General features: G+C 56.4%; 52 protein-coding genes and 2 tRNA genes (2 of these 54 only partly in view). 12 read left to right on the top strand and 42 right to left on the bottom strand.

The window, feature by feature from the left end; all coding sequences use genetic code 11:
• Positions 1-703, top strand: the 3' portion of a protein-coding gene (locus tag ACFFK0_RS09080; protein WP_377469812.1) for a diguanylate cyclase. Its footprint begins 620 nt before the window's first position; 703 of the gene's 1323 nt are visible here — the last part of the coding sequence; its start codon lies off the left edge, out of view; it ends in the stop codon at positions 701-703.
• 12 nt (positions 704-715) lie between these two features.
• Positions 716-1951: an extracellular solute-binding protein gene (locus ACFFK0_RS09085; RefSeq protein ID WP_377469814.1), complete on the top strand. Its 1236-nt coding sequence runs from the start codon at positions 716-718 to the stop codon at positions 1949-1951.
• Between the two features lie 55 nt (positions 1952-2006).
• On the opposite strand, the gene ACFFK0_RS09090 is transcribed toward ACFFK0_RS09085, so the two are convergent.
• A complete protein-coding gene (locus tag ACFFK0_RS09090; protein WP_377469815.1) occupies positions 2007-5384 on the bottom strand; it encodes a family 14 glycosylhydrolase in 3378 nt (1125 codons plus the stop codon).
• Between the two features lie 312 nt (positions 5385-5696).
• On the opposite strand from ACFFK0_RS09090, the gene ACFFK0_RS09095 reads away from it, so the two are divergent.
• Entirely contained in the window at positions 5697-6734 is a 1038-nt protein-coding gene (locus ACFFK0_RS09095) for a LacI family DNA-binding transcriptional regulator (protein WP_377469816.1), read from the top strand.
• A 54-nt stretch (positions 6735-6788) separates the two neighbouring features.
• Here ACFFK0_RS09095 and hemL read toward each other — a convergent pair whose 3' ends face one another.
• Positions 6789-8093: a glutamate-1-semialdehyde 2,1-aminomutase gene (gene hemL / locus ACFFK0_RS09100; protein WP_377469817.1), complete on the bottom strand. Its 1305-nt coding sequence runs from the start codon at positions 8091-8093 to the stop codon at positions 6789-6791.
• Between the two features lie 70 nt (positions 8094-8163).
• On the opposite strand from hemL, the gene ACFFK0_RS09105 reads away from it, so the two are divergent.
• Positions 8164-8826, top strand: coding sequence for a Crp/Fnr family transcriptional regulator (locus ACFFK0_RS09105; RefSeq protein ID WP_377469818.1), 663 nt, complete (start codon positions 8164-8166; stop codon positions 8824-8826).
• Positions 8827-8844: 18 nt separating this feature from the next.
• Here ACFFK0_RS09105 and hemG read toward each other — a convergent pair whose 3' ends face one another.
• The 15 genes from hemG to lonB form a co-directional block, all read right to left on the bottom strand.
• On the bottom strand, positions 8845-10350 hold the full coding sequence (hemG, locus tag ACFFK0_RS09110; RefSeq protein WP_377469819.1) for a protoporphyrinogen oxidase: 1506 nt from the start codon (positions 10348-10350) through the stop codon (positions 8845-8847).
• Positions 10351-10372: 22 nt separating this feature from the next.
• Positions 10373-11323 carry a ferrochelatase gene (gene hemH / locus ACFFK0_RS09115; protein WP_377469821.1) on the bottom strand — a complete coding sequence of 317 codons (951 nt, stop codon included), beginning with the start codon at positions 11321-11323 and terminating at the stop codon, positions 10373-10375.
• Positions 11324-11326: 3 nt separating this feature from the next.
• A complete protein-coding gene (gene hemE, locus ACFFK0_RS09120; RefSeq protein WP_377469822.1) occupies positions 11327-12409 on the bottom strand; it encodes a uroporphyrinogen decarboxylase in 1083 nt (360 codons plus the stop codon).
• Positions 12410-12441: 32 nt separating this feature from the next.
• Positions 12442-13440, bottom strand: a complete 999-nt coding sequence (gene hemB, locus ACFFK0_RS09125) for a porphobilinogen synthase (protein ID WP_377469824.1) — start codon at positions 13438-13440, stop codon at positions 12442-12444.
• 103 nt (positions 13441-13543) lie between these two features.
• Entirely contained in the window at positions 13544-15085 is a 1542-nt protein-coding gene (cobA, locus tag ACFFK0_RS09130; protein ID WP_377469825.1) for a uroporphyrinogen-III C-methyltransferase, read from the bottom strand.
• 9 nt (positions 15086-15094) lie between these two features.
• Positions 15095-16048 carry a hydroxymethylbilane synthase gene (gene hemC, locus ACFFK0_RS09135; protein WP_377469826.1) on the bottom strand — a complete coding sequence of 318 codons (954 nt, stop codon included), beginning with the start codon at positions 16046-16048 and terminating at the stop codon, positions 15095-15097.
• 146 nt (positions 16049-16194) lie between these two features.
• The gene (locus tag ACFFK0_RS09140) at positions 16195-16872 is read right to left on the bottom strand and encodes a precorrin-2 dehydrogenase/sirohydrochlorin ferrochelatase family protein (protein ID WP_377469954.1); all 678 of its coding nucleotides are present in this window, start codon (positions 16870-16872) and stop codon (positions 16195-16197) included.
• 5 nt (positions 16873-16877) lie between these two features.
• A complete protein-coding gene (locus ACFFK0_RS09145; protein WP_377469827.1) occupies positions 16878-17711 on the bottom strand; it encodes a cytochrome C assembly family protein in 834 nt (277 codons plus the stop codon).
• 23 nt (positions 17712-17734) lie between these two features.
• A complete protein-coding gene (hemA, locus tag ACFFK0_RS09150; protein ID WP_377469828.1) occupies positions 17735-19156 on the bottom strand; it encodes a glutamyl-tRNA reductase in 1422 nt (473 codons plus the stop codon).
• A gap of 124 nt (positions 19157-19280) precedes the next feature.
• On the bottom strand, positions 19281-19814 hold the full coding sequence (locus ACFFK0_RS09155; protein WP_377469829.1) for a hypothetical protein: 534 nt from the start codon (positions 19812-19814) through the stop codon (positions 19281-19283).
• Between the two features lie 101 nt (positions 19815-19915).
• Positions 19916-20317, bottom strand: a complete 402-nt coding sequence (speD, locus tag ACFFK0_RS09160; RefSeq protein WP_377469830.1) for an adenosylmethionine decarboxylase — start codon at positions 20315-20317, stop codon at positions 19916-19918.
• A gap of 501 nt (positions 20318-20818) precedes the next feature.
• Positions 20819-21406, bottom strand: coding sequence for a non-ribosomal peptide synthetase module (locus ACFFK0_RS09165; RefSeq protein WP_377469832.1), 588 nt, complete (start codon positions 21404-21406; stop codon positions 20819-20821).
• A gap of 192 nt (positions 21407-21598) precedes the next feature.
• The gene (gene yihA / locus ACFFK0_RS09170; RefSeq protein ID WP_377469834.1) at positions 21599-22225 is read right to left on the bottom strand and encodes a ribosome biogenesis GTP-binding protein YihA/YsxC; all 627 of its coding nucleotides are present in this window, start codon (positions 22223-22225) and stop codon (positions 21599-21601) included.
• Between the two features lie 26 nt (positions 22226-22251).
• On the bottom strand, positions 22252-24597 hold the full coding sequence (gene lon, locus ACFFK0_RS09175; protein WP_377469835.1) for an endopeptidase La: 2346 nt from the start codon (positions 24595-24597) through the stop codon (positions 22252-22254).
• Positions 24598-24841: 244 nt separating this feature from the next.
• Positions 24842-26557 (bottom strand): ATP-dependent protease LonB, encoded by a 1716-nt coding sequence (gene lonB, locus ACFFK0_RS09180; RefSeq protein WP_377469837.1) that lies wholly within the window; start codon positions 26555-26557, stop codon positions 24842-24844.
• Positions 26558-26740: 183 nt separating this feature from the next.
• On the opposite strand from lonB, the gene ACFFK0_RS09185 reads away from it, so the two are divergent.
• On the top strand, positions 26741-27457 hold the full coding sequence (locus ACFFK0_RS09185; RefSeq protein WP_377469838.1) for an N-acetylmuramoyl-L-alanine amidase family protein: 717 nt from the start codon (positions 26741-26743) through the stop codon (positions 27455-27457).
• 22 nt (positions 27458-27479) lie between these two features.
• Here ACFFK0_RS09185 and ACFFK0_RS09190 read toward each other — a convergent pair whose 3' ends face one another.
• From ACFFK0_RS09190 to ACFFK0_RS09215, 6 genes are all read right to left on the bottom strand, one after another.
• Complete coding sequence (locus ACFFK0_RS09190; protein ID WP_377469955.1) at positions 27480-28208, bottom strand: divergent polysaccharide deacetylase family protein; 729 nt, start codon at positions 28206-28208, stop codon at positions 27480-27482.
• Positions 28209-28418: 210 nt separating this feature from the next.
• On the bottom strand, positions 28419-29516 hold the full coding sequence (gene ispG, locus ACFFK0_RS09195; RefSeq protein WP_377469839.1) for a flavodoxin-dependent (E)-4-hydroxy-3-methylbut-2-enyl-diphosphate synthase: 1098 nt from the start codon (positions 29514-29516) through the stop codon (positions 28419-28421).
• Positions 29517-29632: 116 nt separating this feature from the next.
• Complete coding sequence (clpX, locus tag ACFFK0_RS09200; protein ID WP_377469840.1) at positions 29633-30898, bottom strand: ATP-dependent protease ATP-binding subunit ClpX; 1266 nt, start codon at positions 30896-30898, stop codon at positions 29633-29635.
• A gap of 4 nt (positions 30899-30902) precedes the next feature.
• A complete protein-coding gene (gene clpP / locus ACFFK0_RS09205) occupies positions 30903-31499 on the bottom strand; it encodes an ATP-dependent Clp endopeptidase proteolytic subunit ClpP (RefSeq protein WP_377469841.1) in 597 nt (198 codons plus the stop codon).
• 148 nt (positions 31500-31647) lie between these two features.
• On the bottom strand, positions 31648-32937 hold the full coding sequence (tig, locus tag ACFFK0_RS09210) for a trigger factor (protein WP_377469842.1): 1290 nt from the start codon (positions 32935-32937) through the stop codon (positions 31648-31650).
• 125 nt (positions 32938-33062) lie between these two features.
• Positions 33063-33995, bottom strand: coding sequence for a hypothetical protein (locus ACFFK0_RS09215; protein ID WP_377469843.1), 933 nt, complete (start codon positions 33993-33995; stop codon positions 33063-33065).
• Between the two features lie 153 nt (positions 33996-34148).
• Between ACFFK0_RS09215 and ACFFK0_RS09220 the strand changes: the two genes are divergently transcribed.
• Together ACFFK0_RS09220 and ACFFK0_RS09225 are read left to right on the top strand one after the other, a co-directional pair.
• Positions 34149-34222 (top strand) — tRNA-Gly (locus ACFFK0_RS09220).
• 9 nt (positions 34223-34231) lie between these two features.
• Positions 34232-34305, top strand: a tRNA-Arg gene (locus ACFFK0_RS09225).
• A gap of 165 nt (positions 34306-34470) precedes the next feature.
• On the opposite strand, the gene ACFFK0_RS09230 is transcribed toward ACFFK0_RS09225, so the two are convergent.
• Entirely contained in the window at positions 34471-34635 is a 165-nt protein-coding gene (locus ACFFK0_RS09230; protein ID WP_377469844.1) for a hypothetical protein, read from the bottom strand.
• Between the two features lie 130 nt (positions 34636-34765).
• Between ACFFK0_RS09230 and ACFFK0_RS09235 the strand changes: the two genes are divergently transcribed.
• On the top strand, positions 34766-35017 hold the full coding sequence (locus ACFFK0_RS09235) for a hypothetical protein (RefSeq protein ID WP_377469845.1): 252 nt from the start codon (positions 34766-34768) through the stop codon (positions 35015-35017).
• A 134-nt stretch (positions 35018-35151) separates the two neighbouring features.
• Here ACFFK0_RS09235 and ACFFK0_RS09240 read toward each other — a convergent pair whose 3' ends face one another.
• Together ACFFK0_RS09240 and ACFFK0_RS09245 are read right to left on the bottom strand one after the other, a co-directional pair.
• Complete coding sequence (locus ACFFK0_RS09240) at positions 35152-35262, bottom strand: DUF4023 family protein (protein ID WP_377469847.1); 111 nt, start codon at positions 35260-35262, stop codon at positions 35152-35154.
• A gap of 60 nt (positions 35263-35322) precedes the next feature.
• The gene (locus tag ACFFK0_RS09245) at positions 35323-36225 is read right to left on the bottom strand and encodes a patatin-like phospholipase family protein (RefSeq protein WP_377469848.1); all 903 of its coding nucleotides are present in this window, start codon (positions 36223-36225) and stop codon (positions 35323-35325) included.
• A 162-nt stretch (positions 36226-36387) separates the two neighbouring features.
• On the opposite strand from ACFFK0_RS09245, the gene asnB reads away from it, so the two are divergent.
• Positions 36388-38232 (top strand): asparagine synthase (glutamine-hydrolyzing), encoded by a 1845-nt coding sequence (gene asnB, locus ACFFK0_RS09250; protein ID WP_377469849.1) that lies wholly within the window; start codon positions 36388-36390, stop codon positions 38230-38232.
• Between the two features lie 61 nt (positions 38233-38293).
• Here the strand turns inward: asnB and ACFFK0_RS09255 are convergent, their stop codons facing one another.
• The 5 genes from ACFFK0_RS09255 to ACFFK0_RS09275 form a co-directional block, all read right to left on the bottom strand.
• Entirely contained in the window at positions 38294-39151 is an 858-nt protein-coding gene (locus ACFFK0_RS09255; protein ID WP_377469851.1) for an SDR family oxidoreductase, read from the bottom strand.
• A 5-nt stretch (positions 39152-39156) separates the two neighbouring features.
• A complete protein-coding gene (locus tag ACFFK0_RS09260; protein WP_377469852.1) occupies positions 39157-39783 on the bottom strand; it encodes an XTP/dITP diphosphatase in 627 nt (208 codons plus the stop codon).
• On the bottom strand, positions 39767-40570 hold the full coding sequence (gene rph / locus ACFFK0_RS09265; RefSeq protein WP_377469853.1) for a ribonuclease PH: 804 nt from the start codon (positions 40568-40570) through the stop codon (positions 39767-39769). Before rph ends, ACFFK0_RS09260 begins: the two co-directional genes overlap by 17 nt.
• A 194-nt stretch (positions 40571-40764) precedes the next feature.
• Positions 40765-41823, bottom strand: coding sequence for a GerMN domain-containing protein (locus ACFFK0_RS09270; protein ID WP_377469854.1), 1059 nt, complete (start codon positions 41821-41823; stop codon positions 40765-40767).
• A 130-nt stretch (positions 41824-41953) separates the two neighbouring features.
• Positions 41954-42916: a phosphatidylglycerophosphatase A family protein gene (locus ACFFK0_RS09275; RefSeq protein ID WP_377469855.1), complete on the bottom strand. Its 963-nt coding sequence runs from the start codon at positions 42914-42916 to the stop codon at positions 41954-41956.
• Between the two features lie 134 nt (positions 42917-43050).
• Between ACFFK0_RS09275 and ACFFK0_RS09280 the strand changes: the two genes are divergently transcribed.
• Entirely contained in the window at positions 43051-43410 is a 360-nt protein-coding gene (locus ACFFK0_RS09280) for an ASCH domain-containing protein (protein ID WP_377469857.1), read from the top strand.
• Position 43411: 1 nt separating this feature from the next.
• On the opposite strand, the gene ACFFK0_RS09285 is transcribed toward ACFFK0_RS09280, so the two are convergent.
• Positions 43412-44410: an MBL fold metallo-hydrolase gene (locus ACFFK0_RS09285; RefSeq protein WP_377469858.1), complete on the bottom strand. Its 999-nt coding sequence runs from the start codon at positions 44408-44410 to the stop codon at positions 43412-43414.
• 278 nt (positions 44411-44688) lie between these two features.
• On the opposite strand from ACFFK0_RS09285, the gene ACFFK0_RS09290 reads away from it, so the two are divergent.
• Complete coding sequence (locus ACFFK0_RS09290) at positions 44689-45294, top strand: hypothetical protein (RefSeq protein ID WP_377469859.1); 606 nt, start codon at positions 44689-44691, stop codon at positions 45292-45294.
• 68 nt (positions 45295-45362) lie between these two features.
• Here the strand turns inward: ACFFK0_RS09290 and ACFFK0_RS09295 are convergent, their stop codons facing one another.
• The 8 genes from ACFFK0_RS09295 to hxlA form a co-directional block, all read right to left on the bottom strand.
• Positions 45363-46331 (bottom strand): pectinesterase family protein, encoded by a 969-nt coding sequence (locus tag ACFFK0_RS09295; RefSeq protein WP_377469860.1) that lies wholly within the window; start codon positions 46329-46331, stop codon positions 45363-45365.
• Entirely contained in the window at positions 46328-47410 is a 1083-nt protein-coding gene (locus ACFFK0_RS09300) for an alpha/beta hydrolase family protein (RefSeq protein WP_377469861.1), read from the bottom strand. Before ACFFK0_RS09300 ends, ACFFK0_RS09295 begins: the two co-directional genes overlap by 4 nt.
• 27 nt (positions 47411-47437) lie before the next feature.
• Positions 47438-48982 carry an ABC transporter substrate-binding protein gene (locus ACFFK0_RS09305; protein ID WP_377469862.1) on the bottom strand — a complete coding sequence of 515 codons (1545 nt, stop codon included), beginning with the start codon at positions 48980-48982 and terminating at the stop codon, positions 47438-47440.
• A 207-nt stretch (positions 48983-49189) separates the two neighbouring features.
• The gene (locus ACFFK0_RS09310) at positions 49190-50815 is read right to left on the bottom strand and encodes an extracellular solute-binding protein (protein WP_377469863.1); all 1626 of its coding nucleotides are present in this window, start codon (positions 50813-50815) and stop codon (positions 49190-49192) included.
• A 54-nt stretch (positions 50816-50869) separates the two neighbouring features.
• Entirely contained in the window at positions 50870-51751 is an 882-nt protein-coding gene (locus ACFFK0_RS09315; RefSeq protein WP_377469864.1) for a carbohydrate ABC transporter permease, read from the bottom strand.
• Positions 51752-51781: 30 nt separating this feature from the next.
• Positions 51782-52699 carry an ABC transporter permease gene (locus ACFFK0_RS09320; RefSeq protein ID WP_377469865.1) on the bottom strand — a complete coding sequence of 306 codons (918 nt, stop codon included), beginning with the start codon at positions 52697-52699 and terminating at the stop codon, positions 51782-51784.
• 275 nt (positions 52700-52974) lie between these two features.
• Entirely contained in the window at positions 52975-53526 is a 552-nt protein-coding gene (hxlB, locus tag ACFFK0_RS09325) for a 6-phospho-3-hexuloisomerase (protein ID WP_377469866.1), read from the bottom strand.
• 10 nt (positions 53527-53536) lie between these two features.
• Positions 53537-54169 carry a 3-hexulose-6-phosphate synthase gene (hxlA, locus tag ACFFK0_RS09330; RefSeq protein WP_377469867.1) on the bottom strand — a complete coding sequence of 211 codons (633 nt, stop codon included), beginning with the start codon at positions 54167-54169 and terminating at the stop codon, positions 53537-53539.
• A gap of 132 nt (positions 54170-54301) precedes the next feature.
• Here hxlA and ACFFK0_RS09335 point away from each other — a divergent pair, with 132 nt between their 5' ends.
• Entirely contained in the window at positions 54302-54670 is a 369-nt protein-coding gene (locus tag ACFFK0_RS09335; protein WP_377469868.1) for a winged helix-turn-helix transcriptional regulator, read from the top strand.
• 87 nt (positions 54671-54757) lie between these two features.
• Here ACFFK0_RS09335 and ACFFK0_RS09340 read toward each other — a convergent pair whose 3' ends face one another.
• Complete coding sequence (locus tag ACFFK0_RS09340) at positions 54758-56446, bottom strand: sensor histidine kinase (protein WP_377469870.1); 1689 nt, start codon at positions 56444-56446, stop codon at positions 54758-54760.
• A 1-nt stretch (position 56447) separates the two neighbouring features.
• Positions 56448-57671, bottom strand: the 3' portion of a protein-coding gene (locus ACFFK0_RS09345; RefSeq protein WP_377469872.1) for a response regulator transcription factor. The gene runs 318 nt beyond the window's last position; only the last 1224 of its 1542 coding nucleotides appear in the window; the start codon falls outside the window, past its right edge; the stop codon is at positions 56448-56450.

Genomic DNA, 57671 nt, shown 5'->3' on the forward strand with positions numbered 1-57671 from the left:
GCGGATTCAGTTGATCAAGAAATCGGCTCAAAAAGTAGCCGCCGGAGACTTTCATGTCGCGGACATACGCTTCTCCGGGAAGGACGAGCTGGCGGATTTGGCGAAAGCGTTCAACACGATGACGGAAGCGCTCCGTTCTCTCATCGGTTCGAATCGGTCTCTGAAGCTGCTTTCGGCGCATGACGGGTTAACCGGGATCGCCAATCGCCGCTGCTATGACGAAACGATGGAACGGGAATGGTCCCGGCTGGCGCTTGCCTCCAGGCCGATCTCCTTGATTCTGTTCGATATCGATTATTTCAAGAAATTCAACGATACATACGGCCATCAAGCCGGCGACAATTGCCTGAAGCAGGTGGCGGACATCCTGAAGAGTCAAGTCGAAGAGCCTGACTGGCTGGCCGCCCGCTACGGCGGAGAGGAATTCATTGTTTTGCTGCCCGACCGGGATATTGAGACGGCGGTTCGATTGGCGGAACGGTTCCGAAACGCACTGGCGACGCAGCATATTCCTCACAAAGAGTCCGAAGTTAGCGATATCGTCACGGTTAGCATAGGGATATCCACTGCAACCGCTTCCGTCGACGGCCGCCCAGGCACCTTGTTATCTCAAGCGGATCGAGCACTTTACCAGGCGAAGCGAGAAGGCCGAAATCGAATCCGCACTTATGACAGCAGCTTGGAGCCTATATGTGAAAATTGAAGGTGATTGCCTATGATGAAAAAGCTGCTTGCCGTCAGTTCCATCATCCTAACGACATTATTAACGTCTTGCACCGGCACCGACACATCCGAAGCAACCGTGACCTTAACGTTCTGGACTACAACTGCGGGCGAAGAAACGGCATTTTTCCAGCAAAGAATCAACGCCTTCCAGCTTCGGTATCCGAACATTAAAGTCATGATGTCGCAGCGGAATTTTCCGTTCGCAACGAACGAATTCAAAACGTCCATCCTTGGAGACCAGAACGTCGACGTGTTCCGCGCCGACAATTCATGGATTGCCGAGTATGCCGATTTGGGCATCGTCTATCCGCTGGATTCTCTTGCCTCGGAGGCGGAGTTGTCCGGATTTGTCCAAAGCGCTGTTCAAGCGACATCGTACGATGGACACGTCTACGGTTTTCCATCCGTCATTGAAGCGCCGGCGCTCCTCTATAACAAAAAAATGCTGCAGGAAGCGGGATTCTCCCACCCTCCGGCAACAATGGACGAGCTCCTGACGATTGCCAAGGCCGTAACGGGCCAAGGCAAATACGGCATATTCGTTACGGAGGATTCTTATTTTGCCCTGCCTTACTTATGGGCGTTTGGAGGCGGCACCGTCACCGACGACCGCGAGATCCGCATTGCGTCGAAGGAATCGCAGCAAGCTTTTGCTTTCATGCGCAGCTTAGTCACGGAAGGCGTTACTCAGCCTTATCCGAATTACGTCGATTGGTATGCGAAGATGTTGAATGATTTCAAGGACGGACATGTCGCCATGATCATCAACGGCCCTTGGGAGCTTCATAATATCCTTAAGGGTAAGGCATTCAGCGATCCGGCCAATATCGGCATTGCTCCGGTTCCGAAAGGGCCCGGCGGCCAAGGTTCCCCGATCGGCGGGCATTCCCTCGTCATCAATAAGTACAGCAGGCATCCGAAAGAAAGCTACGAGCTGATTCGCTTTCTGACGAGCTCCGAGACCCAAATTCTGCAGAGCGGCATATTCAAAACAATACCGACCCAATCCTCCGCTTACGAAGACGCGCAGCTCGCATCCGACTCCTTGATCCAAGGGTTTAAAGCGCAGCTGGAAGTCGCAAAGCCTCTGCCGAAAATTCCGGAAGCGTCCAAGCTGTTTCGCGACTTTACGCCCCAAGTGAACGGAATCCTCACAGGCCGCGATACGATTCCCGACGCGGTTCATCTTCTTGAGACGGCCTGGCAGGCCTTATTGCATAAGTGATAATGGAAAGAGCTGAACATGAAGGCCATGTTCAGCTCTTTCCGTTTGAAGCGTATCAGTTGATGAAGTGAAGCGATTGCAGCATTCTTTCCAGCATTACGGCGCCTTCTGCACGCGTTGCTTGCTGATCCGGACGAAGCTGGCCTTTGTCGTCTCCGTCTAAAATACCCAGCTTTACAGCGGCCGAAATAAACGGCAGCGCCCACGGCGAGATGTGCTCCGTATCGCTAAAAGTCAGGTTCACGTTTCCGGCATCCGTTGTTTTCCCTGCAAATTGCAATGCCCGGGTTACGATCGCGGCAATCTGTTCGCGCGTCACATGATCGTTTGGCTTAAACGTATCGCCATAGCCTTCGATCAGACCGGCCGAAACCGCAATGCCTACATCGGTATAGTACCAGTCTTTCTCCGTCACATCCGTAAAGCCGGAAGCTCCCTTGCGATCCGACAGCCCCAATGCTCTAACCATCATGCTGGTGAATTGAGCCCGCGTCATGTTCGCTTGCGGCTCGAATGTCGTATCCGTCATTCCGTTCACGAGCAGATGCGAGGCCATCTTGGCGATATTCGCTTCCGCCCAGAAGCCCTTCGTGTCCGCGAACGACTTGCTTCCCGTTACAAGCGCATACGTGCTGTTGCTCGTACGGTTGATGACGGCTGCATATTCGCCGGAGTCCTCCTTGGCAAAATACGTCGGCACCGGAATGATACTGCCGTCCGCATTGACCTTAACTGCTGTGGTCGTCGTGCTGTCGACCATTTTCCCCGCTTGTAAGGAACGCGGCACGTAAACATTGTGAAAATCTTGAACTTCCCGCTTGCCGCCAGCCGCATCAACTTGCTCCACGGTGAAGGTGACAGGGGTACCGATCACCTGAAGCTTATTCGCAGCTGCCGACTGCTGGAGCTGCTGCGCCGTTGAACCCGGCGCCTGAGCAACGGTCAGGGAAATCATGCCGTCCGTCAGCTTCCCGATAGCGCGCAGAGGCAGCGTATAGTTGCCGAACTGTGTCGTGACTACGATGACCGCCTCAGTGCCCCCCTTCGTCTCAACGGCTTTGAGAACGGCAGCCGGCAATGAGATCGTGAGCGCATTCACGCCATCGGTCCGCGGGATGGATAAGACGAACGCTTTCACATCCGATTTGGCATCGTTAATCGCAGCAACGGTTTTGTCGCTCTCCAGCGTAACCTGTGCGGCCGAGTTCGATGTCTTTACTTCCATCGTACCTGTAATTTCCACCGCGGGAGTATCCTTCGGCAAAACCGCCGGCTTCGTTGCAGGCTTGTTATTGGTAATGTTCGTCGGGGCGCCGTTGTTGGCTCCGGACGAATTGCCGCTAGGCGGTGTATTACCGTTTGACGGTGTATCGTCGCCAGGTGACGAATCTCCTCCAGGAGTTGACGGCAGTTGAAGCTCCAAGACGATGTTATATAAATATGTACTGCCGTTTACATCCTGGGTCGTTTGCGAATTTGCATGGACCGATATCCCTACGGAGTTAGCGCCATTGACAGCGTGCAGGTAATAAGTTCCGGCCGGCACTGCAAAATAATACCGCACCTTGGACGTATCGTTGTCGGGGCTAATTACGCCTTTGGTCGAGGTCTGCTCGCCAAAAACAGCGGATTCGATTACATTCCCGTCCTTATCCGTCAATGTAACCGTCGTTCCCGCTTGCGCAGCGCCGTTCAGTACAACATCGCCGGTAATGTAATGCGTGTAGCCGCTCACGGGTCCCGTCGTTTGCCAGTCGGATTTAAACATCGCCGCTGCGCCCGGAACATGAGGCACGGTCCAGCTATGGTCGCTTCCCTGCTCCCACTCCACATTGCCGGAGCTGTCTTTCTTGATCGCTTTGAAGTTGTACGATTCCGTTGCTTTCAAGTCCAGCGTCACTTTCCAGTAACCGCCGCCTGCATATTGCCCTTGAATCGCATTGGAAGGATTCCAGTTGCCGATAGCGGCATTGTTGCCCACAATGTATACATTCCGGCTGTCCGGATCGGGATTCCGGTCATAGACGACGAACGTAACCGATTGTGTGGGCTTTTCCGGAAGCTGCCCCGTCTGAATAACGGAGATGAACGAAGCAAGCAGCGGGGTAGCCGTGCCGTTCGCTCTGACCACATCTTGCAGCCTCAACAGGGTAAAAATATCGAATGGGTGCTTGCTCAACACGTCATAAATCGGCTTATAGGCTTCAGCATTACCGATCGACAGTGCGTTTTCCCCTTCCAGCGCTACCCCTTTAGCCTTGGCCAGCCCGGCTACCAGATCGACAAGATCCTGCGGTTTGCTGAAGTTTGGCGCCAAGCCGCCGCCGTTCGCTTCATTGGTCATTTCCAGACAGGTAAAAGTAAGATCCACATCGTTTTCCTTGAACTTGTCGATCAGAGTGGAATAATCGTATAGGCCTGTCGCGTGCTCCGCGGAATGCGGCGCGTCCGGGTTGCTGAACTGCCAGTGGATCCCCGGAATTTTTGCGCTCAACCGTACGCCGAACGCAGCATCCAGCTGCTGGTGAGCTTTCGTTACGATGCTTGCGAAATGCTTCGTCAATACTTCCTGGTACCAGGTAAGGAAATCGACGCCATAGGCTCGCTCGTAGTCGCCGCTCGTATAGAACACATCCCCTTTAGGAGGTTGAATCTCTGCAAAGCTGCCATACGTGGAACCCCATACGGTATTCAGAACGTCGATGCTCGTATATTTCGACTGCATGCTGGCCTGGAAATCGGCTACTGCAGCGGTTGAATACGCCTGGAACAATCCTCTCTTCGGATATTGCCACGGCTCATTCGCATCGTTGAAATTATAGCTTGGGTATCGGAGCTCGCCGGCAGGCCCCAATCCGATATGAATTTTCTCGATGGACGATTTATATTTCGACATGTTCGCTGCAAACGATTGGAACGCTGCGCTATACCAAGTCTCCGCGGTCTTGAACCAAGGAGCGATGTATTGATTGTCCATGTAACCGGATTCCGATTTGAATTTCATTTCCTCGGCGGTTCCTTCATTCCACACCCAGCTCGGGATCGGATAATCGCACGTATCGCCTACGTTGCCGCCGCACTGGTGGAAGGAAAAGATCGGTGCAATCTTTAAGCCTGCATGTTCAATGTGGGAAAATAATGTGTCATAGTAGGACCAATCATACTGCCCTTTTGCAGGCTCAAAATGATGCCACCACATATCGACTTCAACGCCGTAAACGCCGCTGTTTTTCAAGGTGGCCAATTGTTTGTCGAAATCGTCGAAGTTCGTGACATCTTCCAGATTCAGCATAACGACGATCTTCGTGTCGGTGCCGGTGCTCGCTTGGGCGGCCGTCGGCGTTAAAGCGCTTCCAATAAGCAAAATCAAGGTCAGCAGCAGTGCTAATGCAGCTTTATAAGCTTTCCATAATCTGTTGTTCTGAAGTGCCAAGTAACTCATCTCCTTTGGGTGGTAACATGAATGAACACAATGCTCGGACTCTTTTCAGTGCAAAGTTTTTGTGCAATCGTTTGCGCAAATGCAAATAAAGAGCCGATGCCAATCTTGCTCTAACGCTGACCCCACCTCCGTCTGCCTCAGATTCATAGAGCTGCACATCGGTAAACCGCTTACATTACTAAAGAAAATAATGGGTGATATGAGCCCCAGCCAGTTAGGAAATTTCCCCCTCCTCTCCCGTGATTATATGACACATTATTTTCCCAGTCAACAGCTTCTCTGCATAGAATAAGCGAGGTGGACATGCTATTATTTGAAGTAGTTGATTTTGATGAAGGTCGTGATGACAGCTTGAGAATCACAATAAAAGATATTGCCCAAATGGCAAATGTATCTGTTTCCACTGTGTCTAGAGTGGTCAATAACAGTAAACCCGTGAATGAAGACGTACGCCGAAGAGTAATGGAGGTACTGAAGAAAACCAATTATCCTCCGAGAATCGTTGCGAATCAAGAAACCGCCCGCTCCCTGATAGGCGTCATTGCTCCCAAGAATAGCAGCACCGTTCTGGATGACTTTATTACCGGTATTCAGACGATCAGCAGCGTGTTCGGTTATGAAACGATCATTACGCTGTCGGACGGCACCGAAGATACGGAGCTTCAATGTTTGCGCCTGCATGCGGATATGGGAACGCAGGGCGTGATTTTCATAGGCAATCAGTTCGGGAAGCATCACTTGAATATCCTGGAATCCGCTAGCATCGCTTGCACCTTAGTCGGTCAAATCTCGGAAATGCCCTCGGTTCCTTCGGTACATGTCGATAACGTGTCCGCGGCTTATGAAGCCGTAACCTGCTTGATTCACAAGGGGCATCGGGATATTGCCATGATTCGCGCCGGAGGCGATATGCCTGTCGGCGGTCATCGGTATCGGGGCTATCGTCAAGCGCTGCAGGATGCGGGAATTTCGCTGCGCGAGGAGTGGATTGTCGAGAGTGAAATCTCCATTGAAGGCGGCCGGATTGCGATGCAAGCGATTGCGGAGACAGGCTCTTTACCTTCCGCGGTCTTCTGTTCTACGGACGGTATGGCCATTGGGGCTATGAATTATTTGCTTGATAACGGATATCGAATTCCCGAAGACGTCTCCGTGCTTGGCTTTGACGGAAGCTTCATGTCCACCCTAGTCCGGCCGCAGCTATCCACAGTCGAATATTCCGCCGTCGAAATCGGCATGACTTCCACGCGCAATTTGATTCGGAAGTTGAAGGGCGCGGCTGACGTCCCTCAGCATTCCAATGTGACTTATCATTTGGTGCTCCGCGGCAGCACCAAATAAGGCGGGACAAGATACCTTGTCACCGCCTTTTCGTTATGCCGATGCTTCGATTGTCTACAGCCTTTTTAACGCCTCACGATGGGCATCGATCGTCGCCTCGATGTCTTCATCGGAATGTGCGGTAGAAACAAACATGCCTTCGAATTGCGACGGCGCAACCGATACGCCCAAATCGAGCAAATGCTTGAAATAGGCGTTAAACTTGGCTTGGTCGGACGTTTTGGCCGTAGCGTAGTCGACGACTTGCTTGTCCGTGAAGAAAGGACAAATCATCGAGCCGACCCGGTTAATCGTCGCAGGTACGCCGATTTCCGCCGCATTGGCGGCAAAGCCCGCTTCCAGCCGCGCCGATTTGCGCTCCAGCTCCTCGTATACCCCCGGCTCTCCGAGCAGCTTCAACGTCGTATAGCCTGCGGCCATCGCCAGCGGATTGCCCGACAGCGTACCGGCCTGATAGATCGGCCCGCTCGGCGCCATCATCTCCATAATGTCGCGGCGGCCGCCATAGGCGCCGACAGGCAAGCCCCCGCCGATCACCTTGCCGAGGCACGTCAAGTCCGGCGTAATGCCGTACAAGCCTTGCGCGCAGTTCAGGTGCACCCGGAACCCGGTCATCACCTCATCGAAAATCAGCAGCGCGCCATGCTCCTGCGTCAAGCGGCGCAGCCCTTCCAGGAAGCCCGGCTGAGGCGGAACGACGCCCATATTGCCGGCTACCGGCTCCACAATAACCGCCGCAATGTCCTCGCCGAACGAAGAGAACGCAACCCCGACAGCCTCCAAATCGTTGTACGGCACCGTGATCGTGTTCACCGCAATACTTTCCGGAACGCCGGGGCTGTCAGGAAGGCCCAGTGTGGCTACACCGGAGCCGGCTTTGATCAGCAGCGCGTCGGCATGACCGTGATAGCTGCCCTCGAACTTGACGATTTTGTTGCGCTTCGTATAGCCGCGCGCCAGTCTGAGCGCACTCATTGTCGCTTCCGTACCGGAGTTTACCATGCGCACCATCTCGACCGACGGAACCCGTTCGATGACGAGCTTCGCCATCTCGGTCTCCAGCAGCGTCGGAGCACCGAAGCTTGTCCCCTTAGCCGCCGTTTCCGCAATTGACTTCAGCACTTCCGGGTGCGCATGACCGACGATCAACGGGCCCCAAGACCCAATATAGTCGATATATGTGTTACCGTCGATGTCCCGAACGCGCGAGCCTTCCCCGCTTTCCATGAACAGCGGCGTTAACCCGACGGATTTAAAAGCCCGTACGGGGCTGTTAACCCCTCCCGGGATCAGTTCTTTGGCCGCAGCGAAAGCGATTCTGGACCTCTCTTCCATTCTTTGTCCATCATGAATCGACATAAATTCACACACCTCCTACGAAAGTTATGGTAAAATATGATCAGATCATTCTGAAAAAGAGAGGCCTTATATGATAGAATTTCTAACCATGGTTCCCCTGTTCAAAATGCTGAACAACGATCATTTGAAAGCCGTTGCGAACATTTGCCATATGAAGACGATCGCGCCGGGCACAGTGTTGTTCCGCGAGAAGGAGCCCGGCAATACCTTCTACATTGTGTACAGCGGCGCCGTGAAAGTATATACGACCGGAGCGAATGGAGACGAGAAAATTTTGTCCGTATTCAAGGAAGGCGATTCCTTCGGCGAGCTCAGCCTGCTTGACGGCAAGCCCCGCTCCGCTTCGGCCCAAACCCTCGAAACCTCCGTACTCATTACGCTCGTCGGCCGCGACTTCCTGGCGCTTCTGAAGGATCAGTTCGACATTACCCTCGGCATCATGCAGGAGCTGTGCAACCGGCTTCGCGACACGAACCAGCAAGTGCACGACTTGACGTTCCTCGACGCCAACTCCCGCGTGCTGAAGAGCCTGATCAAGCTGGCCAACAAGCACGGGAAGCGGGAAGGCAACGTCATTATCGTCAAAATGGTGCTTAACTACGATGAAATCTCGCAGATGGCAGGTGTACAGAAGCCGGTCCTGATGCAGGTTATGCGCCATCTGCAGGAACGCGGAATTTTGAATATGGCGTTCGGCGATATGCGTCTTGACGTAAGCAAACTGCGCTCCTAAAGCAAGCGAGCGCGCCTGTCACGCGGACGGAGCCGCCGCACGGGAGACCGCATGGGCGACGAGCCGCCTTGCGGTCTCTTTGGCTTGCCCGACACAGTCCGGCAACCCGACGCCGCGGAACGCCGCCCCTGTCGCATAGACGCCGGGCAAATACGTGTCCAGCTGCCGCTCCAGCTCGGCGATCGCTTCCAAATGTCCTACCGGATACTGCGGCATCGAGCGCAGCAGTCGGGTAACCTCCGTGAACTCCGGCACCGCCGTTATTCCCAGTATGTTCTGCAAATCCGCCCGCACCCGCATGACGAGCTCCTCGTCGGACAGCGTCCGCCACCCTTCTTCCCCGGAGCGGCCTACGTAGCAGCGCAGCACGACGCTGTCTTCCGGCGCCGTATGCAGCCATTTGATCGATGTCCACGTGCAGGCGGTGATCGTCGTGCCTTCGGTACGCGGAATGACGAATCCGGTGCCGTCCATCTGAAATTTGATTTCCTTCGCCTTGAAACCGAGAATAATATTGGCGACCGAAATATACGCCATATCGCGCAGATGAGCCGCCGCAGGCAAGCCGCTAAGCAGCTCCGCCGTCGCGTAGCCGGGAGTCGTTAGAATAACGCTGTCGTACGTCTCGGTGACCGGAGCCGCTCCGCGAACGGACACGCGAACCTCGTAGCCGCCGTCGTCTTCAGTCTTGTGCAGCGATTCCACCATCGCTGCCGTTCTCAGCTCAACGCCGGCTTGGCGGAGCTCGTCCGTAAGGGCGGCCACCAGCGTTTGCAGGCCGCGCTTATACGTATAAAACACCGTCCCCTTGCCGGCATTGGGAAGCTGCTTGCCCGGCGCAGGGGCCGGCGTGCTCTTGCCCGCAATCATGCCGAGAATCAGGCTGCGGTGCTTCTTCTCAATCTCGTGAAACTGCGGGAACGTTGCACGGAGACTGAGGGCGTGGGTATCCCCGGCGTAAATCCCGGCAAGCAGCGGCTCGGCAATGCGATCCAGCACTTCCCGGCCGAGACGCCGCTCCAGGAAGTCCCCCAGCGATTCGTCTTCGTTCGAGCTGCGGCGCGGGAGCATCAGATCGAGAGCGGCCCGCGCTTTACCCGCCGGCGATATGAGCCCCGTCTTGATGAACGGCTTCACCTCGGTCGGAATGCCGAGAACAAGTCCTTGCGGTAGCCGGTGCAGCCGGCCGCGGCGCAAAATATACGTCTTCTTCGCGTTCGGATTCGTACCGGTCAGCTCTCCTTCCAGGCCGAGCTCCTTCGTCAAATCGATAATCGGCTGCTTGCGCGCCAGGAACGAATCCGGCCCTTTCTCGATAACGAAACGGTCCCGGTACATCGTATGAATCTTGCCGCCGAGCTTGTCGCTCCCTTCCGTCAGGACGATCCGGCAGTTCAAGCCGAGCTTGTCCGCTTCTTTCCGGACGTAATGAGCAGCACTAAGTCCCGTGATGCCTCCGCCTACGATCAGAACGCGGTGCTCCCCCGAATTCGCGCCGCTCTGTCCGCGATGCTCCTCATGCATAACCGCTTGCTCCCCTCTTATGCTACACCCAGCCGCTCGATCGGGCCTGCCGGTGAACGACGTCGCTCAGCGTCTCCATATACAGCGGATCGGTATTGAGCGATTCCGTTCGCTCCAGCCGCATCCCCAGCTCCGCCGCCAGCGACTTGCACTCGATATCGATGTCATACAGGACCTCCAGGTGATCGGAAACGAAACCGATCGGGCACATCAGTACGGAGGTGACATTCTCCTCGTTGCGGATCGTGCGCAGCACGTCCAAAATATCCGGCCCCAGCCAAGGCGTAGCGGTTTGACCCGCGCTTTGCCATGCGAACTGCCAGTTCGTCACGCCGGCTTTGTCGGCTACGGCCTTCGCCGTTTCGAGCAGCTGCTGCTGATACGGATCGCCGAGCTCGAGAATTTTCTCCGGAAGGCTATGCGCGCTGAAAATAACCCGGATGTCGCCGCGCGCCGTACCGCCCGGGAATGCCGCCAGCGACGCCTCGACGCGCTCGCTGAGCGCCTGCAGCAGCTTCGGGTGCAGATGGTACTCGTTCACGAACGTCATGGCGATGCCGAGCTTATCGGCCGTCTCCTTCGCGCGCTTCGTATACGCGCCTACGCTCATCGTGGAGTAATGAGGCGCGAGTACGACGCCGACCGCCTCGCGAATGCCGTCCTTGGCCATTTGCTCGACGCCGTCTTCAATGTACGGGCGGGCATGCTTCAGCCCTTGGTAGCAGACGTAGTCGACGTCCGCATGCTCCCGCTTGAGCGTCTCCTGCAGCCCTTCGACCTGCTTGTCGGTGTTCCGGCGAAGCGGGAAGAAGCCGCCGACAATCGCTTCGTAGCGCGCCTTCAGCTCTTCAAGCTGCTCCGGCGTCGGCGGTCGTCCGTGGCGAATGTGCGTGTAATATTCTTCGATCTGGTCAAGGCTCTCGGGCGTCCCGTAGGACAGCACCAGAACGCCGATTTTTTTACGTTCCTTCATCGATCAGCTTACCCCGCTTTCCGAAACAGCCGGTGCGTTGCCTTGGGCGGACAGCACCTCGCGCGAATACTCATGAACGAACGCGGTCAGCTCCTTCAGCTTGTCGAGAGAGGCTTCGGGGAACAGGCCGTGTCCGAGATTGAAAATATAACCGGGCTCGCGGCAGCCTTCGTCAATAATCTGCTTCGCCTTCGCCTGAATGACCGGCATCGGCGCGGTGAGCAAGTACGGATCCATGTTGCCCTGCACGGCAAATCCCGGTCCGACCCGGCGGCGTCCCTCGGCGATCGGCACCCGCCAATCGAGGCCGATCACGTCGGCCTGAAGCTCCCGCAAATACGGCAGCAGCTCGCCCGAGGCGACGCCCGGGAAATAAATTTTCGGCTGCGGCAAGTCGGACAGCTCGGCGAAGATGCGCTGAATGACCGGGTAGACGAACTGCTTGAAGTCGTCCGGTGACAGCGCCCCGACCCAGGAATCGAACAGCTGAATCGCCTTCGCTCCGTTCGCCATCTGTGCCTTCAAGTATGTAATGACCATATCGCCGAGCTTGTTCATGAGCGAATGCCACAGCTGCGGCTCGGCATACATCATTTCCTTCGTGCGGATATAGCTTTTCGATGGGCGGCCCTCGATCAAGTACGAAGCGATCGTAAACGGAGCGCCGGCGAACGTAATGAGCGGAACGTCCAGCTCGCGGTCCAGAATACGGATCGTCTCCATAATGTGCGACAAATCCTTGTCAACGTCGATCGGACGCAGCTTTTCAATATCGGCCGCGGTACGGATCGGATTGGCGATGACCGGGCCGACGTTCTTCACGATGTCGAAGTCGACGCCTATGGACGCAACGGGGTTCATAATATCCGAGTACAGAATCGCCGCATCGACGCCGAGCTTCTTCACCGGCATCATCGTCACTTCCGCAGCGAGCTCGGGCTTCAGACAAATCTCAAGCAGCGAATGCGTTTCTTTGATTTTACGGTAATCCGGGTCGTAGCGTCCCGCTTGCCGCATATACCAGACCGGCAGCGTTTCGACCGGCTGCTTGCGCGCGGCGCGCAGGAATGTATCGTTATAGGGCATGAAAGCACCTTCCTTTATGCAGGGTAACCTTCTTACCCTTGTTCTTTAAGCCAGCGGGCTGCGTCTTTGGCATGATAGGTCAAAATAATGTCCGCTCCGGCCCGTTTCATCCCGGTCAGCGTCTCCATCACGATCGCCTGTTCGTTGATCCAGCCGTTCAGAGCCGCTGCCTTCGTCATCGAATACTCCGCACTGACGTTATAAGCAACAAGCGGCAGGTCGAAATTCTCACGCAGCGTGCGCAGTACGTCCAAATAGGCGAGCGCCGGCTTCACCATCAGGAAATCGGCTCCTTCGACGACGTCCGATTCGGCTTCGCGCAGCGCTTCGCGAATGTTTGCCGGATCCATCTGGTACGTCTTGCGGTCGCCGAATTGCGGCGTGGAATGAGCGGCGTCGCGGAACGGACCGTAGAAGCTCGAAGCGTACTTGACCGAATAAGCCATGATCGGCGTATGCTGCAGGCCGTTCTCGTCCAGTGCCTCGCGGATCGCGTGCACGTATCCGTCCATCATGTTCGACGGAGCGATAATGTCGGCCCCGGCTTTCGCCTGCGACACCGCCGTACGCGCCAGCAGCTCCAGCGACTCGTCGTTGTCGATCTCGGCATGGCCGGTAACCGGATGATGCTTGACGACGCCGCAGTGGCCGGTGTCGGTAAATTGGCACAAGCACGTATCGGCGATAATCAGCAGGCCGGGATACCAAGACTTGATGAGCCGGGTCGCCTGCTGGACGATGCCGTTCTCGTCGTAGGCGGACGAGCCGCAGGCGTCCTTCGTCTCCGGCACGCCGAACAGCAGAATCCCCGGAATGCCCAACTGAACGACCTCGTCGATCTCTTGGCGCAGCAGATCGAGCGAGAAATGGTAAACGCCAGGCATCGACGGAATTTCTTCTTTCACGCCAGTGCCGTGCGTTACGAAGATCGGGTAAATCAAATCTTGTACAGCGAGCCTTGTCTCTTTGACAAGGCTGCGAAGTGCGGCGGAGCCGCGGAGCCGGCGGTGCCGGACGGTCGGGAACGTCATTTGAAGGTCCTCCGTATTCGGTATTCGGTATTCGGTATTCGGTATTCGGTATTCGATTCGGTTTGTGTCAATCTCTATCATTGTCTGTTCCGGTCGATCCCGGCTACAGGTGATTCGTATTCGAAACCAGGCTTTGCAGCAAGCTTTCAATGGTCGCCTGCTCCGCCACATGGGTTACGGTCAGCCCCGCCTTGAGCGCCGTCTGCGCCGTCACCGGCCCGATGCAGGCGATGTCGATGCCGCGAAGCAGCGCCAGCGGCTCGCTCTCGCCGAGCATTTCCAGAGCGCGAAGCAGGTTCGTCACCGTGGAAGAGCTCGTAAACGTGATTGCGTTAATCGCCCGCTGCCGCAGCAGCTCCAGCGCTTCTTCGCCGCCTTCCAGGGAGATGACGTTCTCGTAGACGTCAACCTCTTCCACGTTCAGCCCCATGGCTTTCAAGGCTTTCGGCAGCGTCTCCTTGGCGATATCGGCGGCGGGAAGCAGAACGCGCTGCCCGGCCTGAACGAGCGGCTCCAAGGCGGCCGCAAGAGCGTCCGCCTGGAACTGCAGCGGGAGCGGTTCGGTCATAATGCCGCGCTGGCGCAGCGCTTCGGCTGTCTTCGGCCCGACCGCGCCGACGCGGACGCCGGCAAGCTGACGAACGTCCACCGACAAATCGATGAGCCGCCGGAAAAAATAATCGACCCCGTTCACACTCGTGAACAGCACCCAATCGTAATCGGACAATCTGTGAAGCGCATCGTCCAACGCCATAAGCGCCTCGGGACGTGTCGGCTCACGCAGCCGGATGACCGGGAACTGCACCGGCTCGCCGCCCAGCTCATCGATCCTGTCGACGAGCTCGCTTGCCTGACTGCGCGCTCTCGTCACCAGAATGCGCCTTCCGAACAGCGGCTTCTTCTCGAACCAGGCCAGCTTGTCGCGCAGCTTTACGACTTCGCCGACGATAATGACGGCCGGCGACTCGAAGCCAGTCGCTTTGACCTTCTCGGCAATCGTCGCGAGTGTGCCTGTCAGCGTGCGCTGTTCCATCCACGTTCCCCAGCGGATCAGGGCGACCGGAAGCTCGGGCGGCTTGCCGTAAGACAGCAGCTCCGAGCAAATGTGCTCGATATTGGCGACGCCCATCAAGAATACGAGCGTTCCGCTCGCTTTGGCGATGTTCTCCCAATCGACGGCGGAATACGTTTTGTTCGGGTATTCGTGTCCGGTCACGATCGTAAACGAGGAAGTGAAGTCACGGTGCGTAACCGGAATTCCGGCATAAGCCGGCGCCGCGATAGCGGACGTCACGCCCGGAATAATCTCGAACGGCACCCCGTGCGCCGTAAGCTCTTCCGCTTCTTCGCCGACCCGGCCGAAGATGCTCGGATCGCCGCCCTTCAAGCGGGCGACGGTATGTCCCTCCAGCGCCAGCTCCGCCAGCAGCCGGTTAATGTCTTCCTGCTTCATCATATGCTTGTCTTTCGTCTTGCCAACGTAAACCAGCTTGGCGCCTTCACGCCGATGCAGGAGCAGCCGCGGTGTGGCCAGCCGGTCGTACACGATCACATCGGCTTTCTTGATCGCTTCCAGCCCGCGCACCGTAATCAGCTTCGGATCTCCCGGTCCGGCGCCGATTAAGTACACTTTGCCCTTGTTCATTTCCCCATCTCACACCCTTACCGCAGCTAAAATGCGATCAGCCCCGCGCTCCTTAAGAACGGCGGCGATCTGTCGTCCCAGTTGCTCCGGATCGGTTCCGGTGCTCGTTTCCTTCAGCAGGGTTTGCCCGTCCGGCGTACCGACAAAGCCGGTCATCGTCAAGAGCGGCGCGCCCTCCGCGCCGCTTTCCCCCGGCCGGGCGACGGCGTACGCACCGATCGGCACCTGGCAGCCGCCGTTCAGGCTGCCGAGGAAGCTGCGCTCCGCCCGCACGGCGAGCGCCGTCGGTTCATGCTGGAAGCTGCGCAGCAGCTCCAGCAGCGGGGCGTCGTCCGCCCGGCATTCGATGGCGAGCGCGCCCTGGCCGACGGCCGGGACGCACGTTTCGGGCGGAAGCAGCGCCGTGATGCGATCTTCCCAGCCCATCCGCCGCAAACCGGCGGCCGCGAGCAGGATCGCATCGTAGCCCTCCGATTCGAGCTTGCGCAGCCTCGAATCGATGTTGCCGCGGATCGTGTCGATCCGCAAGTCCGGCCGCGCGTGCTGCAGCTGGCTCGCCCGGCGCAGCGAGCTCGTGCCGACGCGGGCGCCGCGCGGCAGCTCCTCCAGCGTGCCGGCTTTGCGCGAGATCAGCGCGTCGCGCGGATCTTCCCGCTCCGGCACGGCTCCGATCGTCAGCCCTTCCGGCAGCTCAAAGGGCATATCCTTCATGCTGTGCACGGCGATATCGATCTCCCCGCCGAGCATGCCCTCCTCGAGCTCTTTCGTAAACAGCCCTTTGCCGCCGACCTTCGACAGCGTGACGTCGAGAATTTGGTCGCCGCGCGTGACGATTTTCTTCAGCTCAAAGTCCACTTCCATGCCTAGCCTTGCGCTCAGCTCGCGCAGCCTGTCGACTACCCAGCCGGTCTGCGTCAGGGCCAAAGCGCTTTGTCTTGTCCCGACTACAATAGTACGTTTCATAGTGCCTCCAGTGAGTGAACTCGTCCGGCAAGCCGGACATCGGGGAATCGGATGCAGACCCACTCCTTGGGTCTCTCTACCCGATATTTGTTATCGGATCGAACGGTGTCGTAACTTCTTGGATCATGGTATGTATTATAAAGAAACTAAACCTGAGAAGCCAATCGCCATACCGTATCCGGTACAGGCTCCCTTCTCAAGGCTTCCAGCCATGCTTCCTGCCAGCCGCTTGCAGGCAGTCTGCCGGTGCGCAGCAGCTCAGGTCCGTTCATTTCGTCCAGAAGCCTGTGCAGCAATTGCCGCAGCTCCGTCCCTTCGACTCGCTGCCGCAGCATCAGCCGCACTTCGGCCAGCCAATCCAGCCATACCTCATACTCGTCTCCATACGCCTCTTCAAGCTCGCGGCGCACACGTCTGGCTGTAGAAGGACTCGCCCCCATCGTGGACACCGACAGCATAAGCTTGCCGCGGCGCAGCACCGACGTCAGCATCAGCGTTCCGGCATCGGCATCGTCGGCTACATTGACGAGAACGCCCCGGCTTTGCGCCTCGGCTGCCACCTGACCGTTGACCCCCCCGTCGTTCGTCGCTGCAAACGCCAGAGTCGCACCGGACAAATCCCCTTCGGCATAATCCCGGGTCACCCAATGAATGACGCCCTGCTCCGCCAGCTCCTCAAGCTTCCCCGTTACCGTAGGGCTGATCAGCGTGACAAACGCATCCGCCTCCAGCAGTCCGAGCACTTTCCGCTCCGCAACCGCGCCGCCGCCGATCACGACACAGAGCGCACCGTCGAGCCGCAGCATTACCGGCAGCCATCCCATTCGATTCACCCCATCCAAATCCAGTCATGGAAATCCGACAGCAGATTCGACACAATCAAATTCATGACGACAATCGCAAAAGCGGCCAAATTCCAGGCGGCCAGCTTCGTAACCTCCAGCCGCAGCGTCCGGCGCTGAAAAATGTAAAATACGTACGCGGCCATGACAAACAGCGTATTCACCACTTTCGGATCGTAAAACAGCCTCGGGTCCCCTTCCAAGGCAATCCAGACGATGCCGAGCGCCAATGCCAGCAGCAGCAAAGGAGCGCCGACAATGACGGAGATGAAGGCGTACTGGTCAAGCTTCTCCAGGCTGGGCAGCCGCTTCATCGCCGGCGACCAGCGCTTTGACTTGAGCTGCCGGTGCAGAAACAAATACATCCCCGACAAGACAGCACCGATCGTAAAGGCGGCGTAGCTGCCGATGGCCAGCGTGATGTGCACGAACAGCAGCTCGTCGTTAATATTCCAGCTCTGCAGCGTCGGCGAGACGTTCTCGCTGCTGAAGAAGTTCAGTGCGAGTACGGCGAACCCGAATACGTTAACGAAAAATACGAGCAGCTCGATCCGGTACACCCTGGACAGCAAGAGCGAAATGGTCACTAGCAGCCAAGAAAATAGAAACAGCGTCTCCGAGCCGGAAAATACCCAGGACGCCCGGTGAGAAATCATATTGCCCGCCAAATACACGGTTTGAAGCAGCCATACAAAAGAAAGCAGCCCCGTTCCGATTCTCTTCAAGCTCCGATTCGAATTCGCCAGATCGGAGAAAATAAAGAGAAGGCTCAGGGCATATACGTATAATATAGCGTCGATCAGCCATCCTTTGGTAATCATCGCTTGCCTCCCGACACGGCGCGTTACGACTGGTTGAAAGCCTGGACAGGTGCGAAGCCGAACACAGGGGCGCCATCCTCTGCAGGGGAAGCTCCGCTTGCCGATTCAAGGCGCTCCGCTTGATCGGGCTGTTCCTTCCGCCGCGGCGCCTGCTTCTCCGCGGCTTTCTGATCGGCGAGCAGCTCTTCCAGCGCGAAAATCTTCGTAAACACGTCCAGCGCTTCATCGCCATGACGATCAGCCGCCATTTCTTTAATCCGCACGATCGGATCGCGCAGCATCTGATTCACGATGCTCTTGGTCAGCTTGCGGATTACCTTAAGCTCCCTTTCGTCAAGATCCGGAAGCTTCTTTTCCAGACTGTCCATCGTCTCCTCATGAATGAGGCTTGCTTTCGCTTGCAGCGCCTGAATGACCGGAGCAACGCCAAGCGTCTTCGTCCACTGCTCGAACACAAGCAGCTCGGTTTCAATCATCTTCTCGATCTTGACCGCTTCCTTGCGCCGCTCCGCCAAATGATTGTCAACGATCGCTTCCAAATCATCGATATCATACAGGAATACGTTGGACAGCTCGCCGAGACGAGGATCGAGATCGCGCGGCACCGCAATGTCCATCATGAACAACGGCCGCGATTTGCGCTTCTGCAGTACGGGAGCAAGCTGCTCCTTCGTTACGACATAATCGGTGGCCCCTGTAGAGGAGATGACGATATCGGCTTCGACCAGGCGGTCCTGCAGCTCCTCCATTCGACATGGAACGCCGTCAAATTTGCCGGCCAGCTCCTTCGCCTTCTCGAACGTACGGTTTAGCACCAGCACCTTGCTCGCCCCGTTTGCGTACAAGTGCTTGACCGTCAGCTCGCTCATTTTACCGGCGCCGAGAATCGCCACCGTCTTTCCATGATACGAGCCGAAGATGCGCTTGCCCAGCTCGACGGCCGCATACGAAACCGACACCGGATTATCCGCGATGCCTGTCTCGGAGTGGGCTTTCTTCGCGAGCGTGACGGCCTGCTTGAACAGGTTATTGAACATCGTGCCTGTCGTCTTCTGCTGCTGGGCCAGCAGGAACGCGTCGCGCACTTGACCGAGAATTTGCGTCTCGCCGATCACCATCGAATCGAGTCCGCATGTGACCCGAAACAAGTGCTCCACGGCCTGTTGATCTTCATACGTATATAAATGCTTGGCGAAATCCTGCTTCGGAATGCCAAACCATTGTTCCAGGAACGCCGGGATATAGTGCCCGCACAAATGAGCCCGATCCGTCACAACATAAAGCTCCGTTCGGTTGCAAGTGGCCACGATCACACTCTCGAGGATGCTCTTTATGTTATTTAGCTCTGCGAGTGCGCGAGGCAAATCTTGCTGCTCGATGGCGAATCTCTCGCGAATCTCGACTGGCGCAGTGCGATAGTTCAGACCAACCACGACAAAATGCATACGGTACCACCTGCCTTTCTTTAGAGTTATTATAACATAGCGAATACGATTTTCCGACAAACATTTTGAAAATATTATGAATAACCTACTGCCTATCGTTTCCAAGATGATGACTTTCCATCCATCACTTCAGGCTTTCCTTCTTCAACAGCTTCAACAGCTTGTCGTCCGCCTCGGCAAGAGCCCGGCTCTGCGAGGAAACAACCTCTCCGCGCGAAGAAAGCAGCTGATCGTAAGCCGATTCCAGCTCATCATAAACGTCGGCCGCTTTCTGCAGCAGCTGGACTTCCTCGGCCTTGACCGGTCTTGCCCCGCTCAATTGCAGCCGGAGCATCAGCTGTGAGAGCTCCTTCAAGCTGTTCAGCGGAGGCATTCGATCTTCCCCAACGGCTGTCGCGAGACGCTCATGCGTGAACGATGCGGTATACACCGCTTGCTTCAGCGGCTCCAGCTCGGCGGCTTGTTTAGCTCCGACAGACTGCTTCAAGGTGCTGCCCAGCAGCTCTATCTGGAGCTCCGCCACCTCGTACAGCTGGATCACGGCATTTCCGCTTCGATGTTGCCCGATGCGCAGAGCGCCCACGGTCTGTACCGTCGACCACAGCACCGCCGCCGCAATCGCTCCAGCCCAAGCAATCCTCTTCAGCTTGATATTCACAGACGTTCCTCCCCCGACTTGTCTCACACTCACCATTGTATGGCGGTCGGGGGAAACAAATAACCACAGCGGAAGCTGTGGTTACGAGGCACATTCGATATTTATTTCACCAGCTGCGGCAGCTGGATGCTAGGCGTTTCAACTTGCAATTCGCCTACGCCGCGAACAAGCTTCTTCGCATATACACGCTCCGGCTTCAATACCGAGATCATGTAGTCGATGGCGAGTTGCGGATCCACAGTTTCGCCGCAAGTGTAGCAATCGAGAGCGGCAAAGCCCTTTTCAGGATACGTATGAATCGAGAGATGACTTTCCGACAGCAGTACAAGTACGGTAGCGCCTTGAGGTTCGAATTGCTTCGACTGGACAGATAATACGGTTGCTCCGCATGCTTCGGCGGCTTCGACCATCTGCGATTGCAGCCATTCGGCGTTCGTCAGACGTTCAAAGTCAGCCCCCCAAGTATCAACAGCAACATGTCTTCCGAAAGTAGAGTATTCCACGTTTCGGTTCCCCCTTCCTAGGAATAAAATCAATACACATTTCATCCGCTAGGACCTACGTCATTCACTTCCCGAGGGAATAATCTCTCGCAACATATTCATGTCCTGAGTGAATCCTGGTTCCTATATTGTTTTCAACGAAGATAAAAATAACATCTCTCGAACAGAATTGCAATACTTTTTTTTGGACTGCTAACCACAATACCTACGATATGCGATAAACCCAGTCGTGGTGCGGCTTCCGGGCCTTTCCCGGGGGCCTAATTCGCAGCTGAATTTTTATGCATGATGATGAGTTTTCTACCCATTCTGCCAGCACACGCCCCCGGGTGTTTTTTCTGCCGCTGCGCCCTCCCGCCGGCCCGTCTTCCATTGAACCTAGCAGTGGCCGTACGAGACTTCTATCAAACGCAAAAGACCTCATTTCCCGCAGTGGAAAATGAGGTCCCTTGTTTCTATTGTGTGCATTCCAATGCTATACGAACGCTGTTCTGACAGCTTTTACGCTTCCAGAGCGAACAGCCGCCGGGTTAGCTGCTGCAAACGCTCATCGATATGAGCGTTCAGGTTCATCCCTTTCAGCTCGTTGCGAAGATCCAGAAGTCCGTTAATCTGCTTGTAGATGCTTTCGATCTCCTGCTCCACTTCTCGCTTATGGAACAGCTGCTCCAGCATGCCTAGCGTATCTTTATATTCGTAAATGACGTTTTCGCTGCCGTTCTTCACTTCGACGATTCGACGTACAGTGCCTTCCTCATACTGATATACCATCGTGTAGCCGCTGTAAATGCGCTTGACGATGGCGCTGCCGCGGAAGGTAGAGACGGCTTTGCGCATGGCGTTCACAATTTTATGATTCGTAATGATGCAGCTTCCCATACACACATAAAGGTCTGACACTCTTTCGAACGGAAGCACGATTTCCTGGCCTCCGTCGTCCTGCAGCACGACTTCCTGATTTCCATTCTCAAGTACTTTGGTCTGGAGAGTTGCTTGCTCGCTGATAAACATCGATACGAACTGATGAAACTCTTCTTCCGTTAACTGTAGGCAGGTTTTGACGTATTCAGTCGCTAACCTTTGTGCCATAAAAACACCCTCGATTCTCTCGATTCCAAGCCGTGTGCTTTCTTGTGCGTCTTTCCTTTATCATTATACTACACAAGAGCTTAATAATCATGCACGCTAGCCATGGAAATCAGCCGAAAACCGGAAAAAAACACACTTAGGCCGGAGAAGCCCAAGATGGGCGTATGAAATGCCCCGTTTTCCTCGCGAATCCTATGGTGTGTTCATTAAATTTTCATCCAAATTCGGGTCCTTGTAGCCGATTGCGCTTTCGATCAAGCTCCACAGCTCCTCCTTGCCCATTCCCGTCTCGCTGGAAAACAAGACGAAGGGGGCGTCCTTCGGCATCCCCAGTGTTTCCTTCACGATCTTGACATTCTTCTGCCATTGGCTCTTCGGCAGCTTGTCCGCCTTCGTTGCTACGACCACAAGCGGAAGCTCGAAATGGCGCACCCACTCGTACATGAGCACATCGTCCTTTGTCGGCTCGTGACGGGCATCAATAAGCAGCAGCAGCAGCTTCAGCGGCTCGCGCCCCGTCAAATATTCCTCGATGAACTGCCCCCATTTGCGGCGCTGCTCCTGAGACACTTTGGCATAGCCGTAGCCCGGCAGGTCGACAAAGTATAAGTCGTCGTTAATGCGGTAATAGTTGAGCGTTTGCGTTTTCCCCGGCTGGGAGGACGTACGGGCCAGATTACGGCGGTTGATCATTTTGTTGATCAGGGACGATTTCCCGACATTAGAACGCCCTGCCAGAGCGACCTCCGGCAGAGCGTCTTGCGGGTACTGGCTCGGTCCGACCGCAGAGATAATGAATTCGGAACGGTTGACCTTCATAACAACACCACAATTTCTAATAAAATTTAGCTTCCGACCGGGGCCGGCTCCGCCTTCACGAGCGCATGCTCCAGCACCTCATCCATATGGGAGACGGGAACGAACGTCATATCGGTGCGGATCGTCTCCGGAATTTCCTGCAAATCCTTCTCGTTGTCTTTGGGCAGCAGCACTTTCCGGATGCCGGCGCGATGGGCCGCCAGCGATTTCTCCTTGAGACCGCCGATCGGCAGCACGCGGCCGCGCAGCGTAATTTCGCCGGTCATGGCCACCGTCCGGTTCACGGGCACGTTGGAGAGCGCGGAGATGAGCGCCGTCGCCATCGTAATGCCGGCGGACGGACCGTCCTTCGGAATGGCACCTTCCGGAATATGAATGTGAATATCGAACTTCTCGTGGAAATCGGACGGAATCCCGAGCTCCTGCGCCCGCGACCGGGTGTAGGAGAACGCAGCCTGAGCCGATTCCTTCATGACATCGCCAAGCTTGCCGGTCAGCGTCAGCTTGCCTGTGCCCGGCATGACCGTAACCTCGATGACCAGCGTGTCGCCGCCGACCTCCGTCCACGCCAGGCCCGTCACGGCGCCGACTTGATCGCTTTCTTCAGCCAGGCTGAAGCGGAATTTCGCCGGACCCAAATAGTCCTTCACTTTATCCGTATTCACATGAATCGTCCGGTCCGGGAACTCCACGATCTCCTTGGCGGATTTACGGCAAATGCCGGCCACCTGCTGCTCGAGATTGCGAACGCCCGCCTCGCGCGTATACTCGCGAATGATTTTCAGGATGGCATCATCGTCGACGGTCAGCTGCTCTTCCTGAAGACCGTGATCGCGACGCTGCTTGGGAAGCAAATATTTTCGGGCGATTTGCTGCTTCTCAATCTCGGTGTAGCCCGGAATGTACAGCACTTCCATCCGGTCAAGCAGCGGCCGCGGAATGTTGTGCAGCGCATTGGCCGTTGTGACGAACATGACGTTGGACAGATCGAAGGGAACCTCGATAAAATGATCGCTAAAAGTGCTGTTTTGCTCCGGATCCAGCACCTCAAGCAGTGCGGAAGCCGGGTCACCGCGGAAATCCATGGCCATCTTGTCGATTTCGTCGAGCAGAAACACCGGGTTGTTCGTTCCGGCATTTTTGAGGCCCTGCATGATTCGGCCCGGCATCGCGCCTACATAGGTGCGGCGGTGGCCGCGAATTTCCGCTTCATCCCGCACGCCGCCGAGCGAGATGCGCACGAACTGGCGGTTTAAGGAACGGGCGATGGAGCGCGCAATCGACGTCTTCCCTACGCCCGGAGGCCCGAAGAGACATAAGATCGGCCCCTTCATCTTCTGCACGAGCTTCTGCACCGCGAGATATTCGAGCACGCGTTCCTTCGGCTTCTCCAAGCCGTAGTGATCCTCGTTCAGAATCTCTTCGGCTTTGCGGATATCGAGGTCGTCCTCCGTCTTCTTCGCCCACGGCAGGCTGAGCAGCCAGTCGATGTAGTTGCGGATGACAGTGCCCTCGGCGGACGTCGCCGGCATCTTCTCCAACCGGTCGATCTCCTTCTCGATCTTCTCCCGCACTTTGTCCGGCACGCCCGAATCGGCCAGCTGGCTCCGAAGCTCCTCGACTTCCCCGGCACGCCCTTCCTTCTCGCCAAGCTCCTTCTGGATCGCCTTCATCTGCTCGCGGAGATAGTACTCCTTCTGGGTCTTCTCCATTTGCTTCTTGACGCGCTGCGAAATTTTCCGCTCCAGCTCCAGCACTTCGCGCTCGTTGTTGAGAATGCTGAGCAGCTTCTCCAGCCGGGCGCGGACGTCGACGGTTTCAAGCACTTCTTGTTTGTCCTTGATCTTGAGCGAAAGATGGGAACAGATCACATCGGCAAGCCGTCCGGGCTCGTCGATGTCCGATACCGCGGCCAGCGTCTCCGGGGTCACTTTCTTGGACAAATTGATATAATGTTCGAATTGGGTCAGGACCGTGCGCATGAGCGCATCGATTTCCGGGTCGTTATCCTGGGCTTCGGGCAGCTCTTTGGCCTGCACTTCATAATATTCCTCGGTATCGAGAAATTCGGTAATTTCCGCACGGATGATTCCTTCGACGAGGACGCGGATGGTCCCGTTCGGCAGCTTGAGCATTTGCCGTACCTTGGAGATGGTGCCGACCCGATATATGTCTTCTTGGGATGGCTCTTCGATATTGACTTCGGACTGGGAGCACAGCAGAATCATGCTGTCGTCCACCATCGCCCGCTCGAGGGCACGCACGGACTTTTCGCGGCCGACGTCCAGATGCAGCACCATGCTGGGATACACAAGCAAGCCCCTGAGCGGGAGCAGCGGCAGGCGCCGCACTTTCGTTTTGTTCGGTCCCATGTTGCACCTCCGGAGTGGAAAGTTGTCTTTGGCGCGTCTTTGCTGCGGATTGGAGAATGTCGCTGCGGCTTCGTTAAAGTCACGTTTCTCGAACAAATCTCTTCAGCTGAAACGCGACTTTATAAGGCGCTCGCATCCCATTTTCCATCCTAAGCAACGCCGCGGCAGACAACTTGGTTAGTTAGCGATATACCTTCATCCCATTGTAGCAAATGAGATTTTAAAACACCAATTCGACGCGCTCTTACAATTGTGCTTCATTCGACGCGTTTGCATGCAGGAACGGTACGTCGCGCGGTACGATCAGCTCGAACGGCTTGCTCGGTGCCGCGGCGGCCCGCTGCAGCTCCAGGCCAAGTGCGGTATGGAGCACTTCCTCGATCGTCTCGACGGCGATCACTTGAACGCCCTGCAGATCGGCGAAAATTTCCTGCCAGTTTTCCTTCGGTACGAGTACACGGGTCGCTCCTGCCTGGAATGCCGCCTCGACCTTGGCGACAACCCCGCCGACCGGCTTGACCCGGCCGTGAATGGATATTTCGCCGGTCATCGCCAGCTTGTTGTCGACCGGCACATTGTAAATGGCCGAAGCGATCGCCGTCGCCATGGAAACGCCGGCGGAAGGCCCGTCGATCGGAACGCCGCCCGGGAAGTTGATATGCAGGTCGTACTCACCCGTGTTCAGTCCAAGATTCCGCAGTACCGTCAGCACGTTTTCGACCGAGCCCCGGGCCATGCTCTTGCGCCGCAGCGTGCGCTGGCCGCCGCCCATCTCTTCTTCGTCCACAACACCGGTAATCGTAAATTTGCCGGTTCCCGCAGCGGGGGCGGGATTGGCCGTCACTTCAATTTCCAGCAGCGTACCAAGGTTCGGCCCGTAGACGGCCAGACCGTTGACAAAGCCGACCTGCGGCTCGGCGGGCACCTTCTTCTCGGGGCGAGGCGGAATTTGCGACGAATTGACGACCCATTCGATATCGGCCGCCGTCACTTCTTCCCGCTTGTCCGTCAAGGCAATCCCTGCCGCCAGCTGGATGACGTTCACCGCTTCGCGTCCGTTTGTAGCGTAACGCTTCACGACCTCGACCGCCTGCGCATTGACCGGGAAACCGATTTTGCGAAGCGCATTCTCGGCAATCTCGCCGATCTCTTGCGGCAGCAGCGGACGGAAAAAAATTTCCAGACAGCGCGAGCGGATCGCCGGCGGAATTTCCGAAGGGGTGCGCGTCGTCGCTCCGACGAGTCGGAAGTCGGCAGGCAGCCCGTTCTGGAAAATGTCGTGTATGTAATTCGGAATATTCGTATCCTCCGAATTATAATATGCGCTTTCGAGGAAAACTTTGCGGTCCTCCAGTACTTTCAGCAGTTTGTTCATTTGGATCGGATGCAGCTCGCCGATTTCGTCGATGAACAAAATACCGCCGTGCGCCTTCGTTACGGCACCGGGCTTCGGCTGCGGAATGCCGGCGACGCCCATCGCCCCTGCGCCCTGATAAATCGGATCGTGCACGGAGCCGATCAGCGGGTCGGCAATGCCTCTTTCGTCGAAACGGGCAGTCGTGGCGTCAATTTCCGTAAACTTCGAATCGAACCGGAACGGAGAGTCCGGATTCTTCTTCGCTTCCTCGAGGACGACGCGCGCAGCCGCCGTCTTGCCGACCCCCGGAGGACCGTAAATGAGCACGTGCTGCGGATTCGGGCCGCACAGCGCAGCCTTAAGCGCCTTTAAGCCTTCCTTTTGCCCGACGATATCCTGCAGCGAAGCCGGTCTCGTCTTCTCCGCAAGCGGCTTCGTCAGCGACACGGAACGCAGCTTGCGCAGCTTCTCCAGCTCTTTCTTGGATTCCCGGTCGACGGCGGTCCGGTTCGTCTGTTGATTGCGAAGCAAATTCCAGAAGTACAGACCGATTACTACAGCGAAAAATACTTGCACTAGCATTAAAATCACACTCAAACTCATGAGCGAACTTCCTCCTTGTCCAGCGGAACGTACCTGTATGGTTTTCTTCTAGTATTTCCTTGGAAAGTTCCGGCTAACCCGAACCGCGCAACAAACTTTGGCAGGGCCATGCATGATAACCGGAAGGAAGCAGACGCTATTAGGCAAAACCGACTCCATGACGAAAGGAGATGATGGCTTCGGATGATTGTTCGGGCCATGTTCTTCGCGCTGTTGTTCGTTATTTCTATGCTATCCGGTGTAACGGCGGCAGCTCCCGCTGTGCCGGCGGCACCCGATGTGAAAGCGTCCGGCCTGCCTTCCCTGCCGCCTGTCGATGTCATTATCGATGCCGGACACGGAGGAGTCGACGGCGGAGCCGTCTACGGCAGCCTTCTCGAGAAAGACATCAATCTGAAGCTTGCCGTCAAGCTGTATACGTTACTTTCCGGCAAGGGAGTTCATGCCGTTCTGAATCGGACCGGCGATTACGCGTTAAGCGAGGAGAACCGGTGGCTTCGCATTCCAAGCCGGCACAAACGCGACTTGGCGCAGCGAACGGGACTGATTAACGCCTTGCAGCCCCGCCTCGTCGTCAGTATTCATCTTAACGTCGCAAGAAGCTCCTCCAAGCGCGGTCCGCTCATCATCCATCAGCGATCGGAGGCCAGCAGGCAGGCTGCCGCGCTGCTGCAGGAAGCGCTGAATCGCTTCTATGGCACGGGAACGCAGCCCGTGCTGGGCAAAAGCTACTATTTGCTCAACCATTCCATGCGGCCGACCGTCATCGCCGAGCTGGGCTACTTGACCAACGGAGGGGACCGGGCGATCCTGACCGATCCGAAGCAGCAGGACATGCTGCTGGCCGCTTTGGCGTCAGCCATTGAACAAGCGCTGCTGCGGCTCCAAAACGAAGGGTAGCGGGGAATAATCCCGCTACCCTTTAAGATTTCGTCAATTTCGTGACGGGAACAAACGTAACGTTCTTCTGCAGCTCAGGGATCGATTGCTTCAGCACTTCCGCCGTGACGGGCCCCGGAGGTCCGACATGTCCGATAATAATACAGTCGTCCTTCTCTTTCAATTTTTTACGCAGCTTCGCCACTTGGCCGCTCACGTGTTTCGCCGTATAGACATCATCCAAAAACAGCTCGTTCTCCGCATACTTGACTCCGAGCTCTTTGGCGATTTTGCCTGCTACGCTTTTATCGTTTGTCTTACTGTCGAGATAGACGAGCCCCCGTTCTTTGCATACCGTGAGAATTACTCGCATCATGCGCTCGCTGGCTGTCACTTTGGAGCCCATATGATTGTTGATTCCTTCCACGTAAGGAATATCATCGATTGCCGCCTCGATTCTTTGCCGTACTTCTTCATCGCTGAGATCCATCGTAATGGCCCCCGGCCCGAGCCAGCTGCGCTTGCCTTTGCGCGGCTCCATCGGCATATGCAAGAAGACCGGTTTCCCCATCTTATGGGCCAGCTCCGCGTCGCTCTTCGTCGTCGGCAGAAACGGCATGACCGCTGCTGTAAACGGAATCGGGAGCTCCAGCATCTCCTTGGTCCCTTTCATCCCGTTGCCGAAATCGTCGATCACGACCGCTACCTGCTTCTTCGGTATGGCCGCCCCTTCCGGGGGCAGCTCCGTGTCCTGCGGAAGCGCCTTTGCCATTACGATCCCGCTGCCTTCTGCGGCTATTGCCGCTGTCATCAGCAGTGCTGCAGTCAGCCTTTTCAAGCCTCTCATGCCCATCCTCCCCTTGTCGTATAGTTCATAACGTTATGTATTCGTCAACAACAGAGGGTTTATGCAGGAATGCGGATCAGAGCTCACACGTAAAAAAACCGCCGATCTTCCGATCAGCGGTTCATGTTCCTAATATTAATGCTTGCGCCCGGGAATGACGCCGGTTTCTTCGTAAGCCTTGACAATGTTGTCAATCTCTTTCTTCAGCTCGTTCAGCAGATCGGCCTCCGGCACCTTGCGCACCATCTCCCCATAACGGAACAGCATTCCTTCACCGCGGGCGCCGGCAATGCCGATGTCCGCCTCGCGCGCTTCGCCCGGCCCGTTGACGGCACAGCCCAATACGGATACCTTGATCGGCACCTTGATCTTCGAGATGTATTCCTCTACCTCGTTAGCGATCGAGAAGAGATCGATATCCAGCCGTCCGCACGTCGGACACGATACAAGCGTCGCCGCGTTCGTAATTAAGCCGAACGTCTTGAGCAGCTCGCGGGCCACCTTCACTTCTTCCACCGGATCGGCGCTGAGCGAAATGCGTACGGTCGAGCCGATGCCCATATGGAGCAGCGTACCGATGCCTGCCGCACTTTTTACCGTACCCGAGAACAGCGTGCCGGCCTCCGTGATGCCAAGGTGCAGCGGATAGTTGAACGCCGCAGCGGCTTTCGTATAGGCGGCGATCGCCATAGGAACGTCGGAAGCCTTGAGCGAAACGATAATGTCATGAAAATCAAGCTCTTCCAAAATGTTAATATGGAACAGAGCGCTTTCCACCATCGCCTCCGGAGTCGGATAGCCGTATTTCTCCAGCAGGTGATTCTCAAGCGAACCGGCGTTCACCCCGATTCGAATCGGAATCCCCCGTTCCTTGCAAGCTTTGACGACCGCCTCCACCTTCTCTCGGCGGCCGATATTGCCGGGATTGATCCGAACCTTGTCGATGCCGTTCTCAATCGCAGCAAGAGCGAGCCGATGATCGAAGTGAATGTCCGCAACCAAAGGAATATGAATTTGCTTCTTGATTTCCTTGATGGCGTCCGCCGCTTCCTGATTGTTCACCGTAACTCGTACGATTTGACAACCCGCTTCCTCCAGCCGCAAAATTTCCGCAACCGTCGCTTTGACATCCGCCGTCTTCGTCGTGCACATGCTTTGGATAATTACGTCGTTGCTTCCTCCGATCGTGAGGTCACCTACACGGACCGGCCTCGTCTCAGTACGATGGAACATCGGTTGATCTCTCCCATGAACCCAAACATCCTCCGCTCCGCCAGCGCTGCAAGCGCCAGGCAGATTGGAGGCTGTCGGAATTTATATATTCGTTGTTATGCTGCTTTGTTTAAACCTTAAGCGGACTCTTCCTTCTTCTTACCGCCAGCCTTCTCGTCTTTCGTACCAAGCACCGGCGCGATGGAGTCGTTGACGACTTCCTTCGTTACGACGCAATTGGTAACGTCCGTGCGGGAAGGAACTTCAAACATGACATCGAGCATGATCTTCTCGATAATGGCGCGCAGTCCGCGGGCTCCGGTATTGCGCTTAATCGCTTCCTTCGCAATGGCGTCAAGCGCTTCGCTGTTGAATTCCAGCGCGACGTTGTCCATTTCGAGCAGCTTCTGATACTGCTTCACAAGCGCGTTGCGCGGCTCGGTCAAGATGCGGACGAGTGCAGCTTCGTCGAGCGGCTCCAGCGTCGAAATGACCGGCAGACGGCCGACGAATTCCGGAATCAAGCCGAATTTCAGCAGATCCTCCGGCAATACCATCGACAAATATTCGCCCGGCTTGAGATCCGTCTTCGAGCCGTCCATCGAGAAGCCGATGACCTTCTTACCGATCCGGCGCTTGATAATTTGTTCCAGACCGTCGAACGCACCGCCGCAGATGAACAGAATGTTCGTCGTGTCGATCTGGATGAATTCCTGATGCGGATGCTTGCGGCCGCCTTGAGGAGGAACGGATGCAACCGTGCCCTCCAAAATTTTCAGGAGCGCCTGCTGTACGCCTTCGCCCGATACGTCGCGAGTAATTGAAGGGTTCTCGGACTTGCGGGCTACTTTATCGATCTCGTCGATGTAAATGATGCCGCGCTCGGCCTTCTCCACATCGTAGTCGGCAGCTTGAATCAGCTTCAGCAAAATGTTCTCGACGTCTTCGCCGACATAGCCGGCTTCGGTGAGCGACGTTGCGTCGGCAATGGCAAACGGAACGTTGAGAATCTTCGCCAGTGTCTGCGCCAGCAGCGTCTTACCGCTGCCTGTCGGTCCGAGCAGAAGGATGTTGGACTTCTGCAGCTCGACGTCCTCCAGCTTGCTTTGGGAATTAATGCGTTTGTAGTGATTGTATACAGCAACGGAAAGCGACTTCTTCGCTTGATCCTGACCGATGACATACTGGTCGAGAATGCCGCGAATTTCTTTCGGCTTCGGAACGTCCTTCAGATCGAGCTCTTCCTCGTGACCGAGCTCCTCTTCGACGATTTCCGTGCACAGCTCGATACATTCGTCGCAAATATATACGCCGGGACCGGCCACCAGCTTACGAACTTGATCCTGCGACTTACCGCAGAACGAGCACTTCAGCTGACCTTTTTCATCGTTGAATTTAAACATCGGATCACCCCTTAATCAATTGGTCTCTAGTGATGACCTCGTCGATCAAACCGTATGCCTTAGCCTCTTCGGCGCTCATGAAGTTGTCGCGGTCGGTGTCGCGCTCGATCTTCTCGTAAGGCTGAGACGTATGATGAACGTAAATATTGTTGAGCTTTTCTTTCGTCTTGATAATCCAATCGGCGTGAATCTTAATGTCTGCGGCTTGCCCGCGAACACCGCCGAGCGGCTGGTGAATCATAACTTCGCTGTTCGGCAGCGCGAAGCGCTTGCCTTTGGCCCCGGCCGTTAACAGCAAGGAGCCCATGCTTGCAGCCATACCGACGCAAATGGTCGATACGTCCGGCTTGATGAACTGCATCGTATCGTAAATGCCTAATCCCGCCGTAACCGAACCGCCGGGCGAGTTGATATACAAACTGATATCCTTGTCGGCGTCTTGAGCCGCCAAGAACAAGAGTTGGGCAATGACAAGGTTGGCCACGTCATCGTCAATGGCGCTTCCGATGAAGATAATTCTATCCTTCAACAACCGCGAATAAATGTCGTAGGAACGCTCGCCGCGGGCCTCTTGCTCCACTACCATAGGGATAAGACTCATGGTACCAACTCCTTTGCATAGCTTGCTTCGTTGCTTCAATCATTGTAACAGATTTATGACCCAATGTCATATTCAGGGGATGCAGCAGGGTAAAACAAAGGCACGCGCTTATGCATACGTGCCTTGTACCCTTTTTTATTCCTTATGCTTAGACTTGCTTGGCGTTCGCAACAAGGAAGTCAACCGTCTTGCGTGCGACGATGTCTTGCTTCAGGCCTTCGATGTTGCCGTTCGCTTCGACAACCGCGCGGATTTCCTCTACCGAACGCTGCATGCTGTCGGCGATTTTTTGAATCTCCGCGTCAACGTCCGCATCCGAAGCTTCAATGTTTTCCGCCTTGGCAATCGCCTCAAGCACGAGATTGTTGCGGACGCGCTTTTCTGCGTCGCCGCGCATTTGTTCCTTCAGAGCTTCTTCGTTCTGGCCGGAGAACTGATAGTACAGGTCCAGCGTCATGCCTTGCGAACGAATACGGCGCTCGAATTCGCGCAGCATTTGACCGATTTCGGTTTCGATCATGGCAGCCGGAATTTCCACATCAGCGTTAGCGGCAGCCTTCTCAACGACTTCCGTCTCCAGTGCGGTTTGCGCGCTTTCCTTCTTGCGATCTGCCAGCCGGCTCTTGATGTCCTGCTTATACTCGTCCAGCGTATCGAATTCCGATACGTCCTTCGCGAACTCGTCGTCCAGCTCAGGCAGCACCTTGCGCTTGATGTCGTGAAGCTTCACTTTGAAGGTCGCCGCCTTGCCCTTCAGCTCTTCGGAGTGGTAAGCTTCCGGGAACGTTACTTCGATATCCTTCTCTTCACCCTTCTGCATGCCGACCACTTGGTCTTCGAAGCCAGGGATGAACGAACCGGAACCGAGCTCCAGGGAATACTTCTCCGCTTTGCCGCCTTCGAACGCTTCGCCGTTCACAAAGCCTTCGAAATCGATGACCGTTACGTCGCCGTTCTGAGCCGCGCCTTCTTCAACCGCTGTCAACTCGGCGTGGCGCTGCTGCTGACGACTCAGCTCAGCCGCTACGTCCTCGTCGGACACTTCGCTGTCCTGGGCAGCTACTTCAAGGCCTTTGTATTCGCCCAGCGAAACTTCCGGCTTCACAACGACCTTCGCCTTGAACTTCATCGGCTGGCCCTTTGCGAACTGCTCGATGTCCACTTCAGGACGGTCGACCGGCTCGATGCCCGCTTCTTCAACCGCTTGTACGTAAGCTTCCGGCAAAATAATATCGATCGCGTCCTGGTACAAGCTCTCCACACCGAAGCGGCGCTCGAACATTTGACGCGGCACTTTACCTTTACGGAAGCCCGGTACGTTTACGCGAGCTACGACTTTCTTGAACGCTTTATCCAGAGCGGAAGCGACCTGCGCCTCGTCTACTTCGACCTCGAGGACCCCTACGTTCTTCTCTATCTTTTCCCAAGTTGCTTTCATTTTATGCTTTCCCCTCCAAAAATTGTACACTGACATGGATTCACGTGCTGAGGCTATGCGTTCGGCTTGTCCGATCGTTTTGCCATAATTATAACCATTATAGTATATCACAAAACATTCCGATTTCAATAACGGCCCGGCAAAACGGGCAGCATGATACGGCTGAACCTCTTAAGCTCCTTGTAGGCCTCGTCCCAGTGCGTCTGCAGCACCGCGGTGATCCCGTACAATTCGGCAAGTTCCGCCGTATCGGCTTCTCCGAATACTGTCTCCAGCAACAGCCTGTGCAGCGCCGCCGCCCATGCGTCGACGGCTCCTTCCTTATCCGCTCGGACAATCGTCTTGTAGAGCTCGGTACCGTAGCTGTAGGCCAGAAACTCCAGCCAGGTTTGCCGGGCGAAATAAGGAAAATCCGGCAATCCGATGTCGCTGATCTCTTCGACCCTCGAAATAATGTCGCGGACAGGCTCCGGGAACTCGTCCAGGCTGCCCGGCGTTTCCTCGATGTCAACGCTATGAACGGCGCCGAGCTTCGGGAACCGGGCCGCTCCCTTGACGCCTCGTTTCTTAAGCGTTTGCAGCGCCTTAAACTGCACCATCGGATGCGCTTCCGTCTCCGCCAGCCAGTCCAAAATCACCGCATCGCCTTCCTCCGTATCCGTGAATGTTAGCTGCTCCAGCGCCATCAGCTGCCGCTCCGGCGAAGCCGAGGCACGCAGCAGTTCGATCAGCTGCAGCCCATAGGAGCGATCGCCGCCGCTGCGGTTTGCGACGTACTGCCTAACGAATTGCTCCTCGTCTTCCGCGTCTTCGGCGCTATCCGTGCCGGAGCTTTCCGCACCGGCAAATCCCGTCTCGGGAAACATCGTCTGAAGCCAGCTGAGCAGCGCGAGCCATTCTTCCTCTTTAGCCGGCCCGCCGCCTTCGCAAGAGCTGAGGAATTGCAGCAGGCGAACGGCTTCCTCGTACCGCTCCGCTTCTAAATATTTGGTTAATTCCCGTTCATAATGAGCAATTGTTGCCGGAAGCAAGATCACGTTATTGGATGTCGGTTCCAACCTTCCACCTCCCGGGTCTTGATGGGACAAGCATCAAGAACGCGTACATTGCCAATCAGTGTACCGGATTCGAGACGAGAAAGCAAAACCCCGCCCAAATGACATGTTGATTTTCTCGCTGGCGTATGCTATAGTAGTCAACGCATCAAAAATGCGGGTGTAGTTCAATGGTAGAACTCCAGCTTCCCAAGCTGGCGGCGTGGGTTCGATTCCCATCACCCGCTCCAACGCGTCCTGTCCCAGTAGCTCAGCTGGATAGAGCACTCGCCTTCTAAGCGAGTTGTCGGGGGTTCGAGTCCCTCCTGGGACGCGTTTCATTTTACATACTGCGAATGATGAACAACCTAGCCGGCAGCGGCTAGGTTTTTTTGACGAAACTTGCGTCCGTTGAACGTACGTTTTGCAGCGGAACACCCAAACCTGTTTTTGAATCATCTCCAAAATGAATAAACCGCCCCGAGGGGCGGTTTTATTCTCAGTCGGATGTGCGGGGATCCGTGATCCCCGGACCGGAGAAAGGCTCTTCAACCGTTTGCTTGGAATCGCGCGTTTTGTGCAGGTTGACATTGCCCGCTTGCGTCGTCCCCAGCTCCGAGATTTCGTCCATCGCCGGGTTGTCCGTGCGTTTCTTAGCATCCACTTGACTCGACCTCCTTCTCAAATAGTCGACATACCTCGGTAGTATATGCAATTTTTGCCGCGGCCCATGTGTAAACCGCCCCTTCCCGATGTAAACTACAGGCAGGACGAAACGAAAGGGGAAGCCGAGTATGGATGAAAAAGATCAGCTGGAAGCACGCATGCTGGAGACGTTAAGCGAAGAAAAGCTGTCCGCGGAGGAGCCCGAGGAAGCCGCACGGGAGCGGCTGCGTCCGCGTTATGAAATCCGCATAACCGCGGCAACCGACCCCATTGTAGAGGAAACCCGCAAATACCGGAGCATGGCCGAAGAAATCGACGGGCGCTATGACGACTATATGCGCAGGGCGGAGAAGGCCACTCAGCGTCCGGACAAACAGTGAAGAAGCGCTTCGAAGCGCAGTCCGCTTATTATGGGATGACCCCGGAAGCTCAATTCGCATAGGGAAATATGGCGTAACAAAGCCTGCCCGTCAACTCGACGCGGCAGGCTTTTCCATGCAAAATCTATTCCGCTTTAGTGCTTGCTCGGAAGCCTTTTCTCAGGGTGCTTGTTGCCGGACACGGCTTGATTGCGCTGCGCTTTCACCTGTTTGTCGTGCAGCTTGCTGATAAAATGGCTGTCCATCCGAAGCCCTCCCTCAGAAGAATAGTTTTGCTTCAATATTGTGTCCGGGGAAGCACTTCATTAATGGAGCACCAGCGAGGGAACCATTGGCTCGGCCATTGCCGGCAGCTCCAAGTCCGGGATCAGCGCTTCGCGGATGCGGCCCATGCTGTTCTTGGCATACCGGTAGCCGTCTTCGATGCAGGAAGTCGTTTGGCGAAAATCAAGCATACCGACTCTTCCGGCTCCGTCCGGCTGAAGCAGCACGTCCGCTTGGGCGCATGTCTGTTTGACTTGCATCGACAGCTGAATGCTCACGATTCGGCCAAGCATATTGATCATGGAGTCGTAAGACGTTTCCTGATGCTCGATATTCGTCAAATCGACGGCGATGATCTTGTCCGCGCCAAGCGCCCGCGCTTCTTCCACCGGACAATTGTTCAGGACGCCGCCGTCGACGAGCAGCCGTTCGCCGAACCGGTACGGCTGAAAGAGCAGCGGTATGGAGCAGCTCGCCATGACGGCGTCCGCCAGACGAAAATCGTTAATCTGCTCACGGCCGGGCAGCTCGCCGCTGAGCGGCTGCGTCGCAAATACGACCTGCTTCACGCCTTTGAGATCGGCTGCGACGAAGGCCGCGGGCCGCTGCGCGTCGGCACCGGTCCCGCCTCCCGTCTTGGAGAAGACGAAGTCGTACAGCTTTTTCCCTTTCGCGAGGCCCTGCAGCTTCACCTTATTGCCGCGGAGCAGCTTGCGGAATACGGCCGCTATATCGTAATCCAGCATTTTCGGCGTAATTTCGGACACCATCCCGAGCATTTGCCGCGTGGAATACCCGTACGCATACAGAGCGGCGATTAAAGCGCCGGAGCTCGTTCCCGTAACGCAATGAATGTCGAAGCCCGATTCCTCCAGCGCCATCAAGACGCCGAGATGAGCACAGCCGGCAATACCGCCGCCGCCAAGCGCCAGTCCGATCTTCATTCGGTGTCACCCTCTCTTCGGCTCGTACCCGTTACTATGCGTTTCGCTTCCTGCAAATATTCAGGCTGCGGTGCGGACGGCATGGACAGACATTTTCCGCCAGCCATGCGCATACCCTTAAATCATCGTGCAATGCACCTTCTGGGAAAGGGATGAACGTCAATGTGCGGAATCACGGGATGGATCGATTGGCGAAAAGACTTGACACAGTACCCGTCCGTTCTCGTCAACATGACGGAAACGCTCGTGGCACGCGGACCGGATGCTTCCGGCACATGGATTACGCAGCACTGCGCTCTCGGGCATCGCCGGCTCAGCGTCATGGACCCGGAGAACGGGGCCCAGCCGATGGTACGCAAGGTGGGGGACGCTACGTATACGGTCGTCTATAACGGCGAGCTCTATAACGCTCCTGAATTGAAAAGGGAGCTGGAGCAGCGCGGCCACCACTTTAAAACAACATGCGATACGGAAGTGCTGCTGGCCGCTTTCATCGAGTGGGGCCGCGCTTGCGTTGACCGATTTAACGGAATTTTTGCGTTTGCCGCCTGGGACGATACGGAGCAGACGTTGTTTCTCGCCCGCGACCGGCTCGGGGTAAAGCCGCTCTTCTATGCGCAGGCGGACGGCGCCTTCCTGTTCGGCTCGGAGCCGAAGTCGATACTGGCGCATCCCGACATGAAAGCGGAGATCGGCCCCGAGGGACTGGCGGAAATATTCGCGGTTGGACCGGCAAGAACGCCGGGGCACGGCATCTACCGCAATATGGCCGAACTGAAGCCGGGCCATTTCATGATCGTCGACCGGAGCGGTACGAGTATCCGCGCATACTGGAAGCTCGAAAGCAAGCCGCATACGGATGACATCGATGCAACTGCGCGGACAGTTCGGGAGCTGCTGCAGGATACGGTAGTGCGCCAGCTCGCCTCCGACGTGCCGGTCTGTACGCTGCTGTCCGGAGGGCTCGACTCCTCCGCCTTGACGACGCTGGCAGCCAATTATTACAAGGAAACCGGCACAGGGGTTTTGCACACGTACTCCGTCGACTACAAGGACAACGACAAGCACTTCAAGGCGAACGCCTTCCAGCCGAACGCCGACGCGCCGTGGATTCAGCGGATGAGCGATTTCCTCGGCACCAATCATACGTACGTCGAGTTCGATACGCCGGAGCTTGTAGAATCGTTGAAGTCCGTCGTGCTGGCGCGCGATACGCCGGGTATGGCGGATGTCGACGGTTCGCTCTTGCTGTTTTGCCGCGAGATCAAGAAGGGCGCTACCGTGGCGATTTCCGGCGAGGCGGCGGACGAAGTGTTTGGCGGTTACCCTTGGTTCCATCGCGAAGATGCGCTGAATGCCTCGACGTTTCCTTGGTCGCTGGCGCTGAACGACCGCGTCGGCTTGCTGAATGCCGATTTTGCGGATTGGATCAAGCCTGCCGACTACGTATCCCGCCGCTATCGCGAAGCGCTGGGCGAAGTGCCGCGCCTTGCCGGCGAGACGGCGCAGCAAAACCGGATGCGCGAGATGTCGTATCTCAACATCACGCGCTTCATGCCGACCCTGCTGGACCGGAAGGATCGGATGAGCATGGCTGTCGGCCTCGAGGTCCGCGTACCGTTCTGCGACCACAGACTCGTCGAGTACGTATGGAACGTGCCATGGGAAATCAAGACGGCCGGCGACCGCGAGAAGGGCATCCTGCGCCGCGCCTTGAAGGGGATATTGCCGGACGATGTGCTGACTCGCAAAAAGAGCCCGTATCCGAAAACCCACAACCCGGCCTATGCGGCAGCAGTTCGCCAATGGGTGCTGGAAATTCTCGACGATTCCGCATCGCCGCTGCACCAATTCATCGACGTACCGAAAATTCGCAGCCTCGCGGAGTCGACCGACGAAACCTTCAATCTGCCGTGGTTCGGCCAGCTTATGAACGGTCCGCAGATGTTCGCTTATTTAGGCCAAGTGGATCATTGGCTTCGGACCTACAAAGTATCGATTCGTTAAGCAAAATAACCACAAAGCCGTCTCAGCCAGCGTGCATGCTGCTGAGACGGCTTTTGTTTGTTTAGCGCCAATAGTCGGCATAATCTTGTACGTACTGTTCAAGCGTCGCCGGCTTGCGGCCGAGCAGATGCTCCAGCTCCGGGGTGACCCGCTTGGCAAGGCCGAGCTTTGTCGTAAAGTAAAGAGTGATCATGACGTTGACATGTTCGCGGGGCATACCGCGGCGTACCATCTCTCGGCGGAATTGGCCGGCCGACGGATTGGAATATGTAACGATGCGGCCCAACACCCGGGTGAAAATGGCGGCGGCTTCTTCATAGGTAAGAGCTTCGGCGCCGGTCAGCGTATAGGAACGATTCGCGTGGAGCTCCGGAGACAGCATCGCAAGAGCCGCCGCTTCCCCGACATCCCGGGCGTCTATGAAAGATACGGGCGCTTTGCCGGCCGGAATGAAAATATCGCCGCGGTCCCGAATATCGGTGCGGTGAATCGTATTGAGATTCTGCATAAAGAAGCTCGGACGCAGGAACGTAAACGGAATGCCGGAATTGCGCACGTACTTCTCGATCCGGTAATGAGGCGGCAGCGGGTTGCGCTCGATGCCGAGCAGCGACAGGAACACGATATGCTTCACGCCGCGTTCTTTGGCGCGCACGATCAGCGGAAGCATCGGATTCGGATCGGCAAGGCTCGGCGGGCGGATCAGAAACAAGCCGCTGATGCCCTGCAGCGCATCGTCGAACGTCGATTCATCCAAATAATCGAACCGGACCAGCTCGGCCTTCGAGCCCCAGCGGTGCGCCGCCTTGCCCGTATTCGTCACCGCGCCGCGTACGCTGCAGCCTCTGGCGATGAGATGTTCGGCGACATGCTCTCCGACATTGCCGGTTATCCCCGTCACCAGCATCGTTGCTTCCATGCAGCTCACTCCTCCCAGAACGAGATCAATTGGCGAAGCGCTTTAGCCCTATGACTGATGCGGTTTTTGTCCTCCGGCGCAAGCTCGGCCAGCGTCGCCCCAAAGTCCGGTAAATAAAAATGCGGATCGTAGCCGAACCCGTGCAAGCCGCGCGCATCGGCCACGATATAGCCCTCGCAGGCTCCTTCGGCCTGAAGGACGCGCCCGCCGGGCTCCACGTAGGCAAGAGCGCAAACGAAGCGCGCTGCGCTCAGCAGCGGCTGCTGACCGTCCGTCCCGGCTTGGCTGCCGAGCCGCCGCAGCTCGGCGATCAGCTTCGCATTGTTGGCCGAGTCGTCGGACGGCTCGCCGGCGTAACGTGCCGAATACACTCCGGGCGCACCGCCGAGCGCATCGACGCAAAGACCGGAATCGTCCGCGAGCGCCGGAATGCCGTAACGGTCGACGACAGCTCTGGCCTTAATAAGCGCGTTAGCGGCGAACGTATCGCCGTCCTCGACGATATCCGGCAGCTCCGGGTAGTCGGCCAGCGTCTGCACCTCGATGCCCAGCGGCGCGAACATCGCGGCAAACTCTTTGGCCTTACCCCGATTCTTCGTTGCGACAATAATGGTGCTAGTCTCTGGCCGCATGATGCACGCTCTTTCCGGACGGCGTCCGCAGCTTCGCCGCTTCCCCGGCCGCTTCGATCTTCTCGGTAATCGAACCGAGCACCCGCTTCTGCTCTTCGATCGCGCTCTGGATGCCGAGCTCGGCGAGCAGCAGCAGCTCGTCGAGCTCGCTGCGGTCGAACGGCGACTCTTCGCCCGTGCCCTGCACCTCGACGAACTTGCCCGCCCCGGTCATGACGACGTTCATATCCACCTTGGCGCTCGAATCCTCTTCATAGTTCAGATCAAGACAAGGCTTGCCGTTCACGACACCGACGCTGACGGATGCAAGAAAATCGGTCAGCGGGTAGCGGGGCAGGTTGCGCTCCTTGGACAGCTTCTCAATCGCAAACGCGAGTGCGATGAAAGCGCCCGTAATCGAGGTCGTCCGCGTACCGCCGTCGGCTTGGATGACGTCGCAGTCCAACGTGATGGTGCGCTCTCCGAGGGCCTCCAAATCGACGACGGCGCGCAGCGCGCGGCCGATAAGTCGCTGAATTTCCATCGTGCGCCCGCCCAGCTTCCCCTTGGCCGCTTCCCGCTGGTTACGGACTTGCGTTGCGCGCGGCAGCATCGAGTACTCGGCGGTTACCCAGCCGCTCCCCTTGCCTTTCAAAAAAGGCGGAACGCGTTCCTCCAGCGTAGCGGTGCAAATGACCTTCGTGTCTCCCGCTTCGATCAGCACGGAGCCTTCGGCATGTTTATTGTAATGGGGCGTTATCGTAATCGGACGCAGCTGATCCTGTGCCCGGCCGTCGTTTCTCGTCACGGCTTGCTCTCCTCTCAATGGTACCATCGTCCTGTAGTTCTTTCTCATTGTAGCAAAGCGTGAACGGAAAATCGACTTGCCGGGCCGATCATAAAACAACGCCCCGCGCCTTTCCCGGCGGAAGGCACCGGGGAAAATCGCAGGACGCTGGCTGATATGGCGGCGAAAACGGTCGGTAATAAAGCGGGCTGTCTTTACATTTTCACCGGATTGAGATGATCGGGACGGCTGACCGGGCTGCTGTATATCTTCTGATCGTTTGACGTAAACTTGACGTTCCCGTTCACCTGGATTTGTACCTTCGAAGCGACGGTGTTCTCCGTCAGGGACAGCACGACCGCCTGCAGCGCTTCCGCCGGAGCCTTCTGATCTTCGCCCAGCAGCTTCTCCGAGAAGTTGACCGTCGCTACATCGCCATCGATCTTAATGTCGCTCTTCAGCTCCAGCGTCGATGTCAGCGCCGAAATCAGCCCTTTGCTCTCGGATTCGCCCGGGCCTTGAATAAGCTGGTCGACGACGGCCTTCGCAATATTATCCGTACGCTCGATCAGCCGTGTAACCGGTACATAGTAGTGGTAATCCGGATTTTCCTGGTTGAGGAAATACAGCGTAACCGGCGTGGAACGGCCGTAATCGACCCCCTGCCCCTTCTGGAGGTTAATGCCCATCGCCCGCGACAGCGGCTCGTCAATCGGCGTCCCGTCCTGCGGCATTTCCTTAACGACGGCTCCCTGCACCTTGATCTGCACCTGCTCGATCTCCGGGAAGCCGGTCAGCGTCCACGTAATCGCTTCGAGCATTTTACGCTCATCCTGCGGATTATAATCAACGAACTCCTTCGAGAAATCGACGGTTGCGATCTTGTCTTTCACATCCATGGTCAGCTTCGTACCTTTCGGCAGCGGCGCCGTGAAGCCTTCCGGCAGCAATCCGGAGACCGGTCCGCCATCCACCATATACTGCAGCGCCTGTGTCGCTACGGCTGTCGTTTTCGGCAGCGCAAGCGTAACCGGAGCGATGAAGCCATAGGAGTCCTTCAAATATACCGTCGTTTGCTGCGCATCCTTCACTTCGGTCGGCTTCGCCGAAACGGCGACCGCTTGTCCGCCTGCATTAGCGGACGTTTCGTACCCTGCCGGCGGAGGATCGATGGACAATTTGTTACCCGACCCCAGCAGCGAACAGCCTGTAGAGAGAATGACGATCGCCCCCGTTACAGCGCCCCAACCAATCCATTTGTACGATAATTTCATGACTAGTTCCTCCTCGGTTCCGTGGTAGTACATGCTTATGACGGACTCGTCCGAGGTAGAACCGGCAAGATCGATGTTTGCAAAAAAAATAACCGCCGGCTCTTATTGGGGACCGGCGGCGGTTTACGTTTTATTTTAACGGCTTGCTGTATTTCGGCGTGTTGTTGTGGGCGAGACGGCCGCAGGCGGCGGCAGCGATGCCGCAGACGATGTCGTCGATGAACGTATTGCAGACGCCCTCTTCATGGTTGCTGTCCAATTGGGAAATGACGCCCGGCTTCGATTTGTCCAGATAACCGAAGTTCGTCAAGGCAATCGTCCCGTACAGCAGCGGGATCGCGGAAGCTACGCTTTCGTCCACGCCAAACAGCCCTTCGTCTTGCCCTACCGTGTGATTGTACTGCGCGCTGAATTCGCCCCGCTCGACAGCCGTATCGATCTTGATCGCGAGCTGGATCGCATGATACGTTTGCTGCTTGCGCAGCACTCCCAGCACATGGTCCTCGCACAGCTGCCGATCCATATCGGGATTGTACGGCCGCTGCAGCGAATCGACGATATCGACGATTTCCGAGAGCTGCACGCCGCGGGAAGCCAGCAGCGCAATATTCGACTCGGTATAATCCGTCTTTACATTATCCGAAATAACGACGCTGGCCGTTGAAGCGACGATCGCACATATTCCTTTGGACAAAAAGAACTTGGGCCGCTTGTGCGGGAAGAAGATGCGAAACTTGCAGTCCACGAAGCCGAACAGCGAAATCGCGCCGCTGCCGTACATGCCGCAGATCGACATCGCCATCGTCCGGTGAACGTTATAGGAAGGATCCTTCATGCTGGCGAGCAGCTCCGGATCGTGCTTAACCTTTTTGTCGAGCTCCAGCAGCGTCGTCATCACGTTATACGTTTCCGTCTTGCTGAGCACGCCGAGCAGCGTCTCGGAGATCGATTCGGTCGGGATTTTCTTAATGCCCTTCACTTCAACGAGCAGCCTGGCGACCGCTTCCTCCAAGATGGCTTGCGGGTAGGCGCGGAACAGCTCCTCGCGAAAGTCTCGAAATATTTCGGCTTTGTCTCTCAGAAAGCTTCTCATGGCGATCCCGGCCCCCTCATGGTGTTTATCTTATTATAGCATAACCCCGGAGCTCCAGCCTCCCGTTTGGGAATCGCTGACGGTTCGGATATAATATGGTGAGCCGTAATTCTTATTCGAAAGAAGGTATTCTAATGAACGATATACAAGACCTGCAGCCGGAGGGGCAGCTGCCCCCGAAAACATGCTCCGTCGACCGGCTGGTCACGAAGGAATCGGAAGTCTCCAAAGTTCTTGACGGGCTGAAAACGGCGACGAGGCGCAACGGCCGGTATGCCGACGTCGGAGAAATCATGGATCTGCAAGGCCAGCGCTTCGAAATTACAAAGGTGTACCGTCAGTCGCTCGGCGAGCTGACGGACGAGCATGCGCGGCAGGAAGGCTATGCGAACGTCGACGCATACCGGGACAGCATCCTCGCGATGCACCCCGGAATGCCGTGGCTGCCGCACATGAAAGTATGGGTTCATGAATTCAGAAAGGTAAGCGAGTAGACTACGGCTGCAGGATAGCCGCCGCAGCTCTGAACATGAATATTCCGTTCGCGCTTCGTTCGCACACGGCCTGCCCGCTGCGTTCCAGGTACACCAGGTGGGCCAGCGTCTCTGCAAGCGCGAATCGAAGCTGGTGTACCGTGAGCCGTTCCCCGAACACCTCGCGGCATACAGCAAACGCCGAGCAAGGCACGCTGAGCTTACTCAGCATCAAAGCGAGCCGCTCTTGATGGTGATCGACCAGCTCGAGAGCCCGTTCCGCAAACCGGGAAAACGGCTCCCGGTGGCCGGGATAGGCGATGCCAACGTCGAGCCCGGCGACCTCCTTCAAGCTCGATAAGAATGCGTCCAGCGGATTATCCTCAACCCCCGGCATCCACGAAACGTTCGGCGATATTTGCGGCAGCACATGATCGCCGCAGAAGATGCGCCGGTCCTCCGCGCGGTACAGACACAAATGGCCCGCCGCGTGGCCGGGAGTAAGGATGGCGGTATACTCGTCGTCGCCCAGCCTTACCGTGTCTCCCGGCTCCAGCAGCGATGTTCGCGGCTGCGGTGAGACAAGTGGCACGAAATCATCCATATGCACCCGGATTTGTGCGCAAAGCTCATCATCCATCCCATGCTCGCGGAATAGCGCCGTCAGCGCGGGAGTCATCGGCGTCCCTTCTCCCCACAGGAACTGGGCCAGCCGCACGCCTTCGCCCGACATCCATACCGGGGCCCCCCCGCTTCTGTCCTGCATCCACCCGGCAAGACCGTAATGATCCGGATGATAATGCGTAAGCACAATGCGTTCGATGTCCGTATACGTGCAGCCGATCAGCCTCATGGCATCGTCCCAGCACGTCTCCGCTTCCGGCGTATGCAAGCCCGGATCAATGATCGTCAAACCGTTCTTTCCTTTAACCACATACCCGTTTACCCACCGCAGCGGGAACGGCAGCGGCACCTTCACTTGCACAATCGCTCCGCCTTCATGCTCAATCACTTGCTGCATTTTCGCTCCATAGCTCCTCTATCTTCAATTCCTACCATTATGACATAACCTTGGCCATGAAAAAAGCAATTCTGCAGCGGCTAGCGCCGAGTCCCCCTAAACCGTTTCTACCCGGGCCTTCCTACAGCCGCGAAGCCAACAAGCAACCCTGCCCTTCTCTACCTCAGCCTATACCGCCATTGTGCAGAGATTACATGGCAGGCTTTCGCCCGCATAAGGGGCCCCCAATTACACAAGCTAAAGGTGCTTTGATCATACTTTGTGGAGGGATCAGGACAATGGCACAGAACAAAACGACTTCTTCGACTTCGGCTGGCGCAACGGCTTCGGTGGGCCAGCAAGCTCAAGCGACGCAGCAAGCGGCCAAAAAGATCGAGCAGCAGGCACAGCAAACCGCCCAGCAAGCTACGCAGGTAACGGCGCAGACGATTCAGCAGGCACAGCAGGCTGTACAACAGGCGACTGCTCAGGCCCAGCAAACCGTTCAGCAGGTGCAAACGCAAGGTCAGGCCGTTGTTGCGCAGGCGACACAGGCGTTCCAAACCGCGCAGCAGGCTGAGCAAATGGCTACCCAAGCTGCGCAAGTAGAGCTGGCGAGCAACGCACAGATCCAGCAGGCTCAGCAGCAAATCGCACAAGCTCAGCAAGCGCTGAAGGCCGAGCAGCAAGCGAGCCAGGCGGCGTTCGGCGCTCAGCAGACCATGCAGACTGCAGGTACTGCAGCATCGGCGTTGACAAGCGCTGCAGGTGCGATAAGCGGGTTGACGGCTACGGTACAGCAAGCGCAGGCACAGCAGCAAGCCCAGCAAGCCCAGCAAATCCAGCAAATCCAGCAAGCCCAGCAAGCCCTGCAGCAGCAGCCGACGACTTCGTCGCTGAGCTAAAGCTAGATTCCATTAAAGAAACAAGGGCTATCGGTGCGGGCATTATGCCTCGCCGACAGCCCTTTTATTCATCGCTTAACCGGATTCCACCCGTCGCTTCCGGCAAGCACATGAGATGCGGCGTACCGTTCGGTTTGATCCGCGGTCAGCTGCCGGGACCACTCCACCCGCGCTTTCCCGGTGTAAGCGCCCGGTCCTTGCGAGCCGAATTCCGCGAACTCCGTGTCCCGGACGCTCTCCTTTTCATTCCACGCAGACCAGCCATCCGGCTTTATATGCGCTCCCATCCAGCATGCAATGAAGGCAACCTTTGCATAGTTCCGCCAAGGCCGGCCCAAATATACGGATTGGTCAGGGGCGGCTCCTGTCAAGCGGCAGCGGTGAAATACATAGCCATAGGGAACCTCCTGCGGAGTCGAGGCCGCCGTTATCCAGCCCCCGCGCCTCGAAACGATGTCACATTGCTCGAAAACAGCCGTTGCCGATCCGAAAATAAAATCGATGTCCCCCTCGATATGACAGCGCTCATAATATTGCCGTACCGGGCGCCTCGGCGCCCCATCCCGCGGGCCGCCAAAGGTGGCGCGGTCCCGGGGAGCCGGCGGCAGCGGTCCGGTAAACAGCGTATCCTGATGACCGAGCAGCCTGCACTCGCGGAATACGGCCCGATCCGCATCGACATAAGCGGCAATCGCCTGTCCTACGGCTTCGCCGGGGCCTGCCGCATTCTCGATCGTCATCCGCTCGGCCGTAAAATCGTCGCCCGTGACGAGCAGCGTATAAGAATGGAACGTATGATAAAGCTCTCCGTCCGGAAACGTCTTCTGCGCATAATCGTCGTAAGTAAGAATCGTCCGCTCCGCGCTCTCCCCGATCAAGGCGACGGCGGGTTTACCGACAACCAGCTTCTCCTTGTAGACGCCTTCCTTGATCCGAATGACCGTCGGGTCCGTGAAGCCGTCCGGAATGCTGTCTACTGCGGCTTGTATACTTGTAAATTCGCCGCTTCCATCGGCGGCAACCGTTATCTCCCTCATAAAGCCTCCTTCAAAAATGATGCCACCCGTTCGCCGTACCAGCGGTGACCGCCCTCGTGAACGGCCAGCGCCAGCCGGTCTTCGCAGCCGAACAGCGCGTACGCCTTCCCCGTAATGTCGAGCTGCTCCCGCACATTATCGACCCTGCGCGGTCCGCTGTTCGGGTCGTCGTCCCCGCTTTCCACAAGCAGCGGCCGCGGCGCGATCAACGCAGCGATATCGCCGTAGTCGGCGTACTCCCACAGCCGCGGCACATAGTTGCAGCCGCAATGGGTTTCGAGCAGCAGCACATCCTTGTAGCCGCTCAAATATCCGCTGACGACGGTCGCCCGCACCCGATCGTCCAGAGCGGCGAGCCAGAGCGCCTGCATACCGCCGCCAGAGAAGCCGCTGCAGCCGATCCGGTCCGCGTCGGCGTAAGACAGGGAAGGAAGGAAATCGATCAACCGCTGCAGGTCCCAGATCAGAAATCCGATCAGCGCATAGCCCATGGAGATCGCGGCATGGTTCAAATGATTGCAAGAGCTGCTCATCACCTGCTTATCCGAATCGCCCTGCTTCCAGTATTCCCTCCGCTCGCCGAAGCCGCGTGCATCCGGGCATAGGACAACATACCCTTGCCTGACGAGCTGAACCCCGTAGTCGTATGAATACTTATCGACCGCCGCATGGATAGCGGGATGGCTCACCACCCCCGCAACGGATTCTTTGCCTCCTCCCGCATGTCCGTGGGCCGCGATGACGACCGGCCGCTTTTCGCCGCTCTTCAAGCCGTCGGGAACGAGGACATAGAACGGCATCCAGACGTCCTGCTCGGTCTGAATCCGCAGCTTCTCCCGGCGGTACCCGTCCAGCTGGACGGGGCCCTCCATGTGCTGCGGGTCCAGCGCACATGCTTTCATGCGGTCAAGACCCGTCAGCTCCGCCAGCTTGCTTCTCAGCTCGCCGCGCCACGCTTCGAGCCCCGGCAAGCTGTCCGCTTGAAAGCCTAATCTTTTGTCCGCGGTGTAAGCTTTCCGCATCAGCGAGGGCAGCATCGGGTAATAGGCCGAACCCTCCGGTTTTACAGCTCCATCCATACTTTTCTCCATCCTTTCCTTTGCGAGTCACTTGTAGCCGCGCTGCGCGGCACCTTTCTCCATGCGGAACGCATCGAACTGCCTCTGCATCTCGGCGGCGACGTGCTCGATCCCCGCATCGTGCAATTTGGCCTGAAACGCGCTCATGGTGGAGCTCCAATCCGTCCTTTCGTCGTACAGCAGAGGCAAATATTCGGAAATGACGGCGTTCAGCTGCGCCATCTCCGACTTCACCGGAGCAAGGTCGGGCACGAACCCCAGCGTCGGCGAAAGCGTCGCCTCGCGGTCCCAGCTTCTGAGCTCGGCGGCGTATTCCGGCGAAATATGCTCGCTGAACCTTGCGAACCGAATATCGTTCCAGGCCCAGCTGATCGGCAAATACCGGCGTTCCCGAGGGATACCCTCATACGAAATCGCATCGCCGCGCAGCTGATAATGAACGTTCTCGATCCCGTATGTAAACAAATCGTAATTTTCTTGGCTGCTGCGAATCCAATTGATCAGCGCAACGGCTTCGTTCACATGCCGGCTCGTCGAGAAGACCGACAGCATGTTGTCGGAGCCCGTAAACAAATACTTCGGCTTGTCGGGCCGCAAATACACGTTTTCCAGCTCCCCGTTCGGCGTAACTGCCTTGAAGGCGTCGATCCGCTCGGTCTGCTTCAGCACGACGCTCCAGGTGGCGGCGATTTTCCCTTCGTAGAAAGCCTTCTCCGGGTCCGGAATGTCCGGCGTCGCCGAGACGGAGCGCGGGGTATACCCTTGGCGCTGCCATTCGTGAAGCTTCTGCATAATGTTGCGGAACAAATCGGATTCGTACGTATTGCGCACCTTCAGCTCCGGGTCGGCCGGATCGATGTACACCGGGGAGTTCAAATAGTTGCCGGCCAAGAAGGCCACGTCGCCGAATTCCCGAAGCAAGAACCGTCCCGAATCGTAAAAATACGGTATCATCCCCGGCTCGTTGCGATAGACCGCTTCGAGATAAGCGTCCATCTGCTGCAGCGTCTCGATCTCCGGCAGGCCGTATTTTTTGCGCAGATCGCCCCGAATTTGGACAAAGCTTTGAAACTCGGCAATCGGCATCACACGCGGAATGCCGTACGTTTTCCCTTTCACGGTTACACTCTGCATCGCATAATCGGGGGTGCTGCGCAAGATGTCCTTTCCGTATTCCTTCAGCGCATCGTCCAGAGGCGCCAGCACCTTCTTCGACACTAAGCCCGGCAAGTTGGAAAATGACGTCAGCCCGATGTCGTACGATGCTCCGGTAGCGTCGAGAAGCCATTCCTTGTTCCAATATTGCTCGAACGGAACGAAGGTGAAATCGAGCTTGATCGGCAAGCCGTCCCGGGCCAGCCTGGACTCGACGGCACGGGTGACCTCGTCCTGCGCGGCGGGCTTGTCGCCGGGAAACAGCACCCGAAGCGTGACCGGCTGCAATGCCGGCGGCGCCCGGCTGCCGTCAGCGCCTTCCGCAGTCGTGCGGTCCGTTGAAGCGATACGGATGGTCGTCATGACAAGGGCCGTCGTCAACACTAGCGCCAAAGTTCCCAGTAAGGCCTTCTTCATCCCGCTGTCCTCCCGCTTGCGTAACCGTTTACAACACCATCCAGATCGGCGGCATGATTGTATGGCGCCGGCCGACTCCATAGCTAGCCTTGGACATCCAAGATAACGGACTGACAAGTCGTTATTTGCGTCAAGCACCTGTTCGGAGCCTATGGTAACACATAGGAACACACCGGCGCCATAGCGCCGATGCGTCCGCACGTCACTTTATTGTTTGCTTGCTGCCTTGTACCGGTCGTACTGCGCTTGTCTGCCCTTAATCACGTCTTCGATCCCCATGCTCTTCAGCGTCTTGAGGTAAGCGTCGAATTTGTCAAGGCTCTCTTTGCCCGTAATGAACTTAATGTTCATTTCCTTCACATACGTATCGATGTCCGGCATGACGGTATTCTCGTTGGAAGCTTCCTCCGGCAGCGCGTAAACGAACGGGAACGGAGCGCGGATATATTTCTCCATCTCCTTGTCGAGCTTCGCATGCCACGGAGCGACGAGCACGTCTGTCGCTTCAACGGACTGTTCGATCGGGAGATTGGGCGGGTTGATGCCGAATTTCTGGAGGAAATCGTTGTCCTTCCCCTTCTCGGTAAACTGCTTCTTCCCGTCCACTACGTCGTACGTCTCGCCCTTGAGCCCCCAAACGTACATCTCCTTCGCCTCTTCGCCGCTGGCATAATCAAGAAATTTGAACGCAAGCTCCGGATCCTTGGCGTCCTTGGAGATGCCGAAGATGCCGGTTATCGGATTGCGGCCGAGGTAGAATGGTTCACCTTGCGGCCCCTTCAGCGGCGCGATGCCCTTAATGAGCGGCTTGCTCGGGTCGTAATCCTTGAACAGCTTGCTGTACACCATAGACTGGTGCCAGCTGAAGTTGAACGTGACCCCGCTGATGTTCTGCGAAATTTTGGACGTAATCTGGTCGGACGTCGTGCTGGCGAAATCCGATTCGAGCAAGCCTTCCTTATATAAACCGTTCAAGTAAGCCAAATAGTCTTTATAAGCAGGCTCGTAGTAGGAATAGTGGACCTTGCCGCTGCTGTCCGCGTAGAAATTGTTGGACAGATCGAGCCCGAACGATGTGCCGAACGCCATTCCGACGAACTTCGGATCGATCGTAAACGGAATTTCGTCCTGCTTCCCGTTGCCGTTCGGATCGCCCGTCTTCATCTTCCGCAGCATCTCCGTGAATTCGTCCAGCGTCGCCGGCTCCTTCAAGCCGAGCTTCTCCAGCCATCTTGTGTTGACCATGAACAGCGGCATATAGTTTTTCGTGACGGCCAGCTGCGGCAAATAATAAATTTTCCCGTCCGGGGTCGTCAGGCTCGCCTTCAGCTCCGGATATTGCGCGAACAGCTTCTTGATATTGACCCCGTATTTATCGATGTACTCGTTGAGCGGCTTAAACAGGCCGCCTTGAATATTTTTCATCGTCTGGTCCTGGTCCATCTGATACACGATGTCGGGCAAGTCCGCGCCGGCGGCAAGTCTCGGGTTAATTGCATCCTGATACGTAGACGGCGGAAGCAGCTCCCAATTGACGGTAACGCCGGCCCGCTTGCCGATTTCCTGCACGATCGGAGCCTTCGCCAAATCGACATTGTTATACCACGAGTTCGTTGCCAAAATCTTAATCGTGCCGGCCTTATCCGTAATCGGCCCCGCACCGGTATACGCAAAGCTGCTGCTCCCGGACGACGCCGTCCCCGAAGAGCCCGTGTCCCGACTGCCGGCGCCGGAACCGCCTGCGGCTCCGCCCCCGGTGCATCCGCTTGCCAAAGCTGCGAGCACAGCGGCGATCACCGTCATGCTTGCCGTACTGCGAAACGTCTTCTTCATGTTTGTAGCCCTCCCCATAATTGGTACATCCGATTTGCTATCCGGAATAGGCGATCAGCCTTTCACGGCTCCGAGCGTAATGCCTCTGACGAAATATTTCTGAATGAACGGATACACCATCACAATCGGCACGATGCTGACGACGACGGACACGTAACGAACCTGAAGCGTCGACACCGCAAGCGCGCTGGCGGCCGTCTCTCCGCCCATCTTCTGCATAATTTCCGGCGAGGCCATAATCAGCACCCGGCGCAAAAAAATTTGAAGCGGCTGCAGCTCCTGCTTGCCCAGATACAGCAAGGCGTTGAAGAAATCGTTCCAATGAGCGACCGCATAATACAGCGTAAGCACCGCGAGCGTCGGCTTCGCCAGCGGAACGGCGATCCGAAACAGCATCGTAAAATCTTTCGCCCCATCCATGGTTGCGCTTTCAAATATTTCATTCGGAATGTTCTCGAACGCCGACCGCAGGATCATCACGTTGAACGTACTGACCAGCACCGGCAAAATCATCGCCCAACGACTGTTGTACAGGCCGAGCTCCGTAATGATCATATACAGCGGAATGAGCCCCCCGGAGAAATACATCGTAAACGCAATGTAGAAGTTCAGCTTCCTCCGCAGGAAAAATCGTTTTCGCGACAGCGGATACGCCGCCAGGCATGTCGCCGCGATATTGCACAGCGTGCCGACGACCGTATACCAAATCGTGTTGTAATACGCGCGCCACAGCTCCGGGTATTGAAGCACCATCTTGTAGCCGTCCAGACTGAAATCGACCGGCAGCAGCATGACCAGCTTGTTATTAATCGCCTCGACCGAGCTTACGGAAACGCTGACCACATAAATGAACGGATATAACGTAATGCAGACGGCCAGCACCGTGACGGCGTGCACGAATACGCTGTAGCTCCGATCCGCAAATGACTGATTCACCGGCTCTCCCTCCCTTCCTCCTTCGCTTGCTTACCAAAGCGACATATCGTTATAACGGCGGCTCAGCCAGTTTGCCAAATAGACGAGGCTAAAGCTGATTACCGAATTGAACAGTCCGACGGCTGTCGCGAAGCTGAAGTTTTTCGATTCGATCCCTTGCCGGTACACATAAGTGGAAATGACGTCGGCCGTTTCGTACGTCGCGCCGTTGTACAGCAAATACACCTTCTCGAAGTTCACGCTCATAATGCCGCCGATCGACAGCAGCAGCATAATGACGATCGTCGGCTTCAGGCTCGGCAGCGTCAAATGCCACAGCTCCTGAAACTTGTTCACGCCGTCGATTTTGCCGGAATCGTACATCTCCTGGTCGATGCCCATAATCGCGGCGATGTAGATGATCGAGCTGAACCCGAACGACTGCCAAATGCCGGAGGCCGTGAAGATGGACCGGAACCATTCGGGAGCCATCATGAAATTGATTTTTTCCATACCGAGCTTCACAAGCCATGCGTTGACGATTCCGTCCGTCGGGGACAAGAAGTTGATGATCATCCCGGCGATGACGACGGTTGAAATGAAGTGCGGAAGATACGTCACCGTCTGGGCGAACCGCTTGAACAGACCGTTACGGATTTCCACTACGCAGACCGCGAATAATATCGGGATCCAAAATCCGAACAGCAGCGGGTAAAAGGCCAGCAGGAACGTATTTCGCAGCAGCCGGAAAAAGTATCTCGAGTTCACAAACTGCTCGAACCACTTCAGGCCCACCCAGTCCCCGCCGAACAGGCCGTGCCCCGGCGTGAAGTTCTTAAAGGCCATCAACACCCCCGGCATCGGCAAATAGCAAAAAATGAAATAGTACAGGAAAATCGGCAAAAACATGAGAAGCAGCCATTGGTCGCGGCGAATGAGCTGCAGCAGGGGTTTTCCTTTGTTTTCCATTCGGTGTCTCTCTCCTTTCGTTCCCCGCCTTATGCCCTCATTCTAGCAAACCGTTCGAACGTCCTAAATCCAACATTTTTTCGATCCGTGTCACTTTTTTACGGACTGCTCCAGGGTCGCTGCGGACACGAAAAAGAAGAGGCTGTGCCAAAGCCCTAAGAAAAAATGGCTAAGGAACATCCTCTTTTTATCTTGTCCGGATGGTGCACCGGAATGTATGGTAGTTGGCGCTTTCACAGGGGCCGATCAAGGCCGAACAAGAAGAGCTTTGAGCTTTATTCCAGGTTAGCGTGCCTGCCGTACATCTTACCCGAATTTTGGCCTTGCAACTCCATAAGATGGAGGATTGCTGCATCCAAGTATAGGAGGAGCGTCTGTTCGAACAGCGATCCCATGGGCTGAGCGGTGAGCTCCAGTCCGGAGGAGTGGTCTTTCGTCGCGCCCGGCAGGACGATGACGATATCGGAGCGCAAGCTGATCGAGGAGGAAGGCTGCGTCGTGACTACCGCGATGGTGGCGCGATACGTCTTCGCTTTCTCTAACATGCCGATTAGGCTGCGGGTTTCGCCGGAACCGGAGCCGATGATCAAGAGGTCCCCCTCAGCGATCCCCGGTGTCACTGACTCGCCGACCACATGCGCGGAATAGCCGAGGTGCATCAGCCTCATAGCAAATGCTTTCATCATCAAGCCCGATCTCCCGGCGCCGGCGACGAAGATACGTCCGGCACGCGAGATCGCTTCGCCGAGGCGGTCGTCATGATCGCCTGACATCATCGCTGCGGCATGCGCAAGCTCCCGCACGATTTGCTCTACATATTTCTTCATCGGCGTCATCTTACCGCTGAGCGATGAGCTGCTTCATCTCGGAGGCAGCTGCGCGCTTGTCCGGATGTCCCGTAATACCGCCGCCGACGATGACCAGGTCCGGAGACGCCTCAATAACCTCGGGAAGCGTAGCCAGCTTAATGCCTCCGGCGATCGCCGTTTTTGCACGCTTTACGACGTTCTTGATGGCTCGAAGGTCTGAGAAAGAATTTTCCCCGGCAGCCTGCAGGTCGTACCCCGTGTGTACGCAAATGTAGTCCACGCCCAGAGCGTCGACCTCACGGGCGCGCTGCTCCAGATTTTTCACGTTTATCATATCAACGAGGATCTTCTTGCCGTGCTTGCGAGCTTCCTCGACCGCCCCCTTAATCGTGGAGTCGTCGGTAGCCCCTAAGACGGTAATAATATCTGCGCCGGCTTCCGAAGCTTTCATGACCTCATAAGCACCTGCATCCATAATTTTTAGATCGGCCAGTACCTCGAGCGACGGGAACGCTTCTTTGATTTCCTTCACGGCGCGGAGGCCCTCATTAATAACGACAGGCGTGCCGATCTCGACAATATCGATAAATTCTTGAACTTCTTTCACGACTTCCTTTGCCTCGGGAATGTTCACCAAATCGAGCGCGAGCTGAAGTTTCATAGGATATTTGCCTCCTTGTATTGGTCGTCATGTTCCGTTCCAATTATAGATAGACAGCATCAATATTGAAAGTAGGCACTATTTTATTATATAGTGACAAAAAGTATACTGTCAGACTGTGGAGGCGAAGGAATGGCCAAACAAACAGAGAAGGTGTTTAACTGCGAGAAGGAATTGACGCTATCGATCATCGGCGGAAAATGGAAAATGATTATTATGTGGCACTTAGGGAAGGGAGGTACGAAGCGCTTCAGCCAGTTAAGATCCCTTATACCGGATGTGACGCAGCGAATGCTTACGACGCAATTAAGAGAGCTTGAAGAGGACGGAATCGTAAACCGGAAGGTGTACCCCGTTGTGCCCCCGAAAGTGGAGTACAGTCTGACCCCCCGCGGCGAAAGCCTGATTCCGATTCTGGACCTTATGTACGATTGGGGCAAACAGTATCTAAAGGAATTCGAACACAAGGTCACGATTCGTGACGTCTCGGGATTGGAATAGCTCTGGGTGTGCTGCAAAATCCCGATGCGCAGTGTCCCACCGCTGGAGTTTTGAACGAAAAAGAGCCTCCTAAGGAGGCTCTGGCCATCAGCCGGCACCCGAATCGGGCGCTTGGAATTTCGGAAATTTCAAATAAACCGTCGTGCCCTGACCCGGGGTTCCGGCGATGCGGATGCCGTACGGCATGCCGAACCGGAGCTGAATGCGGTCATGCACGTTCTTGAGGCCGTAGCCCGTATCGGAGCTCGTGCTCAGCACCTTGCGGGCCAGCTCTTCCTTCATGCCTGGCCCGTTATCCGATATGGCAAACTCCATATCGCCGCCGGCTTCGTAGCCGCGCAGCACGATAATGCCGCGCCTCTCTCCCTTCCGCAGCTGATCGATGCCGTGCTCCAGCGCATTTTCCAGGATCGGCTGGAAGACAAGATGGATCATGTCGTATTCCAGCAGCCCGGGCTCGACCTCACAGACGAAGTCGAACTGCTGATTGTGCATGATGAGCTGAATCTGCATGTACGCCGCCGCATTTTCCAGCTCGCTGGCCACCGAAGTATAGCTCTTCCCCCGGTTCAGCACCGTCCGGTAAAACCGCGACACCGTATTGGTCAGCTGGCTGATTTCCATCGCATCGATCTCCAGCGCCTTCCAATTGATAATCGACAGCGTGTTGTACAGAAAATGCGGGTTGATTTGGGTTTGCAGCGCCCGCAGCTCCGCCTCCTTCTGGGTCAGCTTGCTCTGATACACCTCTTCAATCAGCCTGTTGATGTTCGCCAGCATGTTGCCGAACCGGTTCGTCAGCTGGCCGATTTCATCCCGCGAGGTGCTGCTGACGTCGATTTTCAGGTTGCCCGTCTCGACGATCATCATCTTCCGGTTCAGACTAATAATGCGCTTGACGAAGCTGCTGGAGAAGAGGCCGATAATCAAGAACAGGATGACGATGCAGACAAGCACAATGAGTACCGTAGCGCCGACGATGCTCTGGGCGTTTACGGCGAGGCTCAGCTTCGGCGCAAAGACGACCAGCTTCCAGCCCGTCTCGGGGATCGCCTTCGTCAGGATGACGTACCGCTCGCTGTCCACCGGCTCGTCCGGAGTGACGCCTGCGTACCTCGACAAGAGCGTCACACCTTGCGCGTCGACGATCCTCGCTCCGTATGCGCTCGCCTGAATGCCGTCCAGCGGCTGAAACATGCTGTCCGCATCAATACTCAGAAACAATAACGCCGGCTCTCCGGACCGCGCAGCCGCTGCGCTGTTCTCGAACTGGCGCGTTGCAAACAATTTGCCGTTGATCAGATGCCACTGCGTCGCTTGCGGGTACGGGCTGTTTTGCGCCCACGGCAAGCTCTCCAGCAGCTCCATCGGCAAAATATATTCCCCCCGCAGCAGCTTGCGGTTATCCGTGAATACGGAAATTTGCAGCAGATCCTTATTGAAGTCAAGAATGTTGCTGAAGAACGGGTCGACATAGTCGCGGTAAAGCGCAGGAAAATTGCCGTTATCGGTAACGAAAATTTGCTTGAAGACGATATTTTGCGTGATCGAATGGATAATCGACTCGTGCTGGGCGGTCCGGTAATTGATCGTAGCGGCGATTTGTCCGACGGTGCCGTCCAAATTTTGCTCGGCCTGCTGCAGCAGAAACCGGCTCGCCTGATGGTAAGAAAACGCGCCTAGCAGCACTAGCGGAATAATCGATACGACGATATACGAGATGATCAGCTTCTGCTTAAAGCGCAAATTCCGGAAAGCGGTAAGCAGCGGCGCCATCTCAGCTTCTCGCCTCTCTGAATTTGGCCGGCGGCATGCCGTGATAATGCTTGAAAATTTTGCAGAAATACGAATCGTTCATAAACCCGACCTTCGCGCTAATATCGGCTATCGTCATATTCGTGCCGCGCAGCAGCTCGGCCGCCTTCTGCATACGCACCTGAGTAATGTATTTTATAAGCGTCAGGCCCATTTCTTTACTGAACAAGTGGCTCAAATACGTTTGGGTCAAGTACACCTTATCCGCCAGCCAGGCGAGGCTGAGGTCGGTCATATAGTGCTCGTCGATGAGCTTGATGATATCCTTGATCACCTTCTTCGTATCCGGCGAGCTGTGCCCGTCCGCCGTATCGAGCAGCGCCATGACACCGTACACGTGTTCCTTCAGCTCCGCGAGTGTCCTGCTTCCGAAAATGTTTTCGACAAAGCGCCTAAACTCGAGAGCGTCTTCCTTCCCTAACGTCTGCAGCACTTTCTTGGCCAGCTCTGCGGATACGTATTTGATATAGATCGCCGAATGCTGGCCGCTGCCCTCCACCGTTTTGAAAAATAGCTCGACCCCTCTGCGGAAGCCGAAGCGGTCCTTGACCTCGAGATGCCAGCCGATCGTCTCGGTCAGCTTCGGCAGCGTATCCGACAAATCGCGGTTAGCCTGCCGTTCGTCCGTAAACAGCACGACGCTTTCCTGGAAAAAAAATTTCTCCTCCACCGTGTTCTCCATACTGCGGAATTCCCCGGCCAGCTCGGACAAGCTCAGCACCGGCTTCCCCATTACGAGCGTCACCTGCTGTCCGTACATTACCGTCATGTAATCCTTCAGCCGATTGCCGAGCTCGCTCGGCTCCTCGCAGCCCGGCTGCTCCGGGTCGTACATCACAAGCAGCAGGCATTGATTCCCGTTCAGATGGATCGTTTCGAAAGGAGCCGGGATAAGCGGACTTACGCTTTCCATGACCTCTTGGTCATTCCCTGCGAATACCGGCGACGGCAGATCGATCAGAATCATCTGAAGGCGCTTGTCCCTTAGCTCGACGCCGGCTTGGGCTAGCTGCTCCGGGGAAGCCGAGTCTCTCCCGTTCAGCAGGTGGAGCAGCATCGTCTCCTTCTCGTGCTCCAGCCCCTTCTGATACCCGTCGAGCAGCATGCGGCTGTACGCTTTCTCGTCCCGCTCCTTCCGGCACAGCTCCAGCACGCTCGTAAACTCCCGCAAAAAATCTTGAACGTC

This window comes from Paenibacillus chartarius, from assembly GCF_042432825.1.
GTDB classification, from domain to species: Bacteria; Bacillota; Bacilli; order Paenibacillales; family NBRC-103111; genus Gordoniibacillus; species Gordoniibacillus chartarius.

Coding starts and splice junctions, on each gene's coding strand:
- lon (WP_377469835.1), bottom strand. CDS start 24,597: ATGGGACCGAACAAAACGAAAGTGCGGCGCCTGCCGCTGCTCCCGCTC.
- cobA (WP_377469825.1), bottom strand. CDS start 15,085: ATGAACAAGGGCAAAGTGTACTTAATCGGCGCCGGACCGGGAGATCCG.
- ACFFK0_RS09275 (WP_377469855.1), bottom strand. CDS start 42,916: ATGAGAAGCTTTCTGAGAGACAAAGCCGAAATATTTCGAGACTTTCGC.
- ACFFK0_RS09310 (WP_377469863.1), bottom strand. CDS start 50,815: ATGAAGAAGACGTTTCGCAGTACGGCAAGCATGACGGTGATCGCCGCT.
- ACFFK0_RS09235 (WP_377469845.1), top strand. CDS start 34,766: ATGGATGAAAAAGATCAGCTGGAAGCACGCATGCTGGAGACGTTAAGC.
- hemA (WP_377469828.1), bottom strand. CDS start 19,156: ATGCATTTTGTCGTGGTTGGTCTGAACTATCGCACTGCGCCAGTCGAG.
- ACFFK0_RS09255 (WP_377469851.1), bottom strand. CDS start 39,151: ATGGAAGCAACGATGCTGGTGACGGGGATAACCGGCAATGTCGGAGAG.
- ACFFK0_RS09260 (WP_377469852.1), bottom strand. CDS start 39,783: ATGCGGCCAGAGACTAGCACCATTATTGTCGCAACGAAGAATCGGGGT.
- ACFFK0_RS09145 (WP_377469827.1), bottom strand. CDS start 17,711: ATGATTACCAAAGGATGGCTGATCGACGCTATATTATACGTATATGCC.
- ACFFK0_RS09270 (WP_377469854.1), bottom strand. CDS start 41,823: ATGAAATTATCGTACAAATGGATTGGTTGGGGCGCTGTAACGGGGGCG.
- lonB (WP_377469837.1), bottom strand. CDS start 26,557: ATGAGTTTGAGTGTGATTTTAATGCTAGTGCAAGTATTTTTCGCTGTA.
- ACFFK0_RS09140 (WP_377469954.1), bottom strand. CDS start 16,872: ATGGGATGGCTGCCGGTAATGCTGCGGCTCGACGGTGCGCTCTGTGTC.
- ACFFK0_RS09095 (WP_377469816.1), top strand. CDS start 5,697: ATGCTATTATTTGAAGTAGTTGATTTTGATGAAGGTCGTGATGACAGC.
- hemE (WP_377469822.1), bottom strand. CDS start 12,409: ATGCCCTATAACGATACATTCCTGCGCGCCGCGCGCAAGCAGCCGGTC.
- clpP (WP_377469841.1), bottom strand. CDS start 31,499: ATGAGTCTTATCCCTATGGTAGTGGAGCAAGAGGCCCGCGGCGAGCGT.
- ACFFK0_RS09320 (WP_377469865.1), bottom strand. CDS start 52,699: ATGGAAAACAAAGGAAAACCCCTGCTGCAGCTCATTCGCCGCGACCAA.
- hemG (WP_377469819.1), bottom strand. CDS start 10,350: ATGCATGAGGAGCATCGCGGACAGAGCGGCGCGAATTCGGGGGAGCAC.
- ACFFK0_RS09340 (WP_377469870.1), bottom strand. CDS start 56,446: ATGGCGCCGCTGCTTACCGCTTTCCGGAATTTGCGCTTTAAGCAGAAG.
- clpX (WP_377469840.1), bottom strand. CDS start 30,898: ATGTTTAAATTCAACGATGAAAAAGGTCAGCTGAAGTGCTCGTTCTGC.
- ACFFK0_RS09085 (WP_377469814.1), top strand. CDS start 716: ATGATGAAAAAGCTGCTTGCCGTCAGTTCCATCATCCTAACGACATTA.
- ispG (WP_377469839.1), bottom strand. CDS start 29,516: ATGTTCCATCGTACTGAGACGAGGCCGGTCCGTGTAGGTGACCTCACG.
- hemC (WP_377469826.1), bottom strand. CDS start 16,048: ATGAAACGTACTATTGTAGTCGGGACAAGACAAAGCGCTTTGGCCCTG.
- yihA (WP_377469834.1), bottom strand. CDS start 22,225: ATGAAGGTCAACCGTTCCGAATTCATTATCTCTGCGGTCGGACCGAGC.
- ACFFK0_RS09245 (WP_377469848.1), bottom strand. CDS start 36,225: ATGAAGATCGGACTGGCGCTTGGCGGCGGCGGTATTGCCGGCTGTGCT.
- ACFFK0_RS09295 (WP_377469860.1), bottom strand. CDS start 46,331: ATGAGGGAGATAACGGTTGCCGCCGATGGAAGCGGCGAATTTACAAGT.
- ACFFK0_RS09240 (WP_377469847.1), bottom strand. CDS start 35,262: ATGGACAGCCATTTTATCAGCAAGCTGCACGACAAACAGGTGAAAGCG.
- ACFFK0_RS09335 (WP_377469868.1), top strand. CDS start 54,302: ATGGCCAAACAAACAGAGAAGGTGTTTAACTGCGAGAAGGAATTGACG.
- ACFFK0_RS09280 (WP_377469857.1), top strand. CDS start 43,051: ATGAACGATATACAAGACCTGCAGCCGGAGGGGCAGCTGCCCCCGAAA.
- hemH (WP_377469821.1), bottom strand. CDS start 11,323: ATGAAGGAACGTAAAAAAATCGGCGTTCTGGTGCTGTCCTACGGGACG.
- ACFFK0_RS09290 (WP_377469859.1), top strand. CDS start 44,689: ATGGCACAGAACAAAACGACTTCTTCGACTTCGGCTGGCGCAACGGCT.
- asnB (WP_377469849.1), top strand. CDS start 36,388: ATGTGCGGAATCACGGGATGGATCGATTGGCGAAAAGACTTGACACAG.
- ACFFK0_RS09300 (WP_377469861.1), bottom strand. CDS start 47,410: ATGGATGGAGCTGTAAAACCGGAGGGTTCGGCCTATTACCCGATGCTG.
- ACFFK0_RS09185 (WP_377469838.1), top strand. CDS start 26,741: ATGATTGTTCGGGCCATGTTCTTCGCGCTGTTGTTCGTTATTTCTATG.
- ACFFK0_RS09105 (WP_377469818.1), top strand. CDS start 8,164: ATGATAGAATTTCTAACCATGGTTCCCCTGTTCAAAATGCTGAACAAC.
- ACFFK0_RS09190 (WP_377469955.1), bottom strand. CDS start 28,208: ATGGCAAAGGCGCTTCCGCAGGACACGGAGCTGCCCCCGGAAGGGGCG.
- ACFFK0_RS09305 (WP_377469862.1), bottom strand. CDS start 48,982: ATGAAGAAGGCCTTACTGGGAACTTTGGCGCTAGTGTTGACGACGGCC.
- hxlB (WP_377469866.1), bottom strand. CDS start 53,526: ATGAAGAAATATGTAGAGCAAATCGTGCGGGAGCTTGCGCATGCCGCA.
- ACFFK0_RS09165 (WP_377469832.1), bottom strand. CDS start 21,406: ATGGCACAAAGGTTAGCGACTGAATACGTCAAAACCTGCCTACAGTTA.
- hemL (WP_377469817.1), bottom strand. CDS start 8,093: ATGTCGATTCATGATGGACAAAGAATGGAAGAGAGGTCCAGAATCGCT.
- ACFFK0_RS09285 (WP_377469858.1), bottom strand. CDS start 44,410: ATGCAGCAAGTGATTGAGCATGAAGGCGGAGCGATTGTGCAAGTGAAG.
- hxlA (WP_377469867.1), bottom strand. CDS start 54,169: ATGAAACTTCAGCTCGCGCTCGATTTGGTGAACATTCCCGAGGCAAAG.
- tig (WP_377469842.1), bottom strand. CDS start 32,937: ATGAAAGCAACTTGGGAAAAGATAGAGAAGAACGTAGGGGTCCTCGAG.
- hemB (WP_377469824.1), bottom strand. CDS start 13,440: ATGACGTTCCCGACCGTCCGGCACCGCCGGCTCCGCGGCTCCGCCGCA.